At 69.8% G+C, this 55,239-nt stretch carries 56 protein-coding genes, 1 tRNA gene and 1 pseudogene (2 of these 58 running past the window's edge); 20 read left to right on the top strand and 38 right to left on the bottom strand.

The features are described 5' to 3' along the window. The 3 genes from HUT19_RS25660 to HUT19_RS25650 all read right to left on the bottom strand — a co-directional run. A protein-coding gene (locus HUT19_RS25660; RefSeq protein ID WP_176182722.1) for an RDD family protein crosses the window boundary here: on the bottom strand, positions 1–100 show its start. It extends 401 nt beyond the left edge of the window; the window shows 100 of its 501 coding nt (coding positions 1–100); it begins with the start codon at positions 98–100; its stop codon lies off the left edge, out of view. Positions 101–183: 83 nt separating this feature from the next. Next, complete coding sequence (locus tag HUT19_RS25655; RefSeq protein WP_176182721.1) at positions 184–801, bottom strand: RDD family protein; 618 nt, start codon at positions 799–801, stop codon at positions 184–186. A gap of 76 nt (positions 802–877) precedes the next feature. Continuing rightward, positions 878–2,554, bottom strand: a complete 1,677-nt coding sequence (locus HUT19_RS25650) for an RDD family protein (RefSeq protein ID WP_176182720.1) — start codon at positions 2,552–2,554, stop codon at positions 878–880. On the opposite strand from HUT19_RS25650, the gene HUT19_RS25645 reads away from it, so the two are divergent. Continuing rightward, complete coding sequence (locus HUT19_RS25645) at positions 2,553–4,328, top strand: recombinase family protein (protein ID WP_176182719.1); 1,776 nt, start codon at positions 2,553–2,555, stop codon at positions 4,326–4,328. The genes HUT19_RS25650 and HUT19_RS25645 overlap by 2 nt on opposite strands. An 84-nt stretch (positions 4,329–4,412) precedes the next feature. Here HUT19_RS25645 and HUT19_RS25640 read toward each other — a convergent pair whose 3' ends face one another. The 6 genes from HUT19_RS25640 to HUT19_RS25615 form a co-directional block, all read right to left on the bottom strand. Further along, the gene (locus tag HUT19_RS25640) at positions 4,413–5,837 is read right to left on the bottom strand and encodes a replication initiator (RefSeq protein ID WP_254886223.1); all 1,425 of its coding nucleotides are present in this window, start codon (positions 5,835–5,837) and stop codon (positions 4,413–4,415) included. Between the two features lie 271 nt (positions 5,838–6,108). Beyond that, the gene (locus HUT19_RS25635; protein WP_176182718.1) at positions 6,109–6,318 is read right to left on the bottom strand and encodes a hypothetical protein; all 210 of its coding nucleotides are present in this window, start codon (positions 6,316–6,318) and stop codon (positions 6,109–6,111) included. Further along, on the bottom strand, positions 6,315–7,673 hold the full coding sequence (locus HUT19_RS25630) for an FtsK/SpoIIIE domain-containing protein (RefSeq protein WP_176182717.1): 1,359 nt from the start codon (positions 7,671–7,673) through the stop codon (positions 6,315–6,317). The genes HUT19_RS25635 and HUT19_RS25630 overlap by 4 nt, the downstream gene beginning before the upstream one ends. Further along, positions 7,670–7,900, bottom strand: a complete 231-nt coding sequence (locus tag HUT19_RS25625; RefSeq protein ID WP_176182716.1) for a hypothetical protein — start codon at positions 7,898–7,900, stop codon at positions 7,670–7,672. The genes HUT19_RS25630 and HUT19_RS25625 overlap by 4 nt, the downstream gene beginning before the upstream one ends. A gap of 195 nt (positions 7,901–8,095) precedes the next feature. Next, entirely contained in the window at positions 8,096–8,491 is a 396-nt protein-coding gene (locus HUT19_RS25620) for a hypothetical protein (RefSeq protein WP_254885782.1), read from the bottom strand. An 89-nt stretch (positions 8,492–8,580) separates the two neighbouring features. Further along, on the bottom strand, positions 8,581–8,793 hold the full coding sequence (locus HUT19_RS25615; protein WP_176182715.1) for a hypothetical protein: 213 nt from the start codon (positions 8,791–8,793) through the stop codon (positions 8,581–8,583). Between the two features lie 152 nt (positions 8,794–8,945). On the opposite strand from HUT19_RS25615, the gene HUT19_RS25610 reads away from it, so the two are divergent. Beyond that, complete coding sequence (locus tag HUT19_RS25610; RefSeq protein ID WP_176182714.1) at positions 8,946–9,725, top strand: GntR family transcriptional regulator; 780 nt, start codon at positions 8,946–8,948, stop codon at positions 9,723–9,725. A gap of 487 nt (positions 9,726–10,212) precedes the next feature. After that, positions 10,213–10,404, top strand: coding sequence for a hypothetical protein (locus HUT19_RS25605; protein WP_176182713.1), 192 nt, complete (start codon positions 10,213–10,215; stop codon positions 10,402–10,404). Positions 10,405–11,892: 1,488 nt separating this feature from the next. On the opposite strand, the gene HUT19_RS25600 is transcribed toward HUT19_RS25605, so the two are convergent. Further along, complete coding sequence (locus HUT19_RS25600) at positions 11,893–12,096, bottom strand: DUF397 domain-containing protein (RefSeq protein WP_176182712.1); 204 nt, start codon at positions 12,094–12,096, stop codon at positions 11,893–11,895. Positions 12,097–13,049: 953 nt separating this feature from the next. On the opposite strand from HUT19_RS25600, the gene HUT19_RS25595 reads away from it, so the two are divergent. From HUT19_RS25595 to HUT19_RS25585, 3 genes are all read left to right on the top strand, one after another. Then, positions 13,050–13,934, top strand: a complete 885-nt coding sequence (locus HUT19_RS25595; protein WP_176182711.1) for a helix-turn-helix transcriptional regulator — start codon at positions 13,050–13,052, stop codon at positions 13,932–13,934. Further along, positions 13,852–14,130 (top strand): DUF397 domain-containing protein, encoded by a 279-nt coding sequence (locus HUT19_RS25590; protein ID WP_368661711.1) that lies wholly within the window; start codon positions 13,852–13,854, stop codon positions 14,128–14,130. Before HUT19_RS25595 ends, HUT19_RS25590 begins: the two co-directional genes overlap by 83 nt. Positions 14,131–14,655: 525 nt before the next feature. Next, a complete protein-coding gene (locus HUT19_RS25585; protein WP_176182709.1) occupies positions 14,656–15,534 on the top strand; it encodes a hypothetical protein in 879 nt (292 codons plus the stop codon). Between the two features lie 15 nt (positions 15,535–15,549). Here the strand turns inward: HUT19_RS25585 and HUT19_RS25580 are convergent, their stop codons facing one another. The 3 genes from HUT19_RS25580 to hppD form a co-directional block, all read right to left on the bottom strand. Continuing rightward, positions 15,550–16,917, bottom strand: coding sequence for an FAD-binding oxidoreductase (locus HUT19_RS25580; RefSeq protein ID WP_176182708.1), 1,368 nt, complete (start codon positions 16,915–16,917; stop codon positions 15,550–15,552). Positions 16,918–16,993: 76 nt separating this feature from the next. Then, positions 16,994–18,019, bottom strand: a complete 1,026-nt coding sequence (locus tag HUT19_RS25575) for a teichoic acid biosynthesis protein C (RefSeq protein ID WP_176182707.1) — start codon at positions 18,017–18,019, stop codon at positions 16,994–16,996. 216 nt (positions 18,020–18,235) lie between these two features. Continuing rightward, positions 18,236–19,381 carry a 4-hydroxyphenylpyruvate dioxygenase gene (gene hppD, locus HUT19_RS25570; RefSeq protein ID WP_176182706.1) on the bottom strand — a complete coding sequence of 382 codons (1,146 nt, stop codon included), beginning with the start codon at positions 19,379–19,381 and terminating at the stop codon, positions 18,236–18,238. A 144-nt stretch (positions 19,382–19,525) separates the two neighbouring features. On the opposite strand from hppD, the gene HUT19_RS25565 reads away from it, so the two are divergent. From HUT19_RS25565 to HUT19_RS25550, 4 genes and pseudogenes are all read left to right on the top strand, one after another. Beyond that, the gene (locus tag HUT19_RS25565; protein ID WP_176182705.1) at positions 19,526–19,993 is read left to right on the top strand and encodes an Lrp/AsnC family transcriptional regulator; all 468 of its coding nucleotides are present in this window, start codon (positions 19,526–19,528) and stop codon (positions 19,991–19,993) included. A 79-nt stretch (positions 19,994–20,072) separates the two neighbouring features. Further along, positions 20,073–20,672, top strand: a complete 600-nt coding sequence (locus HUT19_RS25560) for a transcriptional regulator (protein ID WP_254885781.1) — start codon at positions 20,073–20,075, stop codon at positions 20,670–20,672. Positions 20,673–20,692: 20 nt separating this feature from the next. Further along, positions 20,693–20,893, top strand: a complete 201-nt coding sequence (locus HUT19_RS25555; RefSeq protein WP_176182703.1) for a hypothetical protein — start codon at positions 20,693–20,695, stop codon at positions 20,891–20,893. A 40-nt stretch (positions 20,894–20,933) separates the two neighbouring features. Beyond that, positions 20,934–21,374, top strand: a pseudogene (locus tag HUT19_RS25550) (MFS transporter); the annotation flags it as partial. Here HUT19_RS25550 and HUT19_RS25545 read toward each other — a convergent pair. The 6 genes from HUT19_RS25545 to HUT19_RS25520 form a co-directional block, all read right to left on the bottom strand. Beyond that, complete coding sequence (locus HUT19_RS25545; protein WP_176182702.1) at positions 21,313–22,098, bottom strand: S16 family serine protease; 786 nt, start codon at positions 22,096–22,098, stop codon at positions 21,313–21,315. The pseudogene HUT19_RS25550 and the gene HUT19_RS25545 sit on opposite strands and share 62 nt — an antisense overlap. 112 nt (positions 22,099–22,210) lie before the next feature. Next, the gene (locus HUT19_RS25540) at positions 22,211–22,852 is read right to left on the bottom strand and encodes an IclR family transcriptional regulator (RefSeq protein WP_176182701.1); all 642 of its coding nucleotides are present in this window, start codon (positions 22,850–22,852) and stop codon (positions 22,211–22,213) included. 400 nt (positions 22,853–23,252) lie between these two features. Continuing rightward, positions 23,253–25,049 carry a DEAD/DEAH box helicase gene (locus tag HUT19_RS25535; protein WP_176182700.1) on the bottom strand — a complete coding sequence of 599 codons (1,797 nt, stop codon included), beginning with the start codon at positions 25,047–25,049 and terminating at the stop codon, positions 23,253–23,255. A gap of 369 nt (positions 25,050–25,418) precedes the next feature. Then, positions 25,419–26,564: a YeiH family protein gene (locus tag HUT19_RS25530; protein WP_176182699.1), complete on the bottom strand. Its 1,146-nt coding sequence runs from the start codon at positions 26,562–26,564 to the stop codon at positions 25,419–25,421. 43 nt (positions 26,565–26,607) lie between these two features. Further along, entirely contained in the window at positions 26,608–27,177 is a 570-nt protein-coding gene (locus HUT19_RS25525) for a cysteine dioxygenase family protein (RefSeq protein ID WP_176182698.1), read from the bottom strand. 114 nt (positions 27,178–27,291) lie between these two features. Then, a complete protein-coding gene (locus HUT19_RS25520) occupies positions 27,292–28,197 on the bottom strand; it encodes a LysR family transcriptional regulator (protein WP_176182697.1) in 906 nt (301 codons plus the stop codon). Between the two features lie 631 nt (positions 28,198–28,828). Here HUT19_RS25520 and HUT19_RS25515 point away from each other — a divergent pair. The 5 genes from HUT19_RS25515 to gntA all read left to right on the top strand — a co-directional run bounded on the left by HUT19_RS25515 (position 28,829) and on the right by gntA (position 32,225). After that, on the top strand, positions 28,829–29,707 hold the full coding sequence (locus tag HUT19_RS25515) for an alpha/beta fold hydrolase (protein ID WP_176182696.1): 879 nt from the start codon (positions 28,829–28,831) through the stop codon (positions 29,705–29,707). A 111-nt stretch (positions 29,708–29,818) separates the two neighbouring features. After that, positions 29,819–29,890, top strand: a tRNA-Cys gene (locus tag HUT19_RS25510). 193 nt (positions 29,891–30,083) lie between these two features. Further along, a complete protein-coding gene (locus HUT19_RS43225) occupies positions 30,084–30,350 on the top strand; it encodes a hypothetical protein (RefSeq protein ID WP_254886301.1) in 267 nt (88 codons plus the stop codon). A 137-nt stretch (positions 30,351–30,487) separates the two neighbouring features. Next, positions 30,488–31,255 carry a sulfite exporter TauE/SafE family protein gene (locus HUT19_RS25500; RefSeq protein WP_176182694.1) on the top strand — a complete coding sequence of 256 codons (768 nt, stop codon included), beginning with the start codon at positions 30,488–30,490 and terminating at the stop codon, positions 31,253–31,255. A gap of 277 nt (positions 31,256–31,532) precedes the next feature. Next, the gene (gene gntA, locus HUT19_RS25495; RefSeq protein WP_176182693.1) at positions 31,533–32,225 is read left to right on the top strand and encodes a guanitoxin biosynthesis heme-dependent pre-guanitoxin N-hydroxylase GntA; all 693 of its coding nucleotides are present in this window, start codon (positions 31,533–31,535) and stop codon (positions 32,223–32,225) included. Between the two features lie 60 nt (positions 32,226–32,285). On the opposite strand, the gene HUT19_RS25490 is transcribed toward gntA, so the two are convergent. Continuing rightward, positions 32,286–32,528: a DUF397 domain-containing protein gene (locus HUT19_RS25490; protein ID WP_176182692.1), complete on the bottom strand. Its 243-nt coding sequence runs from the start codon at positions 32,526–32,528 to the stop codon at positions 32,286–32,288. Then, a complete protein-coding gene (locus tag HUT19_RS25485; protein ID WP_176182691.1) occupies positions 32,525–33,334 on the bottom strand; it encodes a helix-turn-helix transcriptional regulator in 810 nt (269 codons plus the stop codon). Before HUT19_RS25485 ends, HUT19_RS25490 begins: the two co-directional genes overlap by 4 nt. Before the next feature lie 132 nt (positions 33,335–33,466). Here HUT19_RS25485 and HUT19_RS25480 point away from each other — a divergent pair, with 132 nt between their 5' ends. Genes HUT19_RS25480 through HUT19_RS25470 form a run of 3 tightly spaced genes read left to right on the top strand, consistent with a single transcriptional unit; the run spans position 33,467 to position 34,625 of the window. Next, entirely contained in the window at positions 33,467–33,931 is a 465-nt protein-coding gene (locus HUT19_RS25480) for an ATP-binding protein (RefSeq protein ID WP_176182690.1), read from the top strand. Between the two features lie 23 nt (positions 33,932–33,954). Next, on the top strand, positions 33,955–34,206 hold the full coding sequence (locus HUT19_RS25475) for a type II toxin-antitoxin system VapB family antitoxin (RefSeq protein WP_176182689.1): 252 nt from the start codon (positions 33,955–33,957) through the stop codon (positions 34,204–34,206). Positions 34,207–34,208: 2 nt separating this feature from the next. Next, positions 34,209–34,625 carry a PIN domain-containing protein gene (locus tag HUT19_RS25470; RefSeq protein ID WP_176182688.1) on the top strand — a complete coding sequence of 139 codons (417 nt, stop codon included), beginning with the start codon at positions 34,209–34,211 and terminating at the stop codon, positions 34,623–34,625. 55 nt (positions 34,626–34,680) lie between these two features. Here HUT19_RS25470 and HUT19_RS25465 read toward each other — a convergent pair whose 3' ends face one another. Next, positions 34,681–35,484, bottom strand: coding sequence for a HEAT repeat domain-containing protein (locus tag HUT19_RS25465; protein ID WP_176182687.1), 804 nt, complete (start codon positions 35,482–35,484; stop codon positions 34,681–34,683). A gap of 316 nt (positions 35,485–35,800) precedes the next feature. On the opposite strand from HUT19_RS25465, the gene HUT19_RS25460 reads away from it, so the two are divergent. Beyond that, positions 35,801–36,316 (top strand): DUF5956 family protein, encoded by a 516-nt coding sequence (locus tag HUT19_RS25460; RefSeq protein WP_176182686.1) that lies wholly within the window; start codon positions 35,801–35,803, stop codon positions 36,314–36,316. A gap of 173 nt (positions 36,317–36,489) precedes the next feature. Here HUT19_RS25460 and HUT19_RS25455 read toward each other — a convergent pair whose 3' ends face one another. The 14 genes from HUT19_RS25455 to HUT19_RS25390 form a co-directional block, all read right to left on the bottom strand. After that, complete coding sequence (locus HUT19_RS25455; RefSeq protein WP_176182685.1) at positions 36,490–37,308, bottom strand: hypothetical protein; 819 nt, start codon at positions 37,306–37,308, stop codon at positions 36,490–36,492. Between the two features lie 127 nt (positions 37,309–37,435). Continuing rightward, positions 37,436–38,134 (bottom strand): alpha/beta fold hydrolase, encoded by a 699-nt coding sequence (locus HUT19_RS25450; RefSeq protein ID WP_176182684.1) that lies wholly within the window; start codon positions 38,132–38,134, stop codon positions 37,436–37,438. A 35-nt stretch (positions 38,135–38,169) separates the two neighbouring features. Next, on the bottom strand, positions 38,170–38,457 hold the full coding sequence (locus tag HUT19_RS25445; protein WP_176182683.1) for a hypothetical protein: 288 nt from the start codon (positions 38,455–38,457) through the stop codon (positions 38,170–38,172). 22 nt (positions 38,458–38,479) lie between these two features. Next, a complete protein-coding gene (locus HUT19_RS25440; RefSeq protein ID WP_176182682.1) occupies positions 38,480–39,277 on the bottom strand; it encodes a polysaccharide deacetylase family protein in 798 nt (265 codons plus the stop codon). Between the two features lie 106 nt (positions 39,278–39,383). Beyond that, positions 39,384–41,708, bottom strand: a complete 2,325-nt coding sequence (locus HUT19_RS25435) for a xanthine dehydrogenase family protein molybdopterin-binding subunit (protein WP_176182681.1) — start codon at positions 41,706–41,708, stop codon at positions 39,384–39,386. After that, a complete protein-coding gene (locus HUT19_RS25430) occupies positions 41,705–44,059 on the bottom strand; it encodes a 2Fe-2S iron-sulfur cluster-binding protein (RefSeq protein ID WP_254885779.1) in 2,355 nt (784 codons plus the stop codon). The genes HUT19_RS25435 and HUT19_RS25430 overlap by 4 nt, the downstream gene beginning before the upstream one ends. Next, on the bottom strand, positions 44,056–44,955 hold the full coding sequence (locus tag HUT19_RS25425; protein ID WP_176182680.1) for a xanthine dehydrogenase family protein subunit M: 900 nt from the start codon (positions 44,953–44,955) through the stop codon (positions 44,056–44,058). The genes HUT19_RS25430 and HUT19_RS25425 overlap by 4 nt, the downstream gene beginning before the upstream one ends. Before the next feature lie 273 nt (positions 44,956–45,228). Next, positions 45,229–46,974 (bottom strand): beta-N-acetylhexosaminidase, encoded by a 1,746-nt coding sequence (locus HUT19_RS25420; protein WP_176182679.1) that lies wholly within the window; start codon positions 46,972–46,974, stop codon positions 45,229–45,231. Positions 46,975–46,986: 12 nt separating this feature from the next. Beyond that, positions 46,987–47,856 carry a carbohydrate ABC transporter permease gene (locus HUT19_RS25415; protein ID WP_176182678.1) on the bottom strand — a complete coding sequence of 290 codons (870 nt, stop codon included), beginning with the start codon at positions 47,854–47,856 and terminating at the stop codon, positions 46,987–46,989. After that, complete coding sequence (locus HUT19_RS25410) at positions 47,853–48,821, bottom strand: carbohydrate ABC transporter permease (RefSeq protein WP_176182677.1); 969 nt, start codon at positions 48,819–48,821, stop codon at positions 47,853–47,855. The genes HUT19_RS25415 and HUT19_RS25410 overlap by 4 nt, the downstream gene beginning before the upstream one ends. Beyond that, on the bottom strand, positions 48,818–50,146 hold the full coding sequence (locus HUT19_RS25405) for an extracellular solute-binding protein (RefSeq protein WP_176182676.1): 1,329 nt from the start codon (positions 50,144–50,146) through the stop codon (positions 48,818–48,820). The genes HUT19_RS25410 and HUT19_RS25405 overlap by 4 nt, the downstream gene beginning before the upstream one ends. A 133-nt stretch (positions 50,147–50,279) precedes the next feature. Further along, on the bottom strand, positions 50,280–50,693 hold the full coding sequence (locus tag HUT19_RS25400; RefSeq protein ID WP_176182675.1) for a hypothetical protein: 414 nt from the start codon (positions 50,691–50,693) through the stop codon (positions 50,280–50,282). Between the two features lie 202 nt (positions 50,694–50,895). Then, positions 50,896–51,192, bottom strand: a complete 297-nt coding sequence (locus HUT19_RS25395; RefSeq protein ID WP_176182674.1) for a DUF3039 domain-containing protein — start codon at positions 51,190–51,192, stop codon at positions 50,896–50,898. Positions 51,193–51,465: 273 nt separating this feature from the next. Then, positions 51,466–52,053: a YqgE/AlgH family protein gene (locus HUT19_RS25390; RefSeq protein WP_176182673.1), complete on the bottom strand. Its 588-nt coding sequence runs from the start codon at positions 52,051–52,053 to the stop codon at positions 51,466–51,468. Between the two features lie 240 nt (positions 52,054–52,293). Between HUT19_RS25390 and murA the strand changes: the two genes are divergently transcribed. Next, a complete protein-coding gene (murA, locus tag HUT19_RS25385; protein ID WP_176182672.1) occupies positions 52,294–53,637 on the top strand; it encodes a UDP-N-acetylglucosamine 1-carboxyvinyltransferase in 1,344 nt (447 codons plus the stop codon). Positions 53,638–53,836: 199 nt separating this feature from the next. On the opposite strand, the gene HUT19_RS25380 is transcribed toward murA, so the two are convergent. Then, on the bottom strand, positions 53,837–54,118 hold the full coding sequence (locus HUT19_RS25380) for an HU family DNA-binding protein (protein WP_176182671.1): 282 nt from the start codon (positions 54,116–54,118) through the stop codon (positions 53,837–53,839). 255 nt (positions 54,119–54,373) lie between these two features. Continuing rightward, on the bottom strand, positions 54,374–55,239 hold the 3' portion of the coding sequence (locus HUT19_RS25375) for an NAD-dependent malic enzyme (protein WP_176182670.1). The gene runs 556 nt beyond the window's last position; only the last 866 of its 1,422 coding nucleotides appear in the window; its start codon lies beyond the right edge, outside the window; its stop codon occupies positions 54,374–54,376.

Genomic DNA, 55,239 nt, shown 5'->3' with positions numbered 1-55,239 from the left:
TGTCGATGAGCCGGGCGGCGAACCGCTGACCGGGTGTGGCCAGCGGCGGCATCCCGGCGAGCTGGGGGTTCTGCGGTGGCGTCAGCGGATCGGGGCTCATGTCCCGATTACATCAGCAGCCCTTGGCGGCCCGGTAGCTCAGGGTCAGCCGGACCTGCTCCGGGCCGGTGCGGAACCCCTGGCTCAGGGCACGGCGGAGACCACGACCGTCTTGGCCGCCTTGTCGTGCAGACACTGCCGGTACGGCCGGTCCCAGGTGCACCACAAGACGTTGAGCAGCCAGAAGATGAAACCGCAACAGGGCACGATCTCCGGAAGGGCGTAGACCCCGGCACGCACCCAGCCGGGCTGACCGACCGGCGGCTGACCGTTCTCCAGCATCGCCACCCGGATCTTCATCGCCTTCTTTCCCACTGTCTGGCCGTAGTGGGTGAGCATCAATCCTTCGTAGACGAAGTACACCAGCGCGTACACGATGGTGACGGTGGACGACCGGGCGCTTCCGTCCACCGGGTCGTAACCGCCCAGGATCGCGGCCATGACCAGACCGACCGGAATGCCGACGAGCAGCGCGTCGATGATCCGGGCGATCAGACGGCGGCCCAGATGTGCCAGCGGGGGCATGCCCGCGAGCGGATCGCCTTCGTCACGGTGCTCGCCGTACGGGGTGCCGTTGGTGCCACCCGCGCCACCGGCACCGCCGGTGTCCTCGGCGCCACCGGTCGGCGGGTGTTTGGCGAACGGATCGCTGCCCCGGTCCCGGGGCTCATCGGCCCCGGGGGGCGGCTGGTCGGTGCTCATGGCCCGAGTCGAACCCGGAGCCGGAGCCGTCGCATCCGGCATGCCCCGTTCGGGCGACCCGGATGGTCCATCCGCCTCAGCCGGACGCCGCCACGAAGGTGCGCGCCGCCTTGTCGTGCCAGCACTGCCGCCACGGGCGGTCGAACAGGCACCAGAGCACGTTCAGCACGCCGATCACCAGCAGTCCCAGCACCGAGTAGACCAGCCAACGGCGCAGCGCGGCGCCGAAGGACGGTTTGCTGTGCCCCTCGATGTCCAGGACCCGCACCCCGGCCAGCTTCTTGCCCAGGGTGCGGCCCCAGGCGGCGGTGGGCAGCGCCTCCAGGACGATCCCGAGGACCAGCAGCAGACCGAGCGCCATGCCGAGATAGCCGCCGGTGGTGCCGTCCAGGAGGTAGACGGTGACGGTCTCTCCGGTCCGCTTCGCCGTCTCCACCTTCTCCTCGATGTGGTCGCTCGCCTTGCTCCACAGGGGCAGTGCGGCGGCACCGACGATTCCGAGCAGGACGACGGTGTCGATCAGCCGGGCGAGGAGACGGCGGCCGAGCGGGGCGGGCCGCCCCTGGGCCTGCGCGGCCTGGAGGAAGGGGTTGTCGACGGGCGGCTTCCAGGGGATGACGCCCTCGGGCGCGCCCTGTTGACCCGGCTGCTGCCCGCCCTGCTGCTGCCCGCCCTGCTGCGGCGCGCCCGGCTGCGGCGCGCCCGGCTGCTGCCCGTGCTGCTGGGCGAGTTGGTGCACCTGCTGCTGCCAGGCCGGACCGCTCGGTGCGCCGCCCTGCGGGGGCACACCACCGTAGGGCTGCTGGGGCTGTTGCGGCTGCTGGGGCTGGGCCGGAGGTGTGGTGCCGGCGGCACCGGCGCCCTGGCCCGGTACGCCGCGGCCGACCGCACGGAACGCCATGGTGCCCTGGTCCTGGCCTTGGCCCCGGCCCTGGCCGGTCGTGGGGGTGTCCGTACCGCCCTGCGGACGGGGCGCGCGGCCCGACAGCGTGCCGGCGCCCGGCGCGGCCGCCGGCTCGCCGCCGTCGGCCGGGGGCAGTTCGGGGTTCCGGCGCACCGGCGGCAGCGCCTGGGTGGAGCGGTCCTTGGGCGGCCGGGCCCCGCTCCCGCGCATGGTCAGCGTGGAGTTGTCCGGGCCACCCGGCTGATTGCCCGGCTGGTCGCCGCCGCCCGCCGGGTCCTCCGCGGCGCGCCGCGGATCGGGCACCCCGGGCAGCGGCCCGGCCGGGGCACCGCCGGGGCCGTCGTGCTCCGAGCCCCAGGAGACCCGGCGGTCCTGCTCACCGCCGAACCCGGCCTGCCGCGAGGCATCGGCCTGCCAGGCCGTGGCGGGTTCGGGCCGGGAGCCGTGCAACCGCCGTGGATCGTCCCAGTCCACCGGGGCCGCGGTTCCACCGGGCGGCACCGGCTGGGCGCCCGCACCGCCGGCACCTCCCGCGCCGCTGTCCCGGACGTCCATCTCCCCGCGTTGGCGCACCTCGGGCAGTGCCCCGCCGGTCCCCTCCGCGGGGCCCGGTGCCGGGTCCTCGTCCAGGAACATCGGCCCGGTCTCGTCCCCCGCCGGGGCGATCACCTGGGTGTGGGTCACCCCGGGCGGTGGCGCGGGCATGGACTCGCCCTCGGCCGGGGCGGGCCTGCTGGTGCCCGGCACCCAGGCCGCGCCGTTCCAGTAACGGATGTAGCCGGGGATGGACGGATCTGGGTAGTACCCCACCCCGGGCATTTCCGCACCACCACCAGGAGGCGTCCCCATGTCCCCTACTCCCTTCACGGCCAACACACTTGACCTGTCCGCCGTATCCGGCATCGACGACCCGGTGATCACCCAGCTCCGCGAGCGGGGCAGGACAACCACCTTGGACCTCACTGCTGGCTACGCCCAGTACGTACCACAGCGACCGGGCGGATACCTACGTCTGTCCATGCATGACATTAACGAAGACCGACGCGCCCGGAAGGAGGCGACCAAGCGAAAGACAGCCATCGAACGACAGACCGAAGACGTTGAGGCCAAGCGTCAGGCCCTCGAGTGGGGCCCGTTCGTCAAGCTGTACATAGACGACGACACCAGCGCATACAAGAAGAAGCGGATCACCCGCCCTGATGGCACCGTTGATTGGGTCGTTCTCCGCAAAGACTTCCAGCAAATGCTGAAGGATCTACTCAATGGGGTAATTGACGGAATCGTCTTCTATGACTTGGACCGCCTAGTTAGGCAACCCCGGGACCTGGAAGATCTTGCGAACGTGGTTGACGAGGTGAAGCGGCCCGCAATCGGAGCAACCAGTGAACTCAATCTCGTCAGGGAATCTGACTGCAATATGGCGCGCGTAATGTGCGTGATGCTGCTGAAGCAGTCTCAGGACACAGCTCGGCGCGTGGCTCGAGACACACTGGGAGCCGCGGAGATGGGTATTCCCATAGGCCGCCTCGGTTATGGATGGGTGCGCAAGGGTGAGAACGTAGGAACGAAGATTGAGAAAGAGGCAGCAGTCGTTAGGCGAATCTTCCGAGAGCTGGTGGAGAAGAACGGGAATCCATCATCCATCACACGTGGACTGACACTCTCGGGAATCCCTTCCCCGGGTGGCGGCGAGTGGACCACGGCCACGGTGAAACTCATTCTCTCGAATCCACGATACGCGGGCATGGTGTTGTACAGCGGACGTCATCGGCTCGAACCCTCAAAACAACATGTCGGAATGTCTAAGCTACTTACCGACGAGAAGGGAAATCCAGTAATGGGGACCTGGGATGAGATTGTGTCTCCACAAACTTGGTTCAAGGCCCAGAGCATCTTAAAAGCACGCCAAGAGCAGAATGGAGTGGATTCCACGCCAGTCGGAGGACATGAATACGGAAAGTACCTACTGACAGGGGTTGTGCGTTGCTATAAATGCGAGAAGCCCATGGAAGGGCGCTGGAATGGACAGGCGAAATACCATGTCTATCGCTGCCCGTCACGCGGCCGGAACGGAGCATGTGGCTCTACTTCACGCAAGATGAAACCGATTGACGACCTCATAGATATCCTCATGGAGGAATTCCTCATAGAGAAGTTGGGGGCTTCACTTAGCGAGACAGTGCAGGAAGACGAGGAGATCACCGAACAACGCATGGAGCTAGAGGAGCAAAGGAATGAAGCCATCACAGAAAAGGAGCAGCTCAAAGGTAAGTGGGAGCGCGGAGAACTCTCTGACGTTGGTTGGTCAAATGAAGACTACTACGAACACGTCGGGGCGATCTCAAAGAAGATCCGCGATCTTATAGAGAAGCTCGAAGCACTCGGTTCGGCCCCCGACCCCCAAGCCGTGGAAAGTGACCTAGCGCTATGGAGGTCAGGGGACAACGTGGAAAAGCGGGTAATAATTAAGCGCTACATGAAGTACATCCAGCTACTCAAAGGCCCAAAGGGCCGGGGCAAGTTTGACCCGGAAACCGTAGTGCCTATCTGGCGGGAGACGAAGGGTCACCGCGCTGGCCAAACCTCCGAAGAAGCGACCGAAGAAGCATCCGTTCCTCAGTAGTTAGATCCGGAGCTCGCGCCAAATGGCGAGCCACCCAAGCACGCACGGCAGGGTCATTACGCGACACCCCGCCGTGCGTGCTCTTCACTTCCGCCTCCGCGTATCGATTCGAATCTCATTAGCGAGATCGCGACTGCGCACAATATCTTCCGCAATCCCCGTCGCTATCTCTGCCTCAGCTAGCGAATGGCCGGACCGGACGTAACGCCATGATGACTCGACACCCGCCCCGGGCCTCTCTTCCTCTCCACGGTCCGAGCGAAATTCGGAACGTGCCGAACGCAGAGCCGCGTACGTGGTGGAGTACTTGCGCGACTTCGTAAGCACGTGTCCCCGGTATCCCAGAGTGTGCGCCCACAGCCGTAGCCGCAGCGGAGCCAGCACAGGAATCCCCCCGAGACGCCAGCACATACCCATGAGTGCGCGCATGTGAGGACTTACGCGTGCAAGCTCGATTTCCTCTGCCGTTTTGATCTTCCAGTCAGTTCCCCCGACTTCGCCGACGCTCTTGGACACGTATTTCGCGATGTACGCTGCCACCGCACTATCTGTGACTGTGGCTTGTGCAGTCTCGGGAGAGATCGGATGCACATCGATTTGCTCTCCCCATTTGATGATGTGCTCTCCCAATTCCACGGTGTAGGGGGTGCAGGTCTCCGCATCGTCTACTGCGCGAAGGACCACATCAGCCAGCAATAGGGGCGTGGCCCATGCTGGAGGTGGCGACTGAGGCCCGTCCGGACCGTCTACCCGGATCACTGCGTGCACGTGCACCGCACCGCGCTTCTGAAATTCGGCGACTTTCGCGAAGGAAACCCGCAGGTGTTCATTCAGCTTGCGCTGGCTAATCGACTGTGTGGCGGCAAGGAGCCGCCGGATCAGGATGCAAGTCCTGTTCCAGAGTTCACCGGCCGTAGCGTGCCAGAGTACGTGTGCCGCGTAGTCGTAGCAGGCCGAGCACAGTGGGCGCCCAATCGCGTTGTCGGAGTCGGCATGGAAGGCGCCGCAGCCTACGGGGCGACCATGGGCGCAGTGCCCACCGGATCGGCGAGGGCGACACGGCTTGTCGGTGGTCGCGCGATGGACCGGCCCGAAGCTGGGCGCCGTCAGCGTCACAAACAGCCGGGGGTGATGGACCACCGCGGCTGGCACGGTCTTGCCGCCCAGCAGTCCGGCCCGGACAAGGTGGAAGGTGTCCCCGGAGTGGAGGCGTGAGCACGGCTCACACCTGCTTTCGCGGCGGTTGCCGCACCGGACGGCCAGCGTCCCGCGTGGCTCATCTGCGGTGCTGTAGAACCGCAGCGTCTCACCCGTGATCAGATCGCGAGTCACGGTCTGGCCAGAGAGGTAGATGGGGTGTGAGCAGCCCCCGATGTTGCGCATTTGGTCGAGCCAGCGCCCGAAGCCGGGGTCTTGTACGAGTCGGATCATGTCGCGTTCAGTGGTCGTGAGCCCGCGCAGGCGCTCCGCGTGGTCGAGTGCGGAGCGCCGCGCACGGGGGTCGGACATGGTCACGGCGGTGCCCTTTCCTTACGGACCGTCGCCAAGACGGCCGGATAGTGGATGCGGGAAGACACTGGATTTGCTCCAAAGATTTGTTTGACCTGGGGTTTTCTTCCGGGTGCCCGCCGGCGGTAAGTCACCGGTTGTGACAACTACCGTCGGCGGGGCCCCTTTCGACAGCAGCGGCACCGACGCAGACGCCCGCCACGAGTGCGGTAGCGGATCCGGCCGCAGCCGCGACACCTCACATAGAGGTGAGGCATTTCCGCCCCCTTTCTCAGCCCGCGTTCTCCGCACTCCGCAGTACGTACGTGCTGACCCACATAAGGAAATCGTTGATGGTGAGGCCCGGTGTCGTGCTCGCCATCACGAACCCGAAGGCGAAGAACAGGGATCCAACCCACCAGACGACTTCCCGCGAGCGCACAACGAGCACGCAGAAGGAGCCGAAAATGATAGCCAGGGGCAGTGCCTGATTTTCCGTCATGTCGTCCCCTTGTACGTTGCGGAAATGACAGCCCGCAAAAGGTCTGGCATATCGGGAGTCAGATCGGCGTGCAGTTCAGCTATCCGCCGAGCCGACGCCGCGGAAGTCAGCCGCGACCGTGCCCGAACCCATGCGCCGCCCATCGCAGTGACAGCGACACCCTGCTCATCCTCTGTGATCGTCCGCGCGACCTCGATTGCATCCTTCGCCAAGTCGCCGAGCGCCATTTCCGCTGTTGCTTCGTCATGGACGCGGTGGCAAACCCGGCCCCCAAGCTGCGCACGGAGCGCTGTCACTCCGGCGCCCAGCTCACTGCCGACACGCTGCCCGGCCACGATGAGATGCAGCCCCAGCGCCGCACCGAGCTGCGCGATCCGCAGAAGGTAGGTCGAGCATTCCGCCGCTTCCTGGCGACTGATCTTGGACCCGTCAACGAGATACAGCTCCGCGATCTCGTCCACCAGGACCACGACCGGCACCGGGCGAACCTCCTCCGGCAGATCCCAGATAGCGCGCACGCCAGCCGCCCGGCACATCGCCATACGCGACGCTGCCTCATCGCACAGCACCGCCAGGAGCGCCACCGCCTCGGAGCGGCTGCATGCCAGCGCGGACAGCCGACGCTCGAAGAGCGACAGTTCCATGCCGCCCTTGCAGTCGATCCCGACCAGCGCCACCGGCCGTGTCGCCAGCTCCCGGACCAGTGAGGCAAGAAGGGTGCTCTTGCCTGACTGTGTAGCGCCGACGATCAGCCAGTGCGGAACCCGATGCAGATCCATCGCCCACACACCCCCGGTTTCGGTTCGGCCTACATGAGCCGTCAGCACCCGAGCAGGCATGTCCGGAGCATCCGGATCCGGTACTTCGCCGTGCATTGCCTCTTGGAGGGGATCCCTCCACACCGCAGTGATGAGGACTTCCCCACGACGATCGGAGACCACGCGAACGGAGTGCATCCTCCAGGCGTGCGCCATGGCAGGCGCCGCATCGATGTACGGACCCGGAGTCTGCCCAGGGTGCAGGAAGGCCCGCACGACCAGGCCGTCACGGGTGGGACGCGGCAGACCGAGCCGAGGTGCTTGCGGCCGAAGTGGCCGCCCCGTGACGATCATGTCCCGCCCGACGAGCGCACGAGGGACGTGATGGCGCGCAACCGCCAGGTCCGCATTGCGGGCCAGCTTCCTCCACGTGAACCGCATACGCAGCGCCACGACCGGGAATCCGGCCAGGTACCACACCCAGGGCAGTGCCGCGACACGACGCACCGAGCGCGGCAGCCGCGAGCCCCCAAGGCGCGCCCGCGCAGCAATGAGGACCAGCACGATCGCCAACCAAACTCCCCAGTCCCACGTCATGTGTGATCACCTCCGGACTTGCGCGGGTCTTGACGGAGCGTCAGAAGCATGGTGCGCGCGTCATCGGCGACCGTCTCAGCGGACCGCGCCGTCAACGCCATGACCTCGGCGACCAGCGCCCCGCCTTCCATGGCTGTGAGGAGTGCATCGCACCCGGTGAGCAGCCGCAGATTCCTCATGAGTCGCGTTACGACTACATCTGTGTCGGTATTGGGCTGTTCCACCATTCCTGTCCTCCTTGCCCTTCTCGGATGATCATGGTTTGGGCCAGGTGCGCCACAGCCTGAGAGACCCGGACCAGCCGGGCTCGCTGTGGCGCATCCATGGCTTCAAAGGGGCAGGCAGCAAGCTGTCGATGCAGCTCAGCGACGTGCCGACACAGGTCCGGCCAGCCGACGTACGCCCGCCGCAGCTCGGTCGGATCAGGCAGCATCGCCACCCGCCGCCTTGGCCTTACCGGTCACCGCCCCCGCGGAACTCGGACCGCCCGGGGTGCTCTTGCCGCCGTTAGCGGGAGTGATCGCAGTTGCCCGGAAGGAGATTCCGTGACGGTCACCCATGGACCAGGAGACGGCCACCAGGCCGTCAATGCTGATCCGCATCCCCTCCGCAACGGCCGGAGCTTCACCGGGAACAGCGACTTCGATGACGTCGGCGCGACGCCCTTCGGACTGGCGGACCGAGACGCCCACCACGTTGAGCCGTCGTCCTTCGCGGTCCGTGCGTACCTGGCCCGTGGTCGGATCGACCCGCGGTTCCGGGGGGACGACGCACATCAGTGTGCCGAGCCGTGCCACATCTACGGGAAACGTCTGCATCAGTTCACCTCTTCTTGTCGGATGTCATGGGGACACTGGCCACGGGCCGACAGCGGGGCCGGAACCTCGAATCCGGCCCCCGCGGCACGTCAGCGGTGACGCTTCGCACGCACCACGTCCAGGCAGCCGCCCGGCAGATCGACCACCGCGTCGAAGTCCGCGAGCGTCACTCCGTGGTGTTCAGCAGCTCGCAGCAGGGCCTCAAGCAGTGCCGTTGCCGCCGCATGCTGACCGCCAGTTATCGGGTCGCCGTAGCGATGTACGGCCGCAACCCGATCGGCGGGTGAGCGGTTGTCAGCCATGTCCGTCCCCTTGTCTGGTTATTACTCGTACCAATGAGTGCGCGACCAGCATGCGCCGCATTGACCGATGAGCACAAGCACTTATTCTGATGAGTGCAGGACCTATGACGCCGAGACGAGCCCACCGGGGCCGCAGATGGGAGCACAGACCAGTGCCGGACGACGCCAGCTCAGCCCAGCAGCTCACCAGCGAGCCCCGATACCTCCAGCTCGCACGAATCTTGGCCGCTGAGATCAGCAAGGGGGAAGGAGGCGGCTATCCACCGGGCAGCCAACTGCCGTCCGAGACAGAGCTACTGGAGCGCTACGGGGTCAGCCGCAACACAGTGCGCCAGGCCATAGCTGAACTCCGTCGCATGGGTCTCGCCGCTTCCCACCAGGGCAAAGGGACTTTCGTCCGCCGCGAGGACGCCCCCGCCCTAGTGATCAAGCGGACTCTGATCCGCCGAGGTAAGACTCTGGTGATGGGCCATCAGTTCGAGGTAGCCGAGGAGCCCACGGTGACCCGTGACCACGCATCGGGCACAGTCGCCTCTCTCCTCGGTCGGGGCCCGGTCCACACCATCACAGCAGAACGCTTGCTGCGCGACCCGGAGACCGGAGTCCGTGCCGCACACAAGACCGTGATCCCGTTCGACGTGGCCGACCAGGTGCCCGCACTGGCCGAACGGCCCGACGCCCACCCGCCGGAGCTGTACGCCATGCTTGCCGACAAGGGACTCACGCTCACGTGGTGGGAGACCGTGACAGCCCGAGCCGCCCGCCCGGACGAACGGGCCGCACTCAGCACCGACGCCGACACCATCCTGATCACCTACCGCGTAACGCAGGACCAGGACGGCCGCGCACTACTTGTCGAAGAACTGCGCATGAGCGCCGCCGCGATCAACCCGACCTACCGCATCACGCCGACCACCCCCGCACGCGGCTAACTGCGTCTAGATCTTCTTCACTTGCTCAAGGGCGCGCCTTCGGCGCGCCGGGCGGTCTGGCCGCCCCGGGCGGCTGCGGCCTAGCGGCCGGTCCGCCCGGACGGCCACCGCCCGGCACCCCGAGCAGCCCCAAGCAGCACGAAGCCCCCGCCAATAGTGCGGGGGTTCTCCCATGTGCGGACCAGGCACGCGGCACTACAGCAGCCATCACAAGGCCCGACGCCGTCAGTCCCCAACCGGTGGTGCCCAAGTACCGGCCGCAGTGCACCCGCCTGGCAGTCGGTGGGCCCTTTCTCCCTCGGGTGGCTGGAGTCGTCACCGGGTGGACCAGTCGGCACCCTGACGCCAGAGGCAATCACATGCCCCGCGGGCTGTCCAAGACGCCTTACGGCGCCGCAAGCGGTCAAGATCTTGGACAGCCCGCGGGGCATGTGATCGGGCTAAAGCCCGTCAGGCCACCGACCGGCCCACCCTTTAAGGAGACGCCATGTGCCCCACCTGTCAGGACGAGGTCTACCTGTCCGATGACCGTCTCTGCCCCGACTGCGTGTGCGCGCAGTGCCTCGCCCGCCAGGCGCGCACCGCTGGCTACTCGCTCCCCGAGGAGTTCGCCGACGACCCGCAGGAGTGCACCACCCCCCAGTGCGGATGGGCGCGCGCGATGGGCGCCGCCGCCTAGTCAGCGCTCAGCGGGGCGGCCAACCGGTCGCCCCGCACCCACATCAGCCCGTGCACGTATCCGCATGCTTCCGCGCCGCGAACTGGCCTGGTGTAACGCCCGGGTTGAACTTCCGCATCCCGCACGCCGAGCACTCCAACCACTGACGCCCGCGGCCATCAGTCGTCACCCGCACGGACCCGCGCCGCCCACGCGTAGGAATGGGCCGCCCCTCAGTCGTCTTCTTGCCCCACCGCATACGCCCTCCCTGTCTCGCCGTACCGGCATGGTCCAAGCGCCGTACCCCACACAGCAAGAGGACAAGTGCACCACTGGTAGGGCCGATGCCCGATGGCTGGGGCGTCGTGGCTGGTGGCCGACGGCCTACGCGGCTTTTAGGCAGCCACCACGGGGCGAGCCTCTAAGAACAGGGGGCCAATCGGTCGCAAACGCGGGCAGGATCACAGACCCGCCCGATTCGCCGGGCCAGCGTAAGGCCCCCTGTTCTCTCGCCCCGTGGCAGCTCCCGCCCAAAAGCCGCTACGGCCGGCGGCGGTGCCCACCTGCACCTTTACCGCACCGCGCGTCACTCCCCACGCTGAGGCGATGACCCCGCACCGCCCTTTTTTAAAGCGTCGGCAACAGCGCGAGATTGGGCAGGTGTCACCCGTCCAGCGATGCGGATGACCGGGCACCCGTCAGCGTCCGTACTCGGTGTTATCTCGAGGGCATCCCCCGGCACCCCGGCATCGCACAGAGACGAACACAGGGCATCAGCAGCATCCCGAGCCGCACGCCAGGCAGCCAGATACGCAGCCCCAGGCACCCACACCAGCACTTCGTCAGGTTCCCCTGTCACACCAGCCCCCAAGCCGAACCGAGCGATCACACCTGAAACGAACCTCCGTACAAAGATTCGACCAAGACCAACCCTCACACGCGCCACACCTGTACCGCTACAGATCGAACGCAAGTCCTTACCGCGTGTCGCGGTTACCTTGCGTAACAGCGCCCCCGGGGTGGGCCCCCATGCCATTAGGCCCCATCTCCCCGCGATCACATTCGCTCATCGCGACAGCCAGAAGGATCGCCAGCAAGCCCAGCCGCAGCCGCAGCGTCCAGTACCACATGCATCCACCTCCGATCAGCGAGCACGCCGACCCACTTAGCCGGTCATTACTCGTACCAATGAGCTGCCAGCATGCAGACTGCCACCCAAGCGGGTCAATCACTTATGGGAATAAGTGACGAGTGTTCACGAGCGGGAACGCGTGAAAGCCCCGTCCATGCGCAGTGGAAACGCATGGACGGGGCGAACTTGGGTCACTCAGTGGCGGCGCCGTTTAACCGGAGCACGGGTGGAAGCATCACGCCTCGACCAGAGCCCCGGACACCGAGGCAGCGACAATGCGAAGTGTTCCCCGCAATGAGCACACCAGGGAAGACCGCTCTCAGGGTCCGTGATGAGCCCAGCCTCACAACGAGGACACTTCGACATCATGACTCCCCTCAGGCAGCGCCCAAATCGAACTTCCCCGCCTTGACAGCTAAGGTGAGATCCCGCCAGCCGTCGAGCGTCATGGTAACCACCTCGGCAGGCCGTTCACTGTCCCGGATGGCCACCACCCCAGGCACGTTGACAGCCACCTGCGGACAGTTCCCGACCTTTGCGTCTCGACACAAGGCCACGTTCACGAAATCGAATTTATCCATTTTCGCTTCCTCGAATAGCTCAGCGGGGAAACGCTCCCCGCAGCGTGATGCAGGTTTTCTTGCACCCCATCCCCAGCCACCTACCGAGTAGGAATAAGCGCCAGTTGACACCTTTTATGGCAGCCAGAACGGGAGATCGCGGGCCCTTGACCTCGGCTGGTAGCGTCAACCAGCCCCGGGTACGGACTCTTAAGCAGGAGCCGCCCAGGCATAAAGTGGCACCAAAACGAGGGCGCATGCAACATAGATCACCAGGACCATCAACCCCTGAAGGCCGCTGTAAGTGTAAATGAGCCTTAGCAGCAGTACCCCGAGCACGCATAGCGCTACAATTTCAATTGCGCCTAAGGGAAGCATGGCATTTCCTTCAATCGACGAAGTGCGCAGAAATTACAGCGGCTTTTCCGGCGGAGTTTCACCGCGCTGGCAACGCTGACAATTGCACGGCGGGTATCGCATGGCTTTGAATGCGATACCTTCGCCCGGCTTCACAGGCAAGAGAATGTCTACGTATCCGCTATTCCTGCCCGGGGGCTTCGCTCGAACAAAAGGAGCCGCCGGAAGCCTCATGTGTTCTTGTTCCGTTAGAGCCCTGATAAGAGACGGGTCCGCATCCCATTCACGGCCGCCAGAAAGCGGCCGGAGTTGCACTGAGCCCCCGACGCTACCCATGACCTGACCTATGCGGTTTCGGGCCGTATCTACGACCACCTTGCCGACCGCCGGGGTATCGCTCACGGAGCCGCCTCCCTCATGTCCTAGCCGCCGCCCGAGATCTGACGGGGCGACAGTCACAGCATGAGCCCTGCTCCCTGATTCTGCAAGACTTCATTCTGATTGCTTCGATTCGCTGTACTCGAACTGACTGATTACATTGCGAGTCGCGCGACTTGATGCTTTCATTTCACCCAACGAGAGTCCTTCATAATGAGGGACAGGGAGGGAGAGACCTCATGACGGAGGGGCCGACAGGTTCGACCGTGCCGCGCAGGCAACTCGGCCGCTACCTGCGCGATCTGAGGAATCAAGCACGGCTCACGGTCCGCGCCGCAGCGAAGGCGCTTGAGTGGTCAGAAGCCAAGATGTGGCGCATCGAGAGCGGGCAGACCTCCTTGCGCAGCCACGACGCCGAAACGATGTGCAGGGTCTACGGAGCGTCCGACGAGTTGACGGCCGCGCTCATGGGTCTGGCCAAGGAGACGAAGGCACGGGGCTGGTGGCACAGCTATGGCGACGTGATCCCGGAGGGATTCGACGTCTACATTGGGCTAGAGGAAGCGGCCGACCAACTCTCCTGGTACGAGAGCGAACTGATGCCAGGCTTGCTCCAGACCGAGGACTACGCCCGGACGATCATCCAGGCTCACAACCCGGACGAGGACCCGGAGGAGATCGAACGTCGCGTTCACCTTCGGATTGCCCGCCAGGGATCGATCACTCGCGTTACGGCACCGCCCAAGCTGGAGGTTGTACTCAACGAGGGACTACTACACCGCCCGATCGGCGGGAGAAAGGTGATGGCAGCCCAGCTTGGACACCTGCTAGAGATGTCCAAGCTAGAGACCGTCACGATCAAGGTTGTCCCGTTCGAGGCAGGTATGCATCGGGGCGTGCTCACCGGCCCCTTCATCGTCCTTCGCTTCCCGCGCGCTGGCGGGATCACCAGTGAGCCACCAACCGTCTACTCGGACGGCTACACCGGTGATCTCTATCTGGACAAGCCCAGCGAAGTTGAACGCTACGACGAAGCGTTCAATGACATCTGGGACAAGGCACTCACAGAGCAGGCGTCCAGGCGCCTACTTGCTGACATGGCAGGGAGTTATGAAGACGGTTGATCTTTCGGGCGCGGCGTGGTTCAAGTCCAGCCGCAGTAACGGACAGTCCGCATGCGTGGAGGTCGCATTCGTACCCGGCGACAGGGTTGCGACGCGAGACAGCAAGGATCAGACCAGCCCGGTACTGATCTTCCCCGCCCAGGTTTGGGCAGCGTTCATCGGCGGAGTGGCCACCGGTGCGCTTGACCAGCTCTAGGCCAGTCCGCCCGGAGCAGCCAGCCCGCCCCCAGCAACAGTGAGGCTCCCATTCGACGGAGTGGGAGCCTCAGCCATATGCCCAGGTCAGAGCCCTACAGGAAATGTACCGGTTTCCCGTATGACCCCTCCGGATAAAAGCCAGGAATGGAGCTGCCGTCCGCGGATCCTGAGGTAGAGGCGCTCATGATCTCCGATATCCCGTATCTGCTCTGCCGTGCTGTCCTGCGCTGCGCCTGTGCGGTGCCTCGCGGTGGGGGGGCCTAAGCAGTCTGCCGTAGAAGAGCCGCAGTGCAACCCGGAGCGCGCGGGTCAAGGTCTATCAGACCTGCCCGCGTCATGTGCCCGTCACTCCTCGGCGCCACCCTCCCGTGCGAGCCGTACGTGGCCGTACGAGCCCGCCGTCCGCCCGCCGGCCGGGCCTTGGCCGGTGTGAGTCGGGCCACGATGAGGGCCTGACAGGGGCCGGAGTTGAACACGACGGGGCGGGCCGGCGTACCTCGTTTCGATCAGCCGTTACCGTGGCGTGACATCGCCCCGGACGGCGGACCGCACCATCCGGCACGCGAACCCGCGCCTGCCCCGGGCCGACCACCACGGGAGAGGCGGCGCGGGCCGTGCCGACGACGAAAGGCAACAGATGGACTACTGCGCCTCGTGCCGCAGGACGCTCAACGGGGTTGTGACCTGTCCGGAGTGCGGTGCGTACGACCCGCTGGCCGGGCCCGCCGACCCCCGGGCGCTGAGCACGCAGACCATCGCCCAGCAGGTCTTCGGGCCCGGCCGGGAAGCGGACCCGGCCCCGGCCGAGGCCGCCACCGCGCCGATCGCCCCGCTGACCGCCCAGCTCGGGCCGGATGCCGTGACGCTCACGGAGCCGAGTCCCGCGCGGCGGCGCGGCGCCCCGAGAGGCTCCAGGCGGCGGCGCAGGGCGGCGGCCGTGGCGGCCCTGGCGGTGGTCGGCGGTCTGGCCGCCGGTTCGCTGATGTTGACCCAGCGGTCGCAGGGCCCGTCGCACGCGGTCGCGGAGCGGGACAGCGAACCGCCCCTGAAGCCCGAGGCCGACCCCTCCGAGTCCAGCCCCGGTAGCACGGCGCCCGCGACCCGTGCGCCGGACCGGGCCAGCCGCGAGTCGCGGCCCACGTTCACCGCTCCCCCGCGTACGACGGCCCCGCCGCGGCCGTCGCCCAGCACCACGAAGCCGGAGCCGGACAAGAGCAGCGCTTCGCCGTCGGCCACCCGCACCCCGCCCAAGGAGACCCCGAGCCGACGGCCGAGTCACACCCCCAGGCCCCCCAAGCCCTCGTCGACCGGCCGCCCCGGCCCCAAGCCGACGCCGTCGGGCACCGCGACACCCACACCGTCGGGGTCCGGTACCGCGTCGGCTCCGGCCTCCCCACGGTGATCGGAGTCCGCGTGATCAGAAGAGCTTGCCCGGGTTGAGCAGGCCCAGCGGATCGAAGACATCCTTGATGCCGCGCTGCAACTCCACGCCCACCGGACCGAGTTCCCGGGCCAGCCACTCCCGCTTGAGCACCCCGACCCCGTGCTCCCCGGTGATGGTGCCGCCCAGCTCCAGGCCGAGCGCCATGATCTCGTCGAACGACTCCCGGGCCCGCCGGGACTCGTCGGGGTCGGAGGCGTCGAAGCAGACGGTGGGGTGGGTGTTGCCGTCACCGGCGTGGGCGACCACACCGATGGTCAGCCGGTGCTTCTCGGCGATCGCGGCCGTGCCGTCGATCATCTCGGCCAGCCGGGAGCGCGGTACGCAGACGTCGTCGATCATGGTGACGCCCTTGACCGCCTCCAGGGCGGTCAGGGTCATCCGGCGGGCCTGGAGCAGCAGATCCGACTCGGCGGCGTCGTCGGCCGGGACCACCTCGGTGGCGCCCGCCGCCGCGCACAGCTCGCCGACGGCGGCGAGGTCGGCGGCCGGGTCGGGGGTGTCGAAGGCGGCCAGCAGCAGTGCCTCGGTGGTCTCCGGCAGCCCCATGGCGCCCATCGCGTTGACCGCGCGGACGCTCGTACGGTCCATCAGCTCCAGCAGCGAGGGGGTGTGTCCGCGCTCCATGATCCGGCAGATGGCGTCGCACGCGGTGGCCGTGGAGGGGAACTCGGCGGCCAGCACCAGCTGTTCGGGCGGGCTGGGCTTGAGCGCGAGCACCGCCCGTACGACGATGCCGAGGCTGCCCTCGGAGCCGACGAACAGCCGGGTGAGGTCATAGCCCGCGACGCCCTTGGCGGTACGGCGGCCGGTGGTGAGCAGCCGCCCGTCCGCCAGCACCACGTCCAGGCCCAGGACGTATTCGGCGGTGACCCCGTACTTCACACAGCACAGTCCGCCGGACGCGGTGCCGATGTTGCCGCCGATGGTGCACTCTTCCCAACTGGAGGGGTCCGGCGGGTAGTACAGCCCCCGCTCCATCACCGCGCGGGACAGCGCCGCGTTGACCACGCCCGGTTCCACGACCGCGATCCGGTCGACCGGGTTGATCTCCAGGATGCGGTCCATCTTGACCAGGGACAGCACGATGCAGCCGTCGGAGGCGTTGGCCGCGCCGGACAGCCCGGTGCGCGCGCCCTGGGGGACGACCGGGACGCGCAGCGCGGTGGCGGTGCGGCAGACGTGCTGCACCTGCTCGACGGTGCGGGGGAGGACGACCACGGCGGGCGCGCCCGCCTCGCAGAAGCCGGCCATGTCGTGCGCGTACGCCCCGGTGACATCGGGGTCGGTCAGCACCGCCTCCCCGGGGAGGCCCTCCCGCAGCAGCTCGATGAGGTCGGTCATGCGTCCAGCGTCGCACCCGGCCGCGCGCCAGGGAAGATCGCGGCGGCCCGCGGACCGCGCCGCCGCGTCCGCGCGGCTACTGCGACTTGTAGTAGACGCTCGCCTTGCGGTCGCCGGACGCGCCCGAGGCGAAGCCCATGCACAGCCGCCGGGGGCTGGTCAGCTGGATCGCCATCCCCTCCGGCTCGCGGTAGTCGAGCGAGTACCCGGCCTCGGTGCGGGCCCGCTGGACCAGTTCGCCGCTGCGCAGATCGATGCAGGAGACATAGGTGTTGCCGTGGCCGGAGGGCGGATTGGTGCCGCCCTCGTCGGTGTAGGCGGTGCCCGTCAGCTGGTAGACGTAGTCGCCGAGGACCGCGAAGCCCTGGAAGGTCTCGTTCGCGGCGACCCCGACCTGGGGTATGTCGTACACCGCCGGGTACTTCCCGGCCGTGACGTCGGCCAGCCTCATCAGCCGGTAGCGGGGCACGCCGTTCAGCCGGTAGCGCAACATCAGCCGCTTGTTGAGCATGTCGACGGCGGGCTGGTTGCCGGTCGAACCGGGCACCGGCCGGTGCTCCACGAGCGAGGACGAGCCGCTGGCGAGCACGGTTCCGGCGGCGAACCGGAAGCGGCTGATGGCACGCCCGTAGCCGGAGGCGGGGTCGGCGTCGGACTCGGTCCACAGATAGGCGGTGCCGCCCACCGGCTCACAGCCGATGGCCACGCCGTGCCCGAACCCCTTGACGTACATGGAGCCCAGCTCGGCGCCGGCGAGCGACATCTTGGTGACGCACATGTCGCCGCGGGCGGCCCGGTCGGCGCCGGAGACGGGGCCGGGCTCGCCGTCCAGCTGGATGCCGCCCTCCATCAGCTGGATGACGTAGAGGTGCTTGTTGGTGTCGTCGAACGCGAAGGACTGGAGCACGGTGCCGTTGTGCGGGGTCTTCTCCCGCAGCAGTTGGGTGGAGGGCACCGCCAGATCGAACCGGCCCCCCTCGATCGCGGCCGATGCCTCCGTACGGGCCGAGAAGGTGGCGAGTGCGCCCGCGGCGGCCGCACCGCCCGCGAGTGCGAACCTGCGCCTGGTCAACCGCCCCGCGTCGTATGTGTCCTCGGACATTCGAACTCCACAACTCTCATGCGGTCACGCCCTGTTGGAGTGAACAGGTCGCCGAGAGTGTAGACGCTGGGCATCGCCTCCCCACCCGTGGTTCAGGTTTTTCTCGCGGGACCGGCGCATGGCCGTGCGGCCACCCGCGCCACCTGCAAGGGCATACGACGGCCCCGGGCGGTGGGGGTCGCCCGGGGCCGTCAGCGGGGTGGTTCAGGGGGTGGTTCAGAGGTTTCCGCGCTTCTCCTGCTCACGCTCGATCGCCTCGAACAGGGCCTTGAAGTTGCCCTTGCCGAAGCCCATCGAGCCATGGCGCTCGATCATTTCGAAGAAGACGGTCGGCCGGTCCTGGACCGGCTTGGTGAAGATCTGGAGCAGATAGCCGTCCTCGTCGCGGTCGGCGAGGATCTTCAGCTCGCGCAGGGTCTCGAGCGGCACCCGGGTGTCGCCGACCCACTCGCCGAGGGTGTCGTAGTACGAGTCGGGGGTGTCCAGGAACTGGACACCGGCGGCCCGCATGGTCCGGACGGTGGCGACGATGTCGTTGGTGGCGAGCGCGATGTGCTGGACACCGGGGCCGCCGTAGAACTCCAGGTACTCGTCGATCTGCGACTTCTTCTTCGCCACGGCGGGCTCGTTCAGCGGGAACTTCACCTTGCGGGTGCCGTCCGCGACGACCTTCGACATCAGGGCGGAGTACTCGGTGGCGATGTCGTCGCCCACGAACTCCTTCATGTTGGTGAAGCCCATGACGTTGTTGTAGAAGGCCACCCAGTCGTCCATGCGGCCGAGTTCGACATTGCCCACGCAGTGGTCGATGGCCTGGAAGGTGCGCTTCTCCGGCGGGGCCACGATGGGGGCGGCGGCCACGTAGCCGGGCAGGTAGGGGCCGTCGTAGCCGGTGCGCTCGACAAGGGTGTGGCGGGTGTCGCCGTAGGTGCGGATGGAGGCGAGCACCACCGTGCCGTACTCGTCCTTGACGTCGTGCGGCTCCTCGATGCCGGTGGCGCCGTGCTCGACGGCATAGGCGTACGCGGCGCGTACGTCCGGCACCTCCACGGCCAGGTCGATGACCCCGTCACCGTGCTCGGCGACGTGCTCGCCGAGGAAGCGGCCCCAGTCGGTGGTGGGCTTGATGACGGAGGTGAACACAAAGCGGGCGCTGCCCGAGGCGAGGACGTAGGAGGCGGTCTCCCGGTTGCCGTTCTCCGGTCCGGAGTAGGCCACGAGCTTCATACCGAAGGCGGTGGCGTAGTAGTGGGCCGCCTGCTTGGCGTTGCCGACCGCGAAGACCACCGCGTCCATCCCCTTCACCGGGAAGGGGTCGGCCTGCCGCGCGGTGGATGGGGTGGGGTTCAGGATCTCAGTCATACCGGCAGCGTCTCCCCATGATTCAGGGTGCGCAACAGTTCGCGAAAATGCTGGGCATCCTGTATAGCAAGACGCGCGTTCCAGGCGGCATTCTGCACACAGTGACCACCATCACAGGTGGTCATCAAGTGCAGGGAGGTGCCCATGGGAATCGACGGGCTCGACGCCCGGCTGATCGAGCTGCTCGCGAACGAGCCGCGGATCGGCGTACTGGAGGTGTCCCGCCGCCTCGGGGTGGCGCGCGGTACGGCGCAGGCGCGGCTGGACCGGCTGCGGGCGCAGGGGGTGATCCGGGGGTTCGGCCCGGAGGTGGATCCGGCGGCACTGGGCTACCCGGTGACCGCGTTCGCCACGCTGGAGATCAAGCAGGGCCAGGGGGCGAGCGTACGGACGCATCTGGCGGGCGTTCCGGAAGTGCTGGAACTGCACACCACCACCGGCCACGGCGACATGCTGTGCCGTCTGGTCGCCCGCTCGAACGCCGATCTCCAGCGGGTGATCGACCTGGTCGTGGGGTTCGAGGGGATCGTGCGGGCCTCGACGGCGATCGTGATGGAGAACCCGGTGCCGCTGCGGATCATCCCGCTGGTGCGGCAGGTGGCGCGGGACTGATCCGAGGGGCCATAGATCCAAAGGTTCCGTTGCAAAGAAATCCTTGCAACGGAACCTTTGCATGCTTACGCTTCAGCGCATGGCCGAGAACGACAAGCCGACTCCCGACGACGAGGTGCGGGTGCTCGACCCGCGCTCGCTGCGAGGGCTCGCGCACCCACTGCGGATGCGCCTGCTCGGCGCGCTCCGCGAGTACGGACCGGCGACCGCGTCCCAACTGGCCGAGCGGCTGGGCGAGTCCAGTGGTGCCACCAGCTACCACTTGCGGCAGCTCGCCGCGCACGGCTTCGTCAAGGACGACCCGGAGCGCGGCAAGGGCCGGGAGCGGTGGTGGAAGGCGGCGCACCGGGGCACCCGGGTGGGCACCGACGAGTTCCTCAGCCATCCCGACCCGTCCGTGCGCGGGGCGATGGACACCCTGCTCCACGAGGTGGCCACCACCCACACCCAGGATCTGTCCACCTGGCTCGGCACCCTGCACACCTGGTCCGAGGAGTGGCAACTGTCCTGGGACATCAGCGACTTCACGATGCGCCTCACGCCCGAACTGGCCAAGGAAATGCGCGACAAGGTGCACGAGGTGATCGAGAGCTACCGCGAGAAGGAGGTGGACCAGGACACCGAGAACTCGGCCCGGTTCCGGGTCCATCTGCACGCCTTCCCGCGCGACGAGGACTGACCGACCCCAGGGGGACAGCTGTGTACGGCGACGACATCCATCTGCGGCTGCACCGCATCCGCGCCGAACGCCTCCGGCAGGAGGCCCGGGAAGCGGCCGCGCGCCGCCCGGGCGCCCGCCCACTGCGCACCCGGCTGGGCTGGACACTCGTGGAGGTCGGGCTGCGACTGGCGACCCCGAGGGGACCGCACGCGGGGCTGACGGCACGGCTCGACTACTGACCGAGACGTACAGGGGGGACCATGAGCGACAACGGACGGCGTCTGCTTTCTGCTCTGCGGACTGCCGCGGTTCGCCGTCGCCGCGTTGGTGCCCGGCGTTCCGCCGCTCGCCGTGACGATGGCGGTGAGCGGGATCGCGGCGGGCATGCTCAATCCGATCCTCACCACGGTGACGTACGGGGCCGTACCGGACGAGCTGCGCAGCCGGGTGCTGGGGGCGCTCACCGCGGGGGTGTGGGTGGTGATCCCGCTGGGCGGGCTCGCGGCCGGCTATCTGGTGGACGGGGCGGGGCTGACGGCCGCGTTCCTGGTGACCGGCGGGGCGTACTTCCTGGTGACGCTGAGCCCGCTGGTCTTCCCGGTCTGGCGCGGAATGGACCGCGAGCCCGTGCCCCCGGCGGCCCCGGCCGCGACGGCGCTCAGCAGTGCGGGATCTTCCCGCCCGAGCGCAGCGCCCGCAGAGCCGACACCGCGCCCTTGAGGGTGGTGACGGGAATCAGCCGGAGCCCCTTGGGCAGTTCGGCCTTCGCGTCCGCGCACTCGGCCTTGGGTACCAGGAAGACCGTGGCACCGTCCCGCTTGGCCGCCTGCGTCTTCAGCGGGACGCCGCCCACCGCGCCCACCGTGCCCTTGGCGTCGATGGTGCCGGTGCCCGCGATCGTCCGCCCGCCGGTGAGGTCGCCGCCGCTGCCGTCGCCGTCCAGCTTGTTGACGATGCCGAGCGAGAACAGCAGCCCGGCGCTCGGCCCGCCCACGTCCGCCAGGCGCAGGGTGACCTTGACGTCCCGCGGCGACCGGTGGAGATAGCCGAGCGCCGCGCTGGTGGCGGTGGACTGCGACTTCTCCATCTCCTCGGTGTTGTGCCGCTCGATCTCCTCGGTGGTGCCGCCGACGTAGACCGAGTCGCGCGGCATCACGGCGCGGTCGGTGTCCAGCCAGCCGCCGATCACGTCCTTCAGCCGCACGGTGGCGTCCGGCCCGGTCGCCTGGATCGTGGTCATCCGCAGCTGCCCGGTGGTCTTGCGGGTGCCGGTCCCCGAGACGGTGATCACCTGCTTGCCGTGGTCGGTGCCCAGCACGTTCACGGTGGTGCCCGGCTGGGCGACGGTGAACGGCAGCGGCGCGAACGCGGCGACCGCGAGCAGCGCGAGCACGATCGCGGAGCAGATCATGAGAACGCGGGCGCGGGGGGAGACGGCAGGCATGGGGTGAATCTAGTTGACGCCCGGGACGATCGTGCCGCCGCCCTGACCGATCCCGACGGGCCGGGGCGGCCACCGTACGGAGCCCGACCCGGCCCGGGTGACGGCCCGGCCGTCACCTGAGCGCGTCGGCCACCTCCCGGGCGGCGTCCATCACCCGCGGGCCGACCCGTTCCGGTACGGCGTCGCAGAGCATCACCACACCCACACTGCCCTCTATCCCCGTCACCCCCACCAGCGGGGCGGCCGCACCGCTCGCGCCCGCTTCCAGTTCGCCGTGGGTGAGGGCGTACCCCGGGTCGTCGGCGCGGGCCGCGCGGGCGGCGAGGATCGCACGGCCCGCGGCGCCCCGGTCCAGCGGGTGGCGGAACCCCGCCCGGTAGGCCACGTGGTAGTCGGTCCAGGTCGGCTCGACGACCGCGACCGCGAGGGCCTCGGTGCCGTCGACCAGGGTGAGGTGGGCGGTCGCGCCGATGTCCTCGGCGAGGGAGCGCAGTGCGGGCAGTGCCGCCTCCCGGACCAGCGGATGCACCTGGCGGCCGAGCTGGAGCACCCCCAGTCCGACGCGTGCCCGTCCGCCGATGTCACGGCGGACCAGGGAGTGCTGCTCGAGGGTGGCCAGGAGTCGGTAGACGACGGTGCGGTTGACGCCGAGCTTGGTGGACAGCTCGGTGACGGTCAGCCCGTGGTCGGTGTCGGCGAGCAGTTTGAGGACACGCAGTCCCCGGTCGAGCGTCTGGGAGGTCTCCGCGGTCACGACGCCCCCTCCTCGGTGATGGGTGGGCGGCTCTTCGCGGAGGTGCACCGCCGGTCCCGACGACGGCGCGCGCAGAGGCCGCCGGTCGCGGTGGCTGGTCATGCAAATACGCATCCGGCTGCGCTCCGCGGCGGCGCTGCCACGGGGCGTGTGCGTGCCCGAACGCTAGCGAGCCGGTCCGCTGAGCGGAAGAGCCCGTCCAGAATCCGAGCAGAGCTTTTGGGGGTGACGACTCAGTCGCTCAATGAATTGGGGTGTTTAGCGCCATATGCCCGGATATTCAGTGGTGAGTTGACGGCGAGTTGGCGGTGTTCCGTGAAAGGGGTTGTGAAGGGGCGCGGGGTGGTGCGAACACGCCCCACATCACCCCGACCGACACCCCGACCGACGTTCCGGCCAGTCACCGCATCCGCGTGGCCCACTCCCGCACCTTCTTGATCCGCTCACGGATCTGCCCGGCCGTGGCCTCCGCGCTCGGCGGTCCCCCGCACACCCGGCGCAGCTCGGTGTGGATCACGCCATGCGGTTTGCCGCTCTGGTGGACATACGCCCCCACCAGCGTGTTGAGCTGCTTGCGCAGCTCCAGCAGCTCCTTGTGGGTGACCACCGGCCGCCGCTCGGCCGGCACCTCCAGCAGATCGGCCTCCGCGTCGGGCCGTTTGCGGCTGTGCGCGATCTGTTTGGCCTGCCGCCGCTGGAGCAGCATCTGCACCTGGTCGGGTTCGAGCAGCCCGGGGATGCCGAGGTAGTCCTGCTCCTCGTCGCTGCCGGGGTGCGCCTGCATCCCGAACTCGGCGCCGTCGTAGAGCACCCGGTCGAAGACCGCGTCCGACTCCAGCGCCTCGAAGGGCAGCTGGTCCTGCTCGCCGGTGTCCTCGTCCTGCTGCTTCTCGGCCTCCTCGAGGAGCTTCTCCTCCTCCGCGTACGGGTTCTCCTCCTCGCCGTCCTTCTTCGGCTTGTCCAGGACGTGGTCGCGCTCGACCTCCATCTCGCCTGCGAAGCCGAGCAGCGTCGGAATGGTGGGGAGGAACACCGACGCGGTCTCACCGCGCCGCCGCGACCGTACGAAGCGGCCGACGGCCTGCGCGAAGAACAGCGGCGTCGAGATGGTGGTGGCGTACACCCCGACCGCCAGCCGGGGCACGTCCACGCCCTCCGACACCATGCGGACCGCAACCATCCAGCGGTCGTCGGAGTGGCTGAAGTCCTCGATCCGCTGCGAGGCGGCGGCCTCGTCGGAGAGCACCAGGGTGGCCTTGGTACCGGTGATCTCGCGGATCAGCTTGGCGTAGGCGCGGGCCGACTCCTGGTCGGAGGCGATCACCAGCGCGCCCGCGTCCGGGATGCCCTTGCGGACCTCGGTCAGCCGCTGGTCGGCGGCGCGCAGCACGTTCGGCATCCAGTCGCCGCGCGGATCGAGCGCGGTGCGCCACGCCTGCGAGACGGCGTCCTTGGTCATGGGCTCGCCCAGCCGCGCCGCGATCTCGTCGCCCGCCTTGGTGCGCCAGCGCATGTTGCCGCTGTAGGAGAGGAAGATGACCGGCCGGACGACACCGTCGCCGAGCGCGTTGCCGTAGCCGTAGGTGTAGTCGGCGGAGGAGCGGCGGATGCCGTCGTTGCCCTCTTCGTAGGTGACGAAGGGGATGGGGTTGGTGTCCGACCGGAAGGGCGTACCGGTGAGCGCCAGCCGCCGGGTCGCGGGCTCGAACGCCTCGAGGCACGCCTCGCCCCAGGAGCGGGAGTCACCGGCGTGGTGGATCTCGTCGAGGATGACGAGGGTCTTGCGCTGCTCGCTCCGGTTGCGGTGCAGCATCGGGCGGACGCCGACGCCCGCGTAGGTCACCGCGACGCCGTGGTACTCCTTGCCGAGGGGACCCGCGCTGTACTCCGGGTCCAGCTTGATCCCTATCCGCGCCGCGGCCTCCGCCCACTGCTTCTTCAGATGCTCGGTGGGCGCGACGACCGTCACCTGCTGCACCACATGGTGGTGCAGCAGCCAGGACGCGAGGGTCAGCGCGAAGGTCGTCTTGCCCGCGCCGGGCGTCGCGACCGCGAGGAAGTCCCTCGGCTGCTCCTGGATGTACTTGTCCATGGCGCCCTGCTGCCAGGCGCGCAGCTTGCTCGCGGTACCCCAGGGCGCCCGCCCGGGGAAGGCGGGCGAGAGGTGATGGCTGGTGCTGGAGGCGGTAGTACTCACGGTCTCCGTCGGGCTGGCTCGGCGGCGTCGTTCGGGAACCGCGTCAGCCTACCTGTGCCGCCATTCACGCTTCGGGGTTACACCACGAGACCACCCGAGGGTGGGACCAGGCTCACACCGCGCCCGCGGAGTCTGCGTCGAAGCGGCGTCGAGCGGATGCCCGTTGATGTGGCGGAAGACCCTGGTCGCGCAGCCAGGTGAGCGCCACCGACTCGCCATGTTCATGCGCCTGGACTCTCGCCTACTCGTCCTGACGCCCCGCCGGGGCGGACCGCTCCTCCGGACGACCTGCTCCTCCGGAGGGGGCGGCGAGATCCGGACGGGGCCCGGCGCGCATGCCTGCCGGGCCCCGTCCCCCCGTGGGCCCCGCTACGCCGTCAGCAGCACGCCCGCGTACGAGACCCCCGCGATCACCACCCACGCGCACAGCCCCAGGCCCGCCACCCGTGCCCCCGTCCGGGACAGCGAGGGGAGGTGGACCGCGCTGCCCAGGCCGAACAGGGCGGCGGCGAGGAGGAGTTCACGGACGTCTCCGGCGGTGTCGAGCGCGGCCGTGGGCAGCACGCCCGTACTGCGCACGGCGGCCATGGCCAGGAAGCCGAGGACGAAGAGCGGCACCAGCGGCGGCCGCCGTGTCCCCGCGCCGCCCGCAGCCCCGGCCCCCCCGGTCCCCCTGCCTCCCTCGGCCGCGGTCCGGCGCGCCCGCGCCGACAGCGCCAGTGCCGCGACCAGCGGTGCGAGCAGCGCCACCCGCACCAGCTTGACCAGCACCGCTTCGTTCAGCGCTCCGTGCCCGGCGGTCTGCGCGGTCGCCACCACCTGGCCCACGTCGTGCACACTCGCGCCCGCCCACCGGCCGAACTCCGCGTCGCTCAGCCCCAACGGATGCTGGAGCAGCGGCAGTACGGCGATGGCGAGCGTGCCGCACAGCGTCACCAGCGCCACGGAGGTGGCCACATCTCGCTCGTCGCTCTCCGAGACCTCGCTGACCGCGCCGATCGCGGACGCGCCACAGATGGAATAACCGGTGGCGATCAGCAGCGGCTGGTCCCCGCGCAGTCCCATCCGGCGGCCGAGCCACCAGGTGCCGAAGAACGTTGCCGCGACCACGCCGAGCACCATCGCCACCGTGGCCCAGCCGAGGCCGAGCACGTCTCCGAGGCCGAGCCCGAGACCCAGCAGCACGATGCCCAGCCGCATCAGCCGCTTCCCGGCGAACGAGAGCCCCGCGCGGCACCCTCCGCGCACCAGGCCCCGCACACCGGGCAGATGGGCGGCCGTGATGCCCAGCACCACGGCCGCGGTGAGCAGGGGAACGGCGGGTACGAGCCAGTGGACGCACCAGGCGACCGCGACCCCGGCCGCCGCGAGCCCGAGGCCGGACGCGGGAGCGGGCAGCCGACGGCCCGGCGCGGCGGACGCGGCGGATCCGGCGGACGCGGCGGATCCGGCGGACGCAACGGCAGCGGGCGCGGTGTTCACGCGCCCGGCGGCCCGCGCCCCCGTCAGCGCCATGCCGTCACCACACCATGGGGCAGGCGGGAGGAGCCGCGCGCGTTCACAGCTCGTCCTCCGTCGGCAGCTCGTACACCCGCCGTACGCTGCTGCCCAGCCGCGCGATGTCCGCGCCGTAGACATGGATCGAGATCGCGGTGGCCCCGCAGGCGTTCCACACCCTGTGGATATCTCCGGGTGGCGCAAAACCGCAGACCGACCCCCGCGGGTTGACCACGTCCTTCTCCGCGACCAGCCGTGAGCTCAGCCCGTCCGGCACCAGCCGGTAACGCCGCTCGTGCTCCTCGCCCTCGTGGACACCGGTCACACACCAGGACACATGGTCATGGATGGAGGTGCGCTGGCCGGGCAGCCAGACCAGGGCGACGATCGAGAAGCTGCCGTCGGGTTCGGCGTGCAGGATGTGCTGGCGGTAGCGGTCGGGGTGGCCCTCCCGCTGCTCGGGGGTGAGCAGATCGGCCGCGCCGAGGAAGGGCGCGAGCCGTTCGCCCACGAGATAGGCGGTCACATCGGGCGGCAGGCCGCGTCCGACGGCCTCGCGTACGCCGTCGACGAACGCGCCGAGGCGCGCCGTGACGCGGAAGACGGTGGGTTCGGTCGGCGTGGTGGTCATAGCCGCAGCGTCCAGCCGCGCGCTCCATCACGTCCAACGACGATCTCTTCACCGCCCCCCAAATTCCGCTTATGGACGGCGGGTTACGCCGAGGAAGCACCAGCGGGAAGAGGATCAGCAGCCGACCCGGTTCCCCGCCACCGTCTTCAGCTCCTCCAGCACCCGCGCCGTCGCCGGGATCTCCAGATGCTCACGCAGGACGTACGCCGAGACGTGGCGGCGCGAGGCGGGGTCCAGCGCGCGCCCGGTGACCTTCCGATGGCACAGGAAGGACAGCACCAGCCCCGGCATCATCGCGACCCCCAGGCCCGCCGCGACCATGCTCTGCACCACCAGATTGTCGTCGGTGGTGAAGGCGATGTCGGGGGCGAAGCCCTGCTCGGCGCACTCGTGCAGGAAGTTGGCGCGGCAGCGCAGACATCCGGCGATCCAGCGCTCCTCGCTCAGCTCGGCCAGCTTGACCGCGCGCCGCCGGGCCAGCGGATGCCCGGTCGGCAGCAGCACCGTCAGCTGGTCCTCCAGCAGCGGGATCTCGACCAGCTCGGCGGGCACCTCCTCGTGCAGCCCGGGGTAGGTGAAGGCGAGCGTGATGTCGCACTCACCGCGCACCACCCGCCCCAGCGACTCCGGCGGCTCCTCCTCCAGCAGCTCCACCCGTACCCCCGGGTGGGTGGCGGCGAGCCGGGCCAGGGCCTCGGGGATGAGGGTGGCGTTGGCGCTGGGGAAGGCGCACACCCGCACCCGGCCCGAGCGCAGCCGGGTGATGGCGTTCATCTGCTGCTGGGCGGTGGAGATGCTGGACAGGATGGTGTCCGCGTGCCGGGCCAGGGTCTCCCCGGCCTCGGTCAGCCGCATCCCCCGGCCGACCCGGATGAACAGCGGGCTGCCGACGGCCCGTTCGAGCGCCTTCATCTGCTGGGTGATGGCGGGCTGGGTATAGCCGAGGGCACGGGCGGCCGCCGAGTAGGAACCGGCGCTGACCACCTCGTGGAACGTCTTGATGTGCCGGGAATCGAACACCCTCGCATCATAGGCGGAAACCATAAGCGCGATTTGGGTTGCCGGAAGATCACCCCCACGGTCGCTTTTGAGTCACCGATCACCCCCGATGGCCGGTGTCCTCACCCCGGGCGGCCGATGACGGGTGTCACCGGGATTCCCGGAGGATGCCCCGGCCTTCAGGCCGGGGAGGAACCCGGTTTCCCGCGGAGCGGGGGAGGAGGAGCCGGATCGCCGCCGGGCGATCGGGCGTCCGCCCGGGGAGCGGCGAGGGCGGTCTCCAAGAGGTGGAGGATCTGGGAGTCCAGGACCGCCGGTCCGCAGCAGCGCGGGCGGTCACCCGTTCGAGTAGGTCTGCCGGAACACGGACCGAGACAGAAACCATGACGCTACGTTGACGGCATGACGACGCCAGGTGAAGTCGACGGGGCTGGGTACGCCCGGTACACGTACCGGCTTCGCGTGTCGTCGACCTCTGGTGCGGCGCTGCTGGCGGAGTGGGGCCGGTGCCGGTGGATCTGGGCATAAGACCTCCGGGAGCGCCGCTCCCGGAGGCAGCCTGAGCCAGGAATCCCCTCCCGTCAGGGAGAGGAGCAGTCAAACGCCCCGGTGTCTTCGGGCTGATCCGGGGCTCTTCGGGCAAGCTGACCTCATGCCGCACTACACGTCGTACGACAACACCGAGCTGGCCTATCGCGTCCTGGAGGCCCGGGACGGCTCCGCGCGGCCGCCGCTCATCTGTCTGGCCGGAGGGCCGGGGCGGGACGCCGCCTACCTGGGCGACCTCGGCGGGCTCGACGCCCATCACACGCTGATCGTCCCCGACAGCCGCGGCACCGGGGACTCCCCTCCGGCCACCGACCCCAGCGGCTATTCCTTCCCGGGGCTGGCCGAGGACCTGGAGGCGCTCCGCCGCCATCTGGGGCTGAGCCGCTTCCCGCTGCTGGCACACGACGCGGCGGCCGCGACGGCGCAGGCGTACGCGGCCGCACACCCCGAGCACCTCACCCATCTGGTGCTGGTCTGTCCGGGCGCCCGGCTCCAGGGCGAACTGCCCGAGGACGCCCGCGAGATCTTCGAGGCGCGCGCGGACGAGCCGTGGTGGCAGGAGGCGTACGTCGCGGTGCAGCTGCTGCCCGACACCACCGACTTCGGCGAGGTGCGCAGACTGCTCCTCCAGGCCGCCCCGATGGCCTACGGCCGCTGGGACGAGCCCCAGCGTGCCCATGCGGCGGCCGAGGGCGAGCAACTCGGCCCGGTGCCGCGCGCCGGCTTCTGGCAGGGCGTCGACGAGGCGGGGCGCCGCGCGGTGCTGGCCCGGCTGCGCGAGGTGGCCTGCCCGGTGCTGGCGGTGACGGGGGACAAGGACGCGGTGACCGGTGTACGGGCGGGGGAACTGGTCGCGGAGTCCTTCCCCAACGGCCGGTCGCAGCCGCTGCACGGCGTGGGCCACTACCCGTGGGTGGACGAGCCGGATCTGTTCCGCCCGCTGGTCGAGGACTTCCTCGCGAACCGTCCGGCCCGGCCGTAGGGGGGCCGGGGCGCCCACTGTGAACGCGGTATGTCAGTCGCATGGCAGCCCCGGCCGAACCATTGCTGCCCTCCGACCCCCGCCCTACCGTCGAAGAACAGGCACGACATTGGCCGTGTGCCCGAGTGGTTGAGGGACTCGCCTGCAAAGCGAGTTACGCCGGTTCGATTCCGGTCACGGCCTCTACTGCCTTGAGCAGGCAAGGTGAAGGGGCGGTCCCGAAGGGGGCCGCCCCTCCGTCTTCCGTGCCCGGCCGGGGCGACCGGCGAGCTGTACGCGGCCGGGGCGCAGCTCGCTCTGGGCTATCTCAACCGCCCCTCGCCGACCGCCGAGCGGTTCGTCCCCGACCCCTTCGGCCCGCTCTTCGACGACCCCGGTGCCCGGATGTACCGCACCGGCGATCTGGCCCGCCGCCTTCCCGACGGCACCCTTCGACGGCGATCTGCCGCTGTTCACGGCCGACGAGGAGATCCCGGGCTACCGGCGCGACCCGCTGCACCTCCCCGGCGCCTGGCGGCCGCATGTCGGCGGCCGCCTGTGGGTGCACGGTGTCCCGGACCACCACTACCGGATGATGCGGGAGGAGTCACTCGCCCGGATCGGCCCGGTGCCGGCCGCCGCGCTCGACCGCGCCCGGAGCTGAGCGGCCCGGCCGGGGCCGTCCTTGGGGCCGCTCCCCCGGGGGCGGCCCCGGTCCGGGAAACAGTTTGCTGGTCACCGAACGGATCGTGATCTACCGTCGTGGCCCATGAGCATCCGTTGCACGATGAAAGAGTCGGCGTGACACCGTGGGAAATGGCCGCCGTCTTCGCGGCGGGTACCGGCGCGGGCGCCATCAACACCGTCGTCGGCTCCGGGACGCTGATCACCTTCCCCGTTCTGCTGGCCACCGGTCTGCCGCCCGTCACCGCCACCGTCTCCAACGCGCTGGGCCTGGTCCCCGGCTCCGTCAGCGGCGCCATCGGCTACCGCAAGGAGCTCACCGGCCAGGCCCGGCGCATCCTCAGGCTCTGCTCGGCCGCCCTCATCGGCGGGCTCGCCGGCGCCACCCTGCTGCTGGCCCTGCCCAGTACGGCCTTCGAGATGATCGTGCCCGTGCTGGTGGGCCTGGCGCTGGTCCTGGTCGTCCTCCAGCCGCGGATCAGCCGGGCCGTACGCGAGCGCCGGGAGGCGGCGGGCGGCCCGCGCCATCGGGACGGCGGCCCGCTGCTGTTCGCGGGTCTGACACTCGCCAGCGTCTACGGCGGCTACTTCGCCGCCGCCCAGGGGATCATCTACATGTCCCTGATGGGCATGCTGCTCGACGAACCCCTGCAACGCCTCAACGCCGCCAAGAACGTCTACGTGGCCGTGGTCAACACCGTCGCCGCGATCTTCTTCCTCTTCGCCGCCCACTTCGACTGGACGGCCGTCGCCCTGATCGCGGTCGGCTCCGCCCTGGGCGGGCAGATAGGGGCCGCGGTGGGCCGCCGCTTCAGCCCGGCCGTACTGCGCGCGCTCATCGTGACGGTGGGCACGGTGGCGATCGTGCAGCTGGTGGTGCGGTGAACGCGCCCCGCCCGGGAAGACGATCCCGAAGCGTCACCGAACGCACCGATGCCGTCACGCTTTGCTGAACGACGCACATCACATCCACACACAGGCATCCGTCCCGCGAACGGATTTCGCCGATGGGCCATCGCCGGTCACAATTCAGCCAGGCGACCCATCTCGTTCTCCTGCTCTCGATACGCAGATACGCAGGTGCACAGGGTGGGCGCCTTCGAATGTGGAGAAGGAGATGAGCTCCCAGCGAGGAGGCACGTAGTTGGAAGGAAGGCTGGCCATGATGTTGGACGCACGTGACGAAGTGGAGCGGTTCATTCTGGGTGACCGGTTCGCTTGCCTGGCGGGACGCTCCGCCTGGCGCAAGGGTGGCATCACCCATCGTCACTACGACCTGATGGGATCCGAGGATTCGGCCCGGCTGATGGCACTCGATCTCGCGGATTTCGTGGACTCGGCGGACTGGAGCGCCAAGTCGTTCACGAGTTTCATCGCGACCTTCGAGCAGCCTCGCGGGGTGGACGAGCTCCGGTTCGAGGAGCTGCTGTGGGAACAGCTCCAGCTGCTCCACGAACAGGACGCCCGGTCCTATCGCTGGGCCGAGGGGTATTCGTCCGATCCGCAGGCTCAGGAGTTCGCCTATAGCGTCGCCGGTCATCCCTTCTTCGTCATCGGCCTCCACGAGACCCATCGCCGCTGGGGCCGCCGTCCTCCGTTCCCGATGCTGGCCTTCAACTCGCATGAGCAGTTCGACCGCATCAAGGGCGCCAACATGTGGGACCGGCTCGCGGAGAAGATCCGCAAGCAGGACATCCAGCTCCAGGGCGACATAAACCCCAACCTGCTCGAGTACGAGCAGCTCTCCGAGGCCCGCCGCTACTCCGGCCGCCCGAAGCCGGCGGACTGGCAGTGCCCGTTCGCTGCCCGCGAGGGCGAGCGCGAGCCCGCGCTGATGGGTCCGGCCCCGGCCTGAGCGAGTGTCTCTGTCACCGGCGGGCGGATGGCGCCCGCCGGTGACAGACAAGGCACGGGCTCAGCGGTGCGAGGCGTAGCCGAGGAACGCGGTCCAGGCGGCCGGGGTGACGGCGAGCCGAGGTCCGTCGGGGATCTTGGAGTCGCGGATGTGGATACTGCCGCAAGGGTCGGCGGCGACCTCAACGCAGTTGGGACCGTCATTGCTGCTGTAGCTGCTCTTGATCCAGGCAACTTCGACGCATTCAGGGCCGTCGTTGCTGCTGTAGCTGCTCTTGATCCACTCGCCTGACTTGAGGGTCATGTCTCTCCCCGCAGTTTCTCGATGAAGGCCAGAGACTCACGCGGCGTGAGGGCCTGCGACCGGATGATCCCATAACGCATCTCGAGGATCTGGACCTCTTTGGGTTCGGAGATCAGGCGGTTGGACAACTGGGCTTCCCAGTGGCCCACCGTTGCGCCGTCCTTGATCTTCAGCAGTTGGAGCTGCCCGCCCATTCCGGCATGGTCCTCTCGGTCTGTCGGCATCACCTGGATCTCAACGTGCCTCAACTGGCCGAGTTCCAATAGGTGTTCGAGCTGACGACGCAATAGCATTCTGCCCCCGAGCGGGCGAGTCAGCGTCACCTCTTCCTGGACAAAGGTCAGCAGGGGCGCGGGACGCCATCCAAAGATCTCCTGCCTGGCCAGTCGTGCCGCTACGTAGCGCTCAATCTCCTCTTCCGCCAAGGACGGTCGTCGCATCTCGTAGAGGGCACGGGCGTACTCGGGTGTCTGTAACAGCCCATGCACGTTGTGGTTGGCGTACGCACCCAGCTCGACCGCCTCGGCCTCCAACTTCGCCAGATCGCGCACCTTCTTCGGATACCGCGCCTCCGCGACATCCTTCTTCATCGCCGAGATCTTGCCGCCTGCCCCCAGCACCTCATCCGCCTTGTCCAGGAACCCGACGCTGGGGATCCGCCGGGCCCGTTCGACGGCCGAAACCTGTTCCTCTCCGTAACCGATCGCAGCGCCCAACTCCGCCTGCTTCAGCCCGGCCGCCTCGCGCCAGAGCTTGATCTGACGGCCGACCGCCCGCAGTACAGCCGCGCTCTCCTCGTCCTCCATACCGGCCCACCTCCCGATCGAGACCCACCCACCCGACGCCGTCCGGACATGGCCGGACAACCAGCGGACAGTCACCGTCCGTATCGACGTCGCTACTTTTCAGCCTAGGCACAGACGGCCACTCTGAGTGACGTGAGCCAACGAATCACTCGAACCGACACCTCCGTTTCGCACTTCACCGTGCTGCTCTCCGCCACCCGCAAGGGCGCCCGGCTCGGTCGGTCAATGGCCTCCGAACGGCTCGTCACCTGGGGGCTGCCGGTCGAGAACGCCGCGCTGGTCATCGCCGAGCTGACCGCGAACGCCGCGCTCCACGGCCGGGTCCCGGGACGGAACGTCCGACTGACGCTCAAAGTCGTGGGTGACACCCTCCGCATCGAGGTACGCGACCCCTGCACCGACCGGCTGCCCGCCGTGCGCCGCAAGCCGGAGGAGGAGGCCCCGGGCGAGTCCGGCCACGGGCTGCTGCTCGTCGAGGAGCTCGCCGACCGCTGGGGCGTCGTCCCGGGCCTGGTCGGCAAGACGGTCTGGGCCGAGCTGACCGTGCATCGCCCGGGCACCGACCGGATGTATGCGACATCGGCTACCCTTGTATGAAGCCCATGTCATGGAGGTGCACGATGTCAGCCACCCAGATCGACATCGACGACGACGCCCTCGCGGAAGCCATGCGGCTCTCCGGCGCCAAGACCAAGAAGGAGATGGTCAACCTCGCCCTGCGTGAATACGCGGAGCGGCGCTCTCGCACCGAGGCGCGGATGCGTCATTTCGAAGAAGCCCAGCACTGGGATGACGAGGAGTTCTGGCAGCGCCACGCAGCCGAGAAGGGCACAGCGGTGGACGGGCCGAGCACGGAGAAGGGTGCCGCCTGACCGTGATCCGCTACCTCGCCGACTCCAGCGCTGTGTGGCGCCTCCAACGGGATCGGAAGCTCAACGATGTCTGGGGGCACGAGCTCGAGGAAGGAGCGATCGGTTCCTGCGCTCCGCAGCGCACGGAGTTCCGGCAGTCCGCGCGGGGTCTCGACGAGTTCGACCGGATGACGGACATGTTCACCGATCTGTTCCCGGACGTCTCCGTCCCCAAGGCAGCGTGGCGGTGGATCGAGGTGGGCCAATACCGCCTCGCCCAGCGGGGCCAGCACCGGAGCCTGTCCGCGATCGACTGGTTGATCTGCGCGACGGCGGCCCACCATGGTCTGGTCGTCCTGCATGACGATGCGGACTTCCGCGCCGCCGCGCATGTGCTCCCCGATCTCGCGGAACGCAGCGTCTTCACCACCCCTGGCTGAGGCCCTGGCCCCAGCGGCCCCAGAAGACATCGCTCTCGACTCCAGAGGGCAGCTATCACCACGGCTCACGGACCTCCTCCACCGCCTCGCGGACGTCCGGGTGCGGGTCGTCGGCGAGGCCGTCCAGCAGCTCGCTGACGCCGGGGGTGGTCCAGCGGCCGACCGCCCACACCAGTTCCTCCCGCACCGTGGGGTCGGGATGGGCGGCGAGGCGGGCGAGTTGGGCGAGCGGGCCCCGGCGGCGCATACCGAACCAGTGCAGTACCTCCCGCAGCGCGACGGGGTCTCCGGGGGTGCCGGCCGCGGTGATCCGGGCGAGCAGCACCCTGGGCGGTGGCGGTGGGCCGTCCAGGGGATGCGGCAGCCGCTCGCGCAGCCGCCGCGATCCGTAGCCGCCGCGCACCCGGCATCCGAAGCAGGTGCAGGGGCGGACGCCGTGCGCGTCCGGCTGGTACCGCCAGCCGACGACCTGAGGCGCGGTCCGAATCCGGTGCACTTCGCGCGGCCGGATCGCCCGGGGCACGAACACCTCCCATCCGCGCGGATCGTCCAGTGCCGCGATTCGCCGGACCGCCTCGGCCGCCGGGGCGGTTTCCTGGGCGTCACGCGCCCGGTCCCGGTAGTGGCCGACCAGAACGGGCTGGGCGTCGTCCAGTCGCACATGGACGGCCACCAGCCCGCCCCGGCTGCCGAACCGGGCAAGCTCGCGCAGCCATTGGTGGGTGACGGTGTACGACGGCAGCACCGGGAAGCAGTACACCCCGCGCGCACCGCCCTGCCCGTGGGCGACCGCACGGATCCCGGACCGCCGGACGCGCGGCGCGTTCGCCGCCGACGTCAGATGCACGAACATCGCCATGGCCGGAATGCTAGGCGCCCGGTGGAATCGACCCTCTGGTGGGGACGAGCCCGTTCACCAGGTCACGGCTTCCGGGGCGTCGCTCTCGTCCATAGCGGCGGCGAACTGAGCGCTGGTCGGCGCCGGATGGCGCAGTGGGCGCGGCGGCATCATATGCGGCGCGGGGCAACAGGAACACGGCACTTCGCAACCCCCCAGGGCGGGGATGACGACAGGTTCTGGCGGGGCGACGCGGCCGGGAAGGATCGGCGCTGACGCTACTGCCCTGATCCACAACCCCCCGGCCCGGGAGAGGTCGCTCTGGCACGATGACATCATGGACTGGGGCTGGGACCAGGAACCGCATCCGCTGGCCAGGCGCCGAGCGGACAACGCCGACGTCGAGGCCGACAGGCTCCCCGAAGTGATCGCTCTGCACGAGCAGGGGTGGTACTCGGACCTGGGCGGAGCCTGGGATTTCCTGCCCTGCCTGTGGCCCTCCGAGCACCGTGCCTGGGTGCCCAACCGCTCCACGCACTACGCGTGGGAACAGTGCATTGATCACTCCGCCGACCCTCGCGGCGCAGAGCAGCCTCGACGGCGGATCCGGTGGACCCCGGCCCTGCTCGCCGAGCAGGAAGAGGAGGCCAACGCGGAGCTGGAGGACGTCGGTGTGCCCACGCCCCGGCCGGTCGGAAGGATCTGGTTCCTGCGTCCGTTCGCCGGGTTCACCTCGGTCGAGGACATGCTCGGTCACCTGAAACACACGGCGCAGTCCCGGGGGGTGCAGCCGATGCTCAGCGAGCGCTTCGTCGCGCTGGTGACGGAAGAACTCCGCAGGCTGGCCGCCTAGATGACGAACCTCCAGGAGCCAGTAACGGCTGCTACGCGCCGCCTCCGCCGCCTGCCGGACCTCCGGGTGCGGATCGTCGGCGAGGCCGCCCGGCAACTCGGTACATCGCCAAGGCCGGATGCTGGGCGACCGGTCGACTCGATCATCCCGCTGGGGCCAGCCTGGTCACCAGGTCACGGTTTCCACGGCACCTGGTAGTACCGGCACCTTTCGCTGACGTTGCACGTGTTCCAGCGGCCGGTGTGCAGAACCCCGATCTTCCACAGGCCCTCGTGTGCGTGGACGAAGAACTCGCCCTGCTCGTCGTCGTGGTGCCTGCGCCCGTCCCGCAGCAGGTCCTCGTTGGAGGAGTAGCGCCGGGGTGACGGCCACCAGGTGCGCGTCGACCCGAGGTTGATGGAGGCGAAGTACGCGTAGTTCTTACCGCAGTAGTCGTCCGGACCGCCGCTGATGTTGGTACGGCAGTTGATGGACCACTCACCGGGCTGGATCTCGGGGCCGCTGTCCCAGTCCAGCGCGGTGCGCCAGCGGGGGAACTGTCCGTCGAACGCCTGGCGGAGGATGAGGTCGAAGGTGCCGATGACGCCGTTCTGGTCCCCGTAGGCCACATTGCCCTTGGCCTCGGCGATGAAGTCGTTGATCTTCCGGCCGCAGGTGGTGCCGTTCTCGCACCAGGTGTCGTAGTCGTCCCGTACGTCCTCGCCCGCCTTCGAGGTGGCCGGTGCAGCCGTGGTGCGGAAGTCCTCGGCCACCACGTACGTCTTGTCGGTGGGCTTGCCCTCCCGGTCGGCGGTGACGGTCAGGGTGCCGCCGGTGCAGGTCCATGTCTGCGGGGTCATCTCCTGCGCCCGATCCACACAGGCTTGGATCCCCTCACCGCCACCGCCACCGCGCAGCGGACGCCAGGGCTCCTCGGCCGAGCTGGACGGGGCGAACAGCACCGCGGAGGACAACAGGGCCGCGCAAGGAACCAGGGTTCGCGGTAATCGCATGCTCGTCTCCAGACGATGATCCGGTGGTGCTCCGGACTCGGTCGGACCGAGCATGGCGCCGTGCGATGAGCGTTCGATCAATCTGCACACTTCAACGAACCCACTGACCGCCTCCAGGAGTGATGCCTCAGCGCGCCGCCGCGTCGAGGAGGATCCGGGACAGCTCGTGGGCCTGGGAGAACATCGGCCAGTGGCCGGTGTCCATCTCGACCAGCCGCCAGCGGTCGCTGGTGAGCAGACGGGCGGCGTCGGGGGACGGTTCGGTGCCGTCCAGGAGGCACTTGACGTAGGTGGCGGGCAGCGCCCCGAGGGGGCGGGCGAGGGCGGCGGGCTCGGTGAGGGTGGCGCCGGGGTGCGGTGTGGCGCCGCTGACGAAACGGGTGATCTGCTCGTCGGTGAGGCCCTGGCCCGCGCAGTCGGCGGCGGTGGGCGGGGCCCAGAAGCCGTCGTGGGCGGCGCAGGACGCCTCGACGATCGACCGGCCCTCGGGCCAGCTCGCCACGAACGGCTCGCCGTCCACGGGAACGCTGGCGTCGACGAAGACCAGGCGGGCCAGCCGGTCGCCGATCCGCTCGGCGGCCTGGCCGACCGGGATGCCGGAGTAGCTGTGGCCGACGAGGACGACGTCCCGCAGCCCGCGGTGCTCGATCTCGTCGACGATGTCCCGGACATGGGTCTGCTGTCCGGCCGGAACGCCCCGCTTGTCGGCTAGGCCGGACAGCGTCAGCGGATGCGCACCGTGCCCGGCGGCGCGCAGCTCCGGCACCACGTCGTCCCAGGCCCACGCGCCGAGCCAGGCCCCTGCCACGAGTACGTATTCAGCCATGGCGGCACCGTAGCGCGGGGGTCCGACAACGGCGGTCACCCCGGGCCCGACCTGTCGGCGGCGGATGCTGGAATGCCGCCATGGACCCACGGACCACGCTCACCGCCCTGCGTGACTTCTGCGCCGAACGGCTCGGCCCGGAGCTCGCCGCCCGTTTCGCCGAGCTCGCGCGGCCCGGTTTCGCGCTCACCGAGGTCGGGGCAGGACGAGTGGCACATCGGCGGCGACGGCGGCTGGATGCACTGGTCGATCCCCACCGACGCCCTGCGCGCGGGCGACTTCAGCCGGGCGATCCCCACGCCGGACATCTGGTGACCGGACATCTGGTGACGCCGGAGCGTCCCGTCAGCGCACCGGGAAGCCAAAGCTGTAGCCCTGCTGCTTCAGCCAGGGCAGGACCTGGCGCAGCGCCTCGACCGTCTGGCCGCGGTCGCCGCCCGCGTCGTGGAAGAGCACGGTCGGGCCGCTGGATATCTCGTTCTTGACGGTGTTGACCATGGCGGCGGCGCCGGGCTGCTTGAAGTCCTTGGAGTCCACGTTCCAGCCCAGCGGCCGCATGCCCTGGGAGGCGGCGATCTGACGGCTGTACGGGGTGAACGCACCGCCCGGGGCGCGGTAGTAGAGCGGCTTGACGCCCCCTGACGCCTTGATGATCATTCGCCGGGCGTCGAGGATCTCCTTGGACTGGTAGGCGCGTGACTTGGTGGCCATCGTCGTGTCGTGCGAGACGGAGTGGTCGCACAGCCGGTGCCCGGCCGCGACCACCGCCTTGACCAGGTCCGGGTGGGCCTGGGCCTGCGGGCCGACCATGCAGAAGGTGGCCTTGACGCCGTTGGCCTTGAGCACCTGGAGGACCTGCGGGGTCCAGGTCGGGTCCGGGCCGTCGTCGATGGTGATGTTGACGCCCTTGGAGCCCTTGTCGGAGGCGTGGGCGATGTCCATGTTGACCACGGGGTCGGGCAGTTCGGGGTCCGGCTTGGAGGTCTGGCCCACGATCGGCTTCGGCTTCGGTGCCGCGTTCGGCTCCGTCTCGACGGAGCCGGCCTGGGCGGTCCACACCGCGGCCAGGGCGGCCACCCCCGCCACGCCGACGGCCGCTATCAGCACTCGGCCGTTCGCCCCCATGATCCGGTGCCGTCCCATGTCCGCCTCGCTCCACTTGTCTCCTGTGCCGCTATCGCACCCAGGAGGACGGAGTTGGGGCGGGAAGGGATCCCTCTGTTACGTATCTCGGACAATCGACCGGGCCTCAGCCCCGGTTGACCACCGCGGCCTGTGGCCGGATCGGGAGGCGGTTGACCGGGCGGCCGGTGGCCGCGCGGACGGCGGCGGCCACGGCGGCCGGGGAGGTGACGACCGGGACCGCGCTGGCGGCCTTGGCGCCGAAGGGGGCGACCACGTCGCGTTCCTCGACCAGTTTGACGATCCGGATCTCGGGGACGTCCAGGGCGGTCGGCAGGGCGTAGCCGGTGAGGTCCGGGTGGCGGACCACACCGCGGGAGGTACGGAGGTTCTCGGTGAGCGCCGCGCCGATGCCGAGGGTGACGCCGGATTCGATCCGGGACCGCAGCTGGCGGGGGTTGAGCACGCGGCCGACGTCCTGGGCGACGGTCATGTCGACGACGCGGACGGCGCCGATCTCGATGTCGACGTCGACGACGGCGCGCACCGCGCAGTAGGCGAGGCCGACGAAGGCGTCGCCCTGGCCGGTCTCGTCCAGCGGTTCGGTGGGGTGGGGGCGGCACTGGGCGGTGGCCCAGAGCTCCTTGCCCTCCAGGGCCTCTTCGACGGTGGTGCTGAGCACGCCGTCATAGGAGGTGATCTTGCCGTCGGCGATGGTCAGCAGCTCGGTGGACATACCGAACTTGTGGGCCAGCGGCTGGAGGAGCTGGGTGCGGACCATCTTGGCGGCGCGCTCGACGGCGCCGCCCGAGACCCAGGTGTGGCGGCCGCGCGAGGCGGGTCCGGCGGGGGGCTGGTCGGTGTCGACGGGGGCGACGTGGACCTCCTCGATACCGAGGACCTCCTGCACGATCTGGCGGGCCAGGGTGGTGAAGCCCTGGCCGGTCTCGACGGCCGCGCAGATGACGGTGGCGACCGGTCCGGTGACCTTGACGGTGGCGGTGGAGACCTCGTCGGTGCCCTCGGCACCGAGCATATGGACCATGCCGAGCGCGTAGCCGACGCCGCGGCGCACCGCGCCCGGGTCGCCCGCGCCCTCGGGGCCGCCGGGCAGCAGCCACTCCTCCTCGGGGTCGTCCTCGGGAAGGGGCGGCAGCGGGGCGTCCCGTACGGCCTGGAGCAGTTCGGCGACCGGGGCCGGGCAGGTGACGGTCTGTCCGGTGGGCAGCAGATCGCCGGTGGCCATGGCGTTGCGCAGCCGGATCTCGACGGGGTCGATGCCCAGCTTGGCGGCCAGCTTGTCCATCTGGCCCTCGTACGCGGCGCACACCTGCATGGCGCCCTCGCCGCGGACGTGGCCGGAGGGCGGGTTGTTGGTGCGCACGGCCCAGCCCTCGATGAAGGCGTGCGGGACGACGTAGGGGCCGCAGGCGAAGGAGACGGCGGCGGCGAGCGAGTCGGCGGAGGAGTCCGCGTACGCGCCCGCGTCCAGCAGGATCTGGGCCTCGATCTTCACCAGCTTGCCCTGGGCGTCCGCGTGGTGGCGGTAGCGCAGCAGGGTGGGGTGGCGGTGGGGGTGGCCGAGGAAGGACTCCTCGCGGGTGGCGGCCAGTTTGACGGGGTGGCCGGTGCGCAGCGCGAGCAGGCCGAGCGGGAGCTGCATCCCGGGGTCCTCGCGCTCGCCCATCGCGCCGGGCACACCGGTGACGACGACCTTGACGCGCTCGGGCTCCAGACCGAAGCAGGCGGCGGCAAGGTCGCGGTCGGCGTGCGGGTCGGTGGAGGCGGTGTAGATCTCCACGCCGCCGTCGGGGCGCGGTACGGCGAGGCCCGCCTCGGCGCCGATGGGGGCGGGGTCCTGGCGGCCGATGCGGTACAGGCCCTCGACGACGACCTCGCCGACGGCGTCGGGGTCGCCGAAGCTCAGCGGGATGTGACGGACGAGATTGCCGTCGGGGTGCAGCGGCTCGGCGGCGAACGCCTGCTCGGGGTCGGTGACCGGGTCCAGCACCTCGTATTCGACGGCGATGGCGGCCGCGGCGAGCCGGGCGGTGTCGGGGTGGTCGGCGGCGACGGCGGCGATCGGCTCGCCGTGGTGGCGGACCACGTCCTTGGCGAAGACGGGGCGGTCGGCGACGCGGCGGCCGTGGGCGGCGTCGCCGGGTACGTCGGCGTGGGTGACCACGGCGTGCACGCCGGGCATCCGGGCGGCCTGGGCGGTGTCGACGGAGACGATGCGGGCGTGCGGATGCGGGGAGCGCAGCACGGCGGCCCACAGCAGCCCCTCGGCCCACAGGTCGGCCGCGTACGGGAAGGTGCCCGAGGTCTTGGCCACCGCGTCGGCGGCGGGCAGGGACACGCCCAGGCCCATCGAGGACGGCGGGGGCGAGACGGGGGTACCGGCGGCGGGGGTGGCGGTGACGGCTCCCGCGCCGTCCGCGATTCCGGTCATGATGCCCTTCCGCTGCCGCTGCCGGTTCCGTTCACGCTCCCGTTGCCGCTGATCCCGTGCGGGCCGGGCGGGCCCGCCTGGTGCGGAATGCGGGCCCCGTCCTGGTGGGCGGCGGCCCCGTCCTCGGCGTCCTCGGCCGCCGCCTCGTCGGCCGCCTCGCGGGCGGCGACGACCTCGCGGACGGCGTCGACGACCGGCCGGTAGCCGGAGCAGCGGCAGAGGTTGCCGCAGATGGCCTGACGGGTCTCCTGCTCGCTGGGGGCGTGGTTGCCCTCGAGCAGGTCGTGCACGGTCATCGCGAGGCCCGGTACGCAGAAGCCGCACTGCACCGCGCCGCATTCGGCCAGGGCGCGCTGGACGTCGGAGGGCTGCCCGTCGACCGACAGGCCCTCGACGGTACGGACCTCGGAGCCCGCTGCGGTGGCGGCGGGCACCAGGCAGGAGGCGACCAGCCGCCCGTCGACCTGGACCGAGCAGGCGCCGCACTCGCCCTGGGAGCAGCCGTCCTTGGCCCCTGCGAGGCCGAGCCGCTCGCGCAGCACGTAGAGCAGCGACTCGCCGATCCAGGAGTCGGTCACCGGCCGGTCCGCGCCATTGACGTGCAGGACGTACGAGGCTTGCGGATGTTCGCTGTGGACCGGGTCCGCGTCGGCGGCGTCGCTCTCGCCGGTCGCGTCCGCCGCGTCCGCCGCCGGGGCGTCCGGCTCGGCGGTCCCGGCCGCGGGGTCGGACGGGGCGTCGGCCGGAAGGGGCTCGGCGGGGCCGTCAGCGGCCTCGGAGGCGTCCGCCGGGCTGTCGGCCGGGTCCTCGGTGGGCGCGGCCGTCCCAGGGGCCTCTGGGGCCTCTGGGGCCTCTGGGGCCTCGGTGAACTCGTCCTCGGCCGTGGTCTGTTCATGGCCGTCGGCTTCGGGCTCCGGGTGCCGCGGGGTCTGGTGCCGGGCGCCGTCGGCGGCGTCACCGGCGGGCGCGCCGGTCCCGTCCTCCGGGGCGGCGTGCGGGGTGTGGCCGAGGGCGTCCCGGCCGTGGCTGTCCCCGGCGTGGGTCTCCCCCGCGAACTCGCCCTGCCGGCCCGGCCGCTGCGGCATGCCGGGCGCCGGGCTGCCGTGCGGAGGCGTCATCCGGCCCCCGTGCTGGGGGTCCATCGGGTACTCGCCGGAGTCACCGGGCGCGGGGGCGGGCCAGCCCACCTCGTCGGCGGACGGCCGCCCGCCGGGGGCTCCGGGGGCTCCGGGTACGGGGCTGCCGTGGGGCGGCGTACGCAGCCCCGTGTGCGCGTCCTCGACCGGGAACTCGCCCGAGTCCCCGGGGGAGCCGCGCCAGGTCCGGTCGGCGCCCGGGTCCGCCCCCGGGTCCGCGCCGGGCCGCGCTCCCTGGTTCGCGCCGGGAGGGTTCGCGCCGGGGGCCTGCGACGGTGCGCGGTCCTCGGTGCCGGGCATCCGCAGCGGACGGCGGGCGGGGGCCGGGCGCGGCGCGGGCGCGGAACGGCCCTCGACCACGTACCCTCCGGACTCCTCCGAGCCCTCGGCGGCGGCCGGGATCGACCACTGGCCGGTCTGCCCCGGCTGCTGATGACCCTGCTGGGGCTGACCCTGCTGCGGCTGATCCGGCTGGGGCCGGCCCTGCCGCTGTTCCGGCGCGGCGCCGGTGAACGGCATCCGCCACTCGGCGGTGGTCTGCGGGTCCCGGGGGCCGCCCTGGGCCCCGCCGCCGTACGGCGGGGCGGCCGGGCCGGGGTGGTCGTCGACGCGGTACTCGCCGGTCTCGTCCACCTCGTCGCCCGCGACCGGGATCGTCCACTGGCTGGTGTGCACCGGTGTGCCGGTGCCGTCGTCGGAGGAGGCGGGCACCGGCCAGTCGTCCACCGGCTCCGCGCCCCGCACCGGCCAGTGACCGGTCTGCGGGGCCTGGGGGTTCTCGGCGGGCGTCGGCCACTGGTTCGCGTGGTGGGTGCCGAACGAGTCGGAGTGGCCCCCGTAGCCGTAGCCGGAACCGTCGGTCTCCGCGGGCATGGTCCACTGCCCGGTCGCGCCCGGGTCATGGGCCCCCGGGTCGTGGGCGGGCTGGCCGTGCTCGGGCTGCCACTGGCCGCCCTGCGAGGGCGCGCCGTGGCCGTCCGGTCCGTTGGGGCCGTCATGTCCGCCGTGTTCGCCGGTCACCGGCGGCGGGGTGTAGCCCGTGCCGGGCGCGGCGAGCGGGTCCCAGCTGCCGGTGGGGTCGGACGGGTCCGGGAAGGCGAAGTCGGGCGGCAGCTGGACGAAGGCCGTCGACTCGGCGTCCCAGTCGGAGCCGTGCGGCATCGGCTGCCAACCGCTCCCCGGTTCCGGTTGGTGCGGCTGCTGTTCGTCACTCACGCGAGTGCCCTCCCCAGTGCTCGGCGGGCCAGGGCTGCCACCGTACGCCTCAGGTGAAGCGCGGCGGGCGGCAGGGTGACCTGCTCACCGCCGTCCTCCGCCGGTGCCGGGTCGGGGATGCACGCGGCGGCGACGTACTCGCCGAAGGCCGTGGTGACCTGCGGGTCGAGATGGCCGCGTTCACCGTCCCAGTCGATCAGCGAGGCGACCCAGCGCTCGGCCTCCAGCGGGCGCAGCGGCATCGGCGCGACCGCCCCGACCGCGCAGCGCACTCCGCGCCGGGCCGGGTCGAGCACCAGGGCGACCGAGGCGGTGGCCCGGCCGGGGCCGGTGCGGCCGGTGGCCTTGAGGAAGGTCTGCGGGGCGTGCAGCAGCGGAACCCGGACGAATCCGACGAGTTCACCGGGGCGCAGCATTTCGACCCCGGCCAGCAGATGGCTGACCGGGATCTCGCGACGGGAGCCCTCGGGCCCGGCGATGATGACGGTGGCCTCCAGGGCGGCGAGCACGGGCAGCGCGTCGCCGGTGGGGGCGGCGCTGACGATGTTGCCGCCGAGGGTGCCCGCGTTGCGGATCTGTGGTGGCCCGGCGGCCCGCGCGGCCGCGGCCAGCGCCGGGATCAGCGCGGCGAAGTCGGGGCGGCCCATCCGCGCGTGGGTGAGCCCGGCGCCGAGCAGGGCGTGCCCGTCCAGATAGCGCCAGCCGCGGATCTCACTGATCCGGCCGAGGCCGACGAGCGCGGCGGGCCGCAGCAGGCCGGAGTTGACCGCGGCCATCAGATCGGTGCCGCCCGCGACGGGCACGGCGGCAGGCATGGCGGTCAGTGCCGCCACGGCCTCATCGAGCGAGCCCGGCAACGTCACCGTGTGCGCCGCCTGCGGTGCGTGCGTGGTCAACCCAGCTGCCCCTTCCCCGGTGTCCCGGCTGTTGCGCCGTACGGTACGTGCTCACAGCCCGGACGTGGCAACTCTGGCACATCTTCCGAGCCTGCCGTCACGAGGGTCCGTGATCCGTGGATCCGTCCCTGACCTGGGGGATGGTACGGGTTTACGGCGTTGTCTCCGCCGAGTGTGGATTGCCACGTTTCAGGGACCCTTGTACGACTTGGGCTTGCGTGGGGTCCCACGGTGACAGGGGCGGGGCGCCGGGGTGCACCGCTTGCGGGCGGCTCACACGAACGGGGGCGATCCGTCGAGCGGACGTCCGAGGATGCCGGGGCGCCGCTGCCAGGGGCGCGGACCGGTGGGCGGCCGGTAGCTCACGCCCAGCGCGTCCAGACGCGCGTAGTGCGCCGCCATGCGCCCCTCGAACTCCGTGAAGTCCCTCTCGGGCGACGGCGGCAGGGCGGACCAGACGACCTCGGCGAAGGCGGCGAGCCGGGGAAAGGTCTGGTAATCGACGCGGCGGCGGTCCTCCATCACCTCGGTCCAGACGTTGGCCTGGGCGCCCAGCACATGGCCGGCCTCGGCCTCGCCGAGCTGCGGGGGAACCGGTTCGAAACGGTAGACGTCCTCCAGGGTGCGGACATAGCCGATGGGCACCGGCTCGTCGTCGCCCGCGGCCTGCCGGTGGTCGAAGTAGACCTGCTGTTCGGGGCACATGACCACGTCGTGACCGGAGCGGGCCGCGGCGATACCGCCCGCGTAGCCCCGCCAGGAGGCCACCGCGGTGCCGGGCGCGAGCCCGCCGGCGCGCTCCGTGCCGCCCTCCAGGATCTCGTCCCAGCCGATCAGCCGGCGGCCGCGCTCCCGGAGCCAGAGCCCGAAGTGCCGGATGAACCAGCTCTGGAGCTCGTCCTCGTTCGCCAGACCGAGGTCGCGAATGCGCGCCTGGGCGGCCGGGGACGCCTTCCACTGGTCCTTGGGGCACTCGTCGCCGCCGAGGTGGACGAAGGTGCCGGGGAACAGTTCGAGGACCTCCTCCAGCACGTTCTCGTAGAAACGGAGCGTGTTGTCGGTGGGGGAGAGTACGTTCGGATTGGTGCGCCAGGTGGTGAGGACGCCGAGGGAGGCGGTGTCCACGACATCGGAGTTGCCCAGCTCCGGATAGGCGGCGATGGCGGCGCCCGAGTGCCCGGGGATGTCGATCTCGGGTACGACGGTGATGTGCCGCTCGGCGGCGTAGGCCACGATCTCGCGGATGTCGTCCTGGGTGTAGTGACCGCCGTGCGGGCGCGGGTCCCACAGGGGTGAGGCGCGGTGGCCCAGTTTGGTGCGCGGGCGCCAGCCGCCGACCTCGGTGAGCTTCGGATAGCGCCGGATCTCCAGCCGCCAGCCCTGGTCATCGGTGAGATGCAGATGCAGCACATTGAGCTTGTGCGCGGCGAGCAGGTCGACATAGGCGAAGACGCCGTCCTTGGGCATGAAGTGCCGCGCCACGTCGAGCATCAGACCGCGCCAGCGGAAGCGGGGGGCGTCCTCGACGCCGAGGGCGGGCAGCCGCCACTGGTGCCGGGCGGGGTCGATGGGGGCCCGGCGGAAGGCGTCCGGGCCGAGGAGCTGACGGAAGGTCTGGGCGCCCCAGAAGACACCGGTCTCGCTGCCGCCCTCCACGACGGTTCCCCGGTCGTCCACCACGACGCGATGGCCCTCGGGGCCGAGTCGGCGCTCCAGGTCGGGGTCGAGGCGCAGCAGGACCCGGCCCCCGCCGCCGTCCGCGTCTCCGTCCCCGTCTCCGGGGCCGTGCGGGGCCAGGGGCAGTCCGGTGGCCGCCCCGACGGTGGCGCGCAGCCAGCGGGCCACGCGTTCGGTGCCGGGGCGGGCCTCGATCCGGGTGTGCTCGTCGAGGAGCGGGCCCTCGCCGCCGGACAGGGTGGCCCAGGTCCGCCGCGGGGCCGGGACCAGGCCGTGGGCCGGGGCTTTCGCGGGGTCGGGAATGGGGCCGGGGGTGGAGGTGGAGCCGGCGGGTCCGGGCATGGGTGTCCGTCCTTAGTCCTTCACCGCGCCGCCCAGCCCGGAGACCAGTCGGCGCTGTACGAGTACGAAGAAGACCAGCACGGGGATGGTCATGACGGTGGACCCGGCCATGATCCCTCCCCAGTCGTTGCCCTCGTCCTTGAAGAAGACCAGCAGCGCCATCGGGAGTGTGGAGTTCTCGGTCGCGCTGATGATGAAGGACTTGGCGAAGAGGAAGTCGTTCCAGGCGGAGATGAAGGAGAAGACGCTCGTCGCGACAAGTCCGGGGAAGACCAGGGGGAAGAGGATCTGCCACAGGAAGCGGGAGCGGCTGGCGCCGTCGAGGTGGGCCGCCTCCTCCAGCGACTCGGGCACGGCCTTGACGAAGCCGCGCAGCATCCAGATGGCGAACGGCAGCGAGAAGGCGATGTGCGGCACGATCAGCGAGCCCAGGGTGTTGAGCCCGATGCCCGGCACCGTCTCCCCCAGGTCCCGCATCAGGAAGAACATCGGGATGGTCAGCGCCTCGATCGGCACCATCTGGGCGACCAGGAACATGATCAGCAGCGTGGTGCGGAGCCGGAAGCGGAAGCGGGTGACCGCGGTCGCGGCGAGAAAGGCGATCAGTGCGGAGACCACCACCACCACGGCGGCCACGAACAGGCTGTTGAGGAAGTAGCGCCCGAAGTCCTGCTGTTCGAAGACGCGCCGGAAGGAGTCCAGCGAGGGCGAGGTGGTCCAGGGGCGGGGCTCGGTGGACTGGATCTCGCCCTCGGGTTTGAAGGCGGACAGCACCATCCAGTAGAGCGGGAAGGCGACCACGGCGGCCACCAGCAGCGCCGTGGCCTCGGCCAGCAGCCGCCAGGGGCGGCGCACCCGCAGCCGGGCGCGGGAACGGCTCACAGTTCTTCTCCCTGACGTCGCAGCAGTCGCAGATAGACCAGGGTGATCACCAGCAGGATCAGCAGCATCACCACGCCGATCGCCGAGCCCAGGCTGTACTGCGAGGACGCGAACGCCTTCTGGTACGCGTACACGTTGAGCGTGAGGTTCTGGCCGGCGATCCCGCCGCCGTCGGTCATCACATAGATCTGGGTGAAGATCTTGAAGTCCCAGATGATCGACTGGATGGTGACCACGATCAGGATCGGCCGGAGCATGGGCGCCATGACCGAGCGCCAGGTCCGCCAGTGGGAGGCGCCGTCGAGCGAGGCGGCCTCCAGGACCTCCCCCGGGATGGCCTTGATGCCCGCGTAGACGGTGACCATGACGAACGGGAACGAGCACCAGACCACTTCGAACAGCACCAGCGCGAAGGCGCTGTAGCGGTCGTAGGTCCAGGAGAAGTCCTCGAAGCCGGAGAGCCCGAGCCACACCAGGACCTTGTTGACCGGTCCGTAGTCGGGGTCGAAGAGGAAGACCCAGACGGTGGAGCCGGTGATGCCCGGGGTGGCCCAGGCGCCGAGCGCGGCGAGCATCAGCGCCAGCCGCGGCAGCGCCCGGACCCGGGTGAGCAGCACCGCCAGCGCGCAGCCCACCGTGAGGGTGGAGACCACGCAGACGGCGGCGAAGACCAGGGTGGCGGTCGTGACCTCCCAGAACTGGCTGTCGCCGAAGAGCTGGGAGTAGTTGGCGAAGCCCTGGAAGGTGGTCGGCTCACCGCCGCTCACCTGTGCCTGGGTGTACTCCAGGAAGGAGATCAGCCCGAGCTGGTAGATGGGGTAGACGAGCAGCCCGCCCAGGACCACGAGGGCCGGGGCGAGGTAGAGCCAGGGAGTCCAGGCCCCCCGCGGCCTGGCTCCCCCCACGGCTCCGTTCCTGGCCGCGCGACGCGGCCTGGCGTGCTTGGTGGTGGTGCCGGGACTCACTGTTCGAAGGCCTCGTCCATCTTCTTCGCCGCGTCGGAGGCCGCGTCATCGACGCTCTTACGGCCGCTGATGACCTCCTGGAACATGGTGGGCAGCACCAGCTGGGCATCGATCGAGGCCCAGCCGGGATGTGCGGGGACGAACTTGGCGCTGTCCGAGAGCGTCTTGACGAACGGCTTGACGAACGGCTCCTTGTGCGCGGCCGCGCCCCGGACGTCGGTGAAGGTGGGCAGGAAGCCCATCGCGTCGAACAGCTTCGCCTGCGTCTTCTTGCCCGCGAGGGTCTTCAGCAGCTCCACCGAGAGGGTGCGGTGGCTGGTGCTCTTGAGGATGCCCAGATTGTTCCCACCTGCGAACGCGGGGGCCACCTGCCCCTTCTTGACGCCGGGCAGCGGGATCACCGCGTACTTGCCCTTGCTCTTGCCCGCCTCGATGGCCTGGTGGTTGAAGTCACCGGCGATCGCCATGGCCGCCTTGCCCGAGGCGAACGCCTGGACGGTGTCGTTGCCGCCCCACTGGGCGCACTTGGCGGCCGGGCAGTTGTCGTTGCCGAAGAGCGAGCTGTACGCCTTGATGCCCTTTTTGGCGTCGGCGCTGTCAATGGCCGCGTCGTACTGATTGGAGCCGAACTTGCCCTTTTCCGTCGCGATGTCGCCGCCATTGGCCCAGATAAACGGCATCGCGGCGTAGGTGGAGGCACCACCCACCGCGAGACCGTACATATTCGGACGCTTGGCGCGGATCTTCTTCGCGGTGGAAATCAACTCGTCCTGGGTGGCCGGCGGCTTGAGGCCGAGGTCCTTGAAGACGTCCTTGCGGTAATAGAGCGCCCGTACCCCGACGAAGAGCGGCGCGCCGTACACCTTGCCGCCGATGGTGACCGAGTACTCCGTGGTCGGGTCGGTGTTCATGGCCTCGTCCCAGGCGCCGAACTCCTTGCTGATGTCGAGCAGTCCGCCGTCCTTCACATAGCCGGCGGTGTCGGTGTTGCCGTACTCGATCAGATCGGGTGCGCTCTTGGGATCGTTGAAGGCCGCCTTGACCTTCTGTGCCCGGGTGTTGACGGGAATGTAGCTGACATCGACCTTTACGCCGTCATGTTCCTTTTCGAACTTGGCAACGGCGTCGTCGACCACATCCTCTTTCGGCTTGTTGGTGACCTCGCGGAAGAGCCATACCCGCATGGTGCCGGTCTTGTCGTCGTTCTTGGAGCTGTTGTCGGACGTGGACGGTGCGCACGCGGTGGCGGTCAACCCCGCCAGGACCAGCGCCGCCGCGGGGGCGGTGACACGTCGGGAGAACATGGGGGGCTTGGACAGCTTCATGGGGACCCTTAGCAACAGGGCGTTGCATGTAATGCAACGCGCGTTTCGCTCAGCACAATATGCGTGAGGCTAAGGAACGTTGCCCGTCCGCGACAAGAGGTCTCAACCACTCCGTGACACAGGAAGTTTGCCGTTACCGCTTCGGCAACTCTTCGCCGGGGTATGCGGGCTCGGGATACGGCACCGCCTCCACCCGTGCTCCGGAGATCTTCAGACGGCCCGTCACCTCGCTCCAGTCCGGCCAGGAGCTCTCGATCCGCGCCAGCACACGGGCGCTCGCGACGAGGACGATCTCGCATCCCGGATCGTCCGCCCACTCCAGGAAGCGCGCCAGGGCCGGCTGCGACGCCGACACCACACAGCTGCCCGCGGGCGCGTAGCCGCGCTCCTCGGCCAGCCGTGCGCACCGCTCCAGCTGGGCGTCCCAGTCCTTCTCGAACTGGCAGTAGGTGCCCGCGGCTTCCGTGTCCGGCTCGTCGACCTCCCGCGCCCCGAACACCAGACTGACCGCCCGCGACGCCGACCCGTTCTCCGCACGCCCGCTCATGGGGGCGACACTACTGGGCGCGCACGGCCGCACGGCCGGGAACGCGTCAACCCCCACGCACCGGCCGGAACGCGCGCACCATGCGCACCAAACACGGCGCGGCACGTCCGGCCCGCGTCCCCGGGATGGGGGACGCGGGCCGGACGTGCCGCGCGCGAGGCCGTGGAGCGGGGGTGGTGGCGCCGCTCAGGGCGCCGGGGGGCTACTGCTTGCCGCCGCCCTTGCCGTCCTTGCCCTTGTCGTCGCCGCCGGAGCCCATGCCTTCGAAGATCTCCTTGCACATCGGGCACACCGGGTACTTCTTCGGGTCCCGTCCCGGGACCCACACCTTGCCGCAGAGTGCGACCACCGGAGATCCGGAGAGGGCACTCTCCATGATCTTGTCTTTCTGTACATAGTGGGCATAGCGCTCGTGGTCGCCGTCACCGTGCGACACCTGCGGTGTCGGCTCAACGAGGGTCCCCGTGCCTGCCCCGCGCTCGGGCTCAAGAGTGCTCATACAGCCCTAGGGTACTCATGCCCGCCCCGTGCGGCGGATGTGCGACCGGCCACGTTCCCGCCGGTGATCCGCTCAGGATCGCCCCGGGCCGCGCCCAGTTCACCGGGCTAGGGTCCGTCTTCGAAGGGGGCGTCCGGCCGCGAGCGGCGCCTGGTGCGGTACATCGCAAGGCGGAGGATCGCCCTCGTACTGGGCGTACTCGGGCGACTCCGACAACGCGGCGAGGTGCCGTGCCAGGCGTCGTGAGCAGGGCGGCCCCTTTGAAGACGGGCCCTAGTTCAGCGAGGGGTCGTCCGGATAGGTCGCGACCATCGCCAGTTCGCTGCGCTGGCGCCGCAGCACCGCCCGCCACAGCCGCTCCGGAGCCGGTGAGGAGACGTCCCCCGGCTCGGACTCCACCACGTACCAGGCGCCCTCGGACAGCTCGTCCTCCAGCTGGCCCGGCCCCCAGCCCGCGTACCCCGCGAAGATCCGCAGGCTGCCCACGGCCGCCGCCAGCAGCTCCGGCGGCGCCTCCAGATCGACCAGCCCGATCGCACCGTGCACTCTGCGCCACCCGAGTGGTCCGTCCTCGCTGCGCGTCGATTCCCGGCCGGAATCACCCGGGACCACGGCCACGCCCAGCGCGGAGTCCAGCGACACCGGACCGCCCTGGAAGACCACGCCCGGCTCCCCGGCCAGCGCGGCCCAGGACTCGAGGATGTCGCCGACCCCCACCGGGGTGGGGCGGTTCAGCACCACGCCGAGGGAGCCCTCCTCGTCGTGGTCGAGGAGCAGCACCACCGCGCGGTCGAAGTTCGGGTCAGCAAGCGCCGGCGTCGCGACAAGCAGCCGTCCTGTGAGCGAGGACACCTCGGTCATGGCCACATGATCCCGCATATCCGCGCCGGACGGGGAGTGGAATCCGACTCCCGTATGAGAGCAGGTCGGGGCGTACGACAGCAGGAGCGGCGCACGTGACTGTCGGCTCCCGGAAGGAAACGGAACGTGTTCTGTCCGATTCATGACGTCACGAGCGATGCAAGAGGCTTACGGAGGGGGTCTGCGCGGCTATTACTCTTGCCCTTTGGCCCCTTGCCCGTCTCAGGAACGCGAGACCAGATGACCCGCTCGAACGATGTCCTGCTCGTCCATGGCGGCACTCCGCTCGAGGGCGAGATCCGTGTCCGCGGCGCGAAGAACCTCGTGCCGAAGGCCATGGTCGCCGCCCTCCTCGGCAGTGCGCCGAGCCGGCTGCGCAACGTCCCCGACATCCGTGATGTCCGGGTGGTCCGCGGTCTGCTCCAGCTGCACGGGGTCACCGTGCGCCCCGGCGAGGAGTCCGGAGAGCTGGTGCTCGACCCCACCCACGTGGAGAGCGCCAACGTCGCCGACATCGACGCGCACGCGGGTTCCTCCCGCATCCCGATCCTCTTCTGCGGCCCGCTGCTGCACCGCCTCGGCCACGCCTTCATCCCCGGCCTCGGCGGCTGCGACATCGGCGGCCGCCCGATCGACTTCCACTTCGATGTGCTCCGCCAGTTCGGCGCGACCATCGAGAAGCGCGCGGACGGCCAGTACCTGGAGGCGCCGCACCGGCTGCGCGGCACCAAGATCCGCCTGCCGTACCCGTCGGTGGGCTCCACCGAGCAGGTGCTGCTGACCGCGGTGCTCGCCGAGGGTGTGACGGAACTCTCCAACGCCGCCGTCGAGCCGGAGATCGAGGACCTCATCTGCGTACTGCAGAAGATGGGCGCCATCATCTCCATGGACACCGACCGGACCATCCGGATCACCGGTGTCGACAAACTGGGCGGCTACAACCACCGCGCCCTGCCGGACCGTCTGGAGGCCGCCTCCTGGGCGAGCGCGGCGCTGGCGACCGAAGGCAGCATCTACGTCCGCGGCGCCCGCCAGCGAGAGATGATGACCTTCCTCAACACCTTCCGCAAGGTCGGCGGCGCGTTCGACATCGGTGACGAGGGCATACGGTTCTGGCACCCGGGCGGCAAGCTCAACGCCATCGCGCTGGAAACCGACGTCCACCCCGGTTTCCAGACCGACTGGCAGCAGCCGCTGGTGGTGGCCCTGACCCAGGCGTCCGGCCTGTCCATCGTGCACGAGACCGTGTACGAGTCCCGGCTGGGCTTCACCTCCGCGCTGAACCAGATGGGCGCGCACATCCAGCTCTACCGCGAGTGCCTGGGCGGCTCCGCCTGCCGCTTCGGCCAGCGGAACTTCCTCCATTCGGCGGTTGTCTCCGGCCCCACCAGGCTCCAGGGCTCCGATCTGGTCATCCCCGACCTGCGCGGCGGCTTCTCCTACCTGATCGCGGCGCTGGCCGCGCAGGGCACCTCGCGGGTCCACGGCATCGACCTGATCAACCGCGGCTACGAGAACTTCATGGCGAAGCTGATGGAGCTGGGCGCCAAGGTCGAGCTGCCGGGCGGCGGCGACGGGGCCTGACCCCGGCTCCCCCGGGCCGCTCCGGCCCCCGCTGAGCCCTCGATGAGCCCCTGACCCGCGCCGGGCCGCACCAGCGGCCCGGCGCGCGGCGTCAACGGGGCCGGAACGGCGCCAGAAGGCGGCTCAGGCGGCCGCGGGCCTCGGGACCACGCAAAAGGGCGGCCATCCCAACGGGTGGCCGCCCCTTCGCTACAGACGCTTACTTGCCCTTGGCGGCTTCCTTGAGCTTGGAGCCCGCGGAGACCTTCACGCTGAAGCCGGCCGGAATCTCGATCGGCTCGCCGGTCTGCGGGTTGCGCGCGGTGCGAGCGGCACGGTGGGTGCGCTCAAAGGTCAGGAAGCCGGGGATGGTGACCTTCTCGTCGCCCTTGGCGACAACCTCGCCGGTCACCTCGGCGAGGGCGGCCAGCACAGCGTCGGCGTCCTTGCGGGTCACCTCGGCGCGCTCGGACAGAGCGGCCACCAGCTCACTGCGGTTCATGTTGTACTCCCGTGTTCATCTTGCCAATGAGGCGTGAGATCGAAGCCGATGCTGCCAGGGCCCTCGGACAGTCCCCGGACCCGGGTCTGCTGTTCAGACCCTCGCGCCCGGAACGCATCCTGCCCCCACCTGTGGCGGGAAAGCCAATCCGGAACCCCGGAGAGTCACACGAAAAGCGCCGTGGCGGTCGTTTTCCTGCCCGCCACCCTATGGGTGCGCCGTGGACCCCACGGCGCGCGACGCGCCGTGCCCGGCCTAGACCGCCGTGGTGCCGGTCACAGCCTTGGCCGCCTCCCGGACGGCCCCGGCGACCGCGCCCGCCACCTTGTCGTTGAACACGCTGGGGATGATGTAGTTCGCGTTGACCTCGTCATCGTGGACCACATCAGCCAGCGCGCGGGCCGCCGCCAGCATCATCTCGGTGTTCACCGTACGGGACTGCGCGTCCAGAAGCCCACGGAAAACACCGGGGAAGACCAGCACATTGTTGATCTGGTTGGGGAAGTCGGACCGGCCGGTGGCGACCACGGCGGCGGTCTGGCGGGCGATCGCCGGGTCCACCTCGGGGTCGGGGTTGGCCAGCGCGAACACGATCGCGCCCTCGGCCATGGCGGCCACGTCCTCGCCGGACAGCACGTTCGGGGCGGACACGCCGATGAAGACATCGGCCTCCCGCACCGCCTCGCGCAGGGTGCCGGTCTCGCCCTCCGGGTTGGTGTTGTCGGCGATCCACCGCAGCGGGGACTCCGGGTCGGCGGAGACCAGGTCCTGGCGCCCGGCGTGCACCACCCCGTGGATGTCGGCGACGACCGCGTGCTTGACGCCCGCGGCCAGCAGCAGCCGCAGAATGGCGGTGCCCGCCGCGCCCGCGCCGGACATCACCACCCGCACGTCGCCGATCTTCTTGTCGACCACCCGCAGCGCGTTGGTCAGGGCCGCGAGCACCACGATCGCGGTGCCGTGCTGGTCGTCGTGGAAGACCGGGATGTCCAGGGCCTCGCGCAGCCGGGCCTCGATCTCGAAGCAGCGGGGGGCGGAGATGTCCTCCAGGTTGATCCCGGCGAAGCCCGGCGCGATGGCCTTCACGATCGCGACGATCTCGTCACTGTCCTGGGTGTCCA

The sequence above is a fragment of the Streptomyces sp. NA02950 genome (assembly GCF_013364155.1).
Lineage (GTDB): Bacteria > Actinomycetota > Actinomycetes > Streptomycetales > Streptomycetaceae > Streptomyces.
The sequence above is the reverse complement of the archived record's forward strand: the minus strand, read 5'-3'. Positions and strand labels throughout refer to the sequence as shown.

Excerpts from the sequence above, each read along its gene's own strand:
- HUT19_RS25655 (WP_176182721.1), bottom strand. The coding sequence starts at position 801 with ATGAGCACCGACCAGCCGCCCCCCGGGGCCGATGAGCCCCGGGACCGG.
- HUT19_RS25645 (WP_176182719.1), top strand. The coding sequence starts at position 2,553 with ATGTCCCCTACTCCCTTCACGGCCAACACACTTGACCTGTCCGCCGTA.
- HUT19_RS25650 (WP_176182720.1), bottom strand. The coding sequence starts at position 2,554 with ATGGGGACGCCTCCTGGTGGTGGTGCGGAAATGCCCGGGGTGGGGTAC.
- HUT19_RS25640 (WP_254886223.1), bottom strand. The coding sequence starts at position 5,837 with ATGTCCGACCCCCGTGCGCGGCGCTCCGCACTCGACCACGCGGAGCGC.
- HUT19_RS25635 (WP_176182718.1), bottom strand. The coding sequence starts at position 6,318 with ATGACGGAAAATCAGGCACTGCCCCTGGCTATCATTTTCGGCTCCTTC.
- HUT19_RS25630 (WP_176182717.1), bottom strand. The coding sequence starts at position 7,673 with ATGACGTGGGACTGGGGAGTTTGGTTGGCGATCGTGCTGGTCCTCATT.
- HUT19_RS25625 (WP_176182716.1), bottom strand. The coding sequence starts at position 7,900 with ATGGTGGAACAGCCCAATACCGACACAGATGTAGTCGTAACGCGACTC.
- HUT19_RS25620 (WP_254885782.1), bottom strand. The coding sequence starts at position 8,491 with ATGCAGACGTTTCCCGTAGATGTGGCACGGCTCGGCACACTGATGTGC.
- HUT19_RS25615 (WP_176182715.1), bottom strand. The coding sequence starts at position 8,793 with ATGGCTGACAACCGCTCACCCGCCGATCGGGTTGCGGCCGTACATCGC.
- HUT19_RS25605 (WP_176182713.1), top strand. The coding sequence starts at position 10,213 with ATGTGCCCCACCTGTCAGGACGAGGTCTACCTGTCCGATGACCGTCTC.
- HUT19_RS25600 (WP_176182712.1), bottom strand. The coding sequence starts at position 12,096 with ATGGATAAATTCGATTTCGTGAACGTGGCCTTGTGTCGAGACGCAAAG.
- HUT19_RS25595 (WP_176182711.1), top strand. The coding sequence starts at position 13,050 with ATGACGGAGGGGCCGACAGGTTCGACCGTGCCGCGCAGGCAACTCGGC.
- HUT19_RS25590 (WP_368661711.1), top strand. The coding sequence starts at position 13,852 with ATGACATCTGGGACAAGGCACTCACAGAGCAGGCGTCCAGGCGCCTAC.
- HUT19_RS25580 (WP_176182708.1), bottom strand. The coding sequence starts at position 16,917 with ATGACCGACCTCATCGAGCTGCTGCGGGAGGGCCTCCCCGGGGAGGCG.
- HUT19_RS25575 (WP_176182707.1), bottom strand. The coding sequence starts at position 18,019 with ATGTCCGAGGACACATACGACGCGGGGCGGTTGACCAGGCGCAGGTTC.
- hppD (WP_176182706.1), bottom strand. The coding sequence starts at position 19,381 with ATGACTGAGATCCTGAACCCCACCCCATCCACCGCGCGGCAGGCCGAC.
- HUT19_RS25565 (WP_176182705.1), top strand. The coding sequence starts at position 19,526 with ATGGGAATCGACGGGCTCGACGCCCGGCTGATCGAGCTGCTCGCGAAC.
- HUT19_RS25560 (WP_254885781.1), top strand. The coding sequence starts at position 20,073 with ATGGCCGAGAACGACAAGCCGACTCCCGACGACGAGGTGCGGGTGCTC.
- HUT19_RS25545 (WP_176182702.1), bottom strand. The coding sequence starts at position 22,098 with ATGCCTGCCGTCTCCCCCCGCGCCCGCGTTCTCATGATCTGCTCCGCG.
- HUT19_RS25530 (WP_176182699.1), bottom strand. The coding sequence starts at position 26,564 with ATGGCGCTGACGGGGGCGCGGGCCGCCGGGCGCGTGAACACCGCGCCC.
- HUT19_RS25525 (WP_176182698.1), bottom strand. The coding sequence starts at position 27,177 with ATGACCACCACGCCGACCGAACCCACCGTCTTCCGCGTCACGGCGCGC.
- HUT19_RS25515 (WP_176182696.1), top strand. The coding sequence starts at position 28,829 with ATGCCGCACTACACGTCGTACGACAACACCGAGCTGGCCTATCGCGTC.
- gntA (WP_176182693.1), top strand. The coding sequence starts at position 31,533 with ATGATGTTGGACGCACGTGACGAAGTGGAGCGGTTCATTCTGGGTGAC.
- HUT19_RS25490 (WP_176182692.1), bottom strand. The coding sequence starts at position 32,528 with ATGACCCTCAAGTCAGGCGAGTGGATCAAGAGCAGCTACAGCAGCAAC.
- HUT19_RS25485 (WP_176182691.1), bottom strand. The coding sequence starts at position 33,334 with ATGGAGGACGAGGAGAGCGCGGCTGTACTGCGGGCGGTCGGCCGTCAG.
- HUT19_RS25475 (WP_176182689.1), top strand. The coding sequence starts at position 33,955 with ATGTCAGCCACCCAGATCGACATCGACGACGACGCCCTCGCGGAAGCC.
- HUT19_RS25465 (WP_176182687.1), bottom strand. The coding sequence starts at position 35,484 with ATGGCGATGTTCGTGCATCTGACGTCGGCGGCGAACGCGCCGCGCGTC.
- HUT19_RS25460 (WP_176182686.1), top strand. The coding sequence starts at position 35,801 with ATGGACTGGGGCTGGGACCAGGAACCGCATCCGCTGGCCAGGCGCCGA.
- HUT19_RS25455 (WP_176182685.1), bottom strand. The coding sequence starts at position 37,308 with ATGCGATTACCGCGAACCCTGGTTCCTTGCGCGGCCCTGTTGTCCTCC.
- HUT19_RS25450 (WP_176182684.1), bottom strand. The coding sequence starts at position 38,134 with ATGGCTGAATACGTACTCGTGGCAGGGGCCTGGCTCGGCGCGTGGGCC.
- HUT19_RS25445 (WP_176182683.1), bottom strand. The coding sequence starts at position 38,457 with ATGTCCGGTCACCAGATGTCCGGCGTGGGGATCGCCCGGCTGAAGTCG.
- HUT19_RS25440 (WP_176182682.1), bottom strand. The coding sequence starts at position 39,277 with ATGGGACGGCACCGGATCATGGGGGCGAACGGCCGAGTGCTGATAGCG.
- HUT19_RS25435 (WP_176182681.1), bottom strand. The coding sequence starts at position 41,708 with ATGACCGGAATCGCGGACGGCGCGGGAGCCGTCACCGCCACCCCCGCC.
- HUT19_RS25420 (WP_176182679.1), bottom strand. The coding sequence starts at position 46,974 with ATGCCCGGACCCGCCGGCTCCACCTCCACCCCCGGCCCCATTCCCGAC.
- HUT19_RS25405 (WP_176182676.1), bottom strand. The coding sequence starts at position 50,146 with ATGAAGCTGTCCAAGCCCCCCATGTTCTCCCGACGTGTCACCGCCCCC.
- HUT19_RS25400 (WP_176182675.1), bottom strand. The coding sequence starts at position 50,693 with ATGAGCGGGCGTGCGGAGAACGGGTCGGCGTCGCGGGCGGTCAGTCTG.
- HUT19_RS25395 (WP_176182674.1), bottom strand. The coding sequence starts at position 51,192 with ATGAGCACTCTTGAGCCCGAGCGCGGGGCAGGCACGGGGACCCTCGTT.
- HUT19_RS25390 (WP_176182673.1), bottom strand. The coding sequence starts at position 52,053 with ATGACCGAGGTGTCCTCGCTCACAGGACGGCTGCTTGTCGCGACGCCG.
- murA (WP_176182672.1), top strand. The coding sequence starts at position 52,294 with ATGACCCGCTCGAACGATGTCCTGCTCGTCCATGGCGGCACTCCGCTC.
- HUT19_RS25380 (WP_176182671.1), bottom strand. The coding sequence starts at position 54,118 with ATGAACCGCAGTGAGCTGGTGGCCGCTCTGTCCGAGCGCGCCGAGGTG.